Here is a 56,708-nt window from a genome sequence, read left to right as displayed (position 1 = left end):
AGCAGTTCGAGGCGCTGCTGTCCGAGCGCGGGGTGTCCAACGACGACACCGTCGTGCTCTACGGCGGCAACAACAACTGGTTCGCCGCCTACGCCTACTGGTACTTCAAGCTCTACGGCCACCAGGACGTCAAGCTCCTCGACGGCGGCCGCAAGAAGTGGGAGCTCGACTCGCGCGAGCTGACCGACGAGCTGCCCAGCCGCGCGCAGACGTCGTACACCGCCACCGAGCAGGACCACTCCATCCGCGCCTTCCGCGACGAGACCGTGGCGGCCATCGGCACCCAGAACCTGGTCGACGTGCGCAGCCCCGACGAGTACGCCGGACGCCTGCTCGCCCCGGCCCACCTCCCGCAGGAGCAGGCCCAGCGCGCCGGTCACGTCCCGACCTCGATCAACGTGCCGTGGAGCAAGGCGGCCAACGACGACGGCACCTTCAAGTCCGATGACGAGCTGCGCGAGATCTACGGCGCCGCCGGCCTCGACGACTCCAAGGACACCATCGCGCTGTGCCGCATCGGCGAGCGCTCCTCGCACACGTGGTTCGTGCTCAAGGAGCTGCTCGGCCACGACAACGTGAAGAACTACGACGGCTCGTGGACCGAGTACGGCTCCCTCGTCGGCGTCCCCGTCGCCCTCGGCGACGAGCCCGGGGAGGCCTGAGATGTGCGGAGCAACCGAGGGCGGGCTGTCGCTCGACGGCGTCAACGTGGCCAAGGAGGCCGTGATCCAGGGCCAGGTCCTGAGGGGCGGTGCCGGTGAGGAGAGCGAGCCGGTGCCCAACGCCTACGTGAGGCTGCTCGACCGCTCCGGCGAGTTCACCGCCGAGGTGCCGACGTCGGCCACCGGGCACTTCCGCTTCTTCGCCGGTGACGGTGAGTGGACGCTGCGCACCCTCGCTCCGAAGGCGCAGCCGGTGGACACCCGCGTCGTCGCGGCGACCGGGTCCGTGGCCGAGGTCCAGGTGCTCGTCAGCGCCTGACGTTCGTCAAGGAGGACGCCCTGCGCTGCGAGCGCGGGGCGTTCCTCTCATTTTTCACACGGTTCTCCCACAGTGCCTGCGCCACCTCCCTCCGGCCTCGTACGGTGACGATCCGGCGGTGCGTGTGAAGGAGGGTTGCGTGACGGCACAGACCCATGTGGCCGAGACGGACGACCTGTGGCGGCTGACCATGGAGCACTCGCCCGTCGGCATGGCGATCGTCTCTCCCGCGGGAGCGTTCCTCACCGTCAACGCAGCGCTGTGCGACATGCTCGGCTACGAGCCCGACGTGCTCGCCACCCTCGACGTCCGGTCGATCACCCATCCCGACGACCTCGCGAGCGACCTGCGGTTGCTCGACCAGACCATCGCGGGCGACATCAGCTCCTACCGGATCACCAAGCGCTACATCTGCGCCGACGGCACCGTGGCGATCGGCGACCTGTCGGTCGCGCTGCTGCGGGCGCCGGACGGATCGCCGGTCCACTTCATCTCCCAGGTCGCCGACATCACCGAGCGGCACGCGTTCGTCGAGCGGCTCGACGCGGCCGAGGCCGCGGTGGAGGCGGAGCAGCAACGCACCGAGGCCCTCTTCGAGTCGGTGGCCGTCGGGCTGCTTCAGGTCGACGCCGACGGTGCCTACCTCGCCTTCAACAACCGCCTCTCCGACATCCTCGACCTGGCCTACCCGCGCGGGCACGACGGCCACGCGGGCCCGGACGCCTTCGTCTACGACCTCGACCTGCGCCGGCTGCCCGTCGACGAGCTGCCGTCGGTGCGAGCCGCACGAGGTGAGCAGTTCGACGGCGTGATGCTGTGGGTCGGGGAGGACCCGGACTCCCGGCGCGCGCTGTCGGTCTCCGCGCGTCCGGTCCGTGACCGGATCGGACGCCTCACCGGCGCCGTGGTCGCTCTCCAGGACGTCACCGACCTGCTGCGGGCGGTGGGGGCCAAGGACGACTTCGTCGCGATCGTGTCCCACGAGCTGCGTACGCCGCTGACCTCCGCGCTCGCCTACCTCGAGCTGCTCGACGACTCCGGCGACGTCAGCGCCGAGGGGCGCCAGCAGGTCGGCGCCGCCCGGCGCAACATGCTGAGGCTGTCCCACCTCGTCGCCGACCTGCTCCTCGCCGCCCGCGTGTCAGCCGGGTCGTCGGTCGTCGACCGCTACCGTCTCGACGTCGCAGCGGTGCTCACCGAGGCCGTCGAGGCCGCCGGGCTCGACGCGTCGGGATCCGGCGTACGCGTGGAGTGGCACGGGCCCTCCTCGCTGGTGGCTGTCGCCGACGGCATGCGCCTGCGGCAGGTGCTCGACAACCTGCTCGCCAACGCCATCGCCTACAGCCGGGCCGGTGACCTGGTCCGCGTCACCCTGTCGGAGGACCGTGACCATGTCGTGCTCACCGTGGCCGACGAAGGGGTCGGCATCGACCGCCTCGACGTCGCCGACGTCTTCACCCGCTTCTTCCGCGGCGCCAACGCGCGCCGTCTCCAGGTGCCCGGCGCCGGCCTCGGCCTGGACATCGTCCGCACCATCGTCGAGGCCCACGCCGGCCAGGTGTCGCTCGACAGCGCCCCCGGCGCCGGCACCACCGTGCGGGTGGCGCTGCCGCTCTGAGGCTCCCCTGCGCGCCCGCACGTGCGAGGACCCCCTGCGGGGGGCAGGGGGTCCGGGGCGACCGGGTGGGGTCCGGCGCGTGTCCCGCAGGGGTGGGTTCCCGCGGGGCTGGTGCGAGGCATCTCAAGATGATTTGTCATCGCACTTGCCCAAGTTTGTCAAAGCGGACGACACTCAGCACTAGTTTTGACAAAGTTTCTCAGGCAGGGGCTCGGGACGCCTGCCAACCAACCCCACACAGCACACCTAGCCCCTGGAGTCACCATGAACCGCAAGGCCCCCCGCATCCTCGTCGCCTCGATCGCCCTGATCGGCATGATCGGTCTCTCCTCGCCGGCCGAGGCCGCGCCTGCCCAGCAGCAGATGCGCAACGTGTGGTGCTGCTGATCCCGAGCGACCTCAGGGTCAGCTGCGGGCGAGGGTGGTCGAGGTGACCCGAGCCCGCAGCCCGGTCGACGCCGCAGCACGGCGGTAGGCGTCCAGCGCCTCCTCCGCCAGTCCGACGCCCTCCAGCAGGTCGGCGAGGTCGAACCACAGCTGGGCCGCGCTCTGGTCGGCACCGATGGCGGAGAGCCGGAGGACGGCGGCCTGGTAGGACCGTGCGGCGAGCTCGGTCGCGCCCTCGGCGGCGTACGTCCTGCCCTCGAGGGTCAGCGCCTCGGCCTCGGCCAGCGGGGCGTGCCCGTCGGCGGTGGTGTGCACCTGCGCCACAAGGGCGCGGCTGCCGGTGAGGTCACCGGCGAGGAAGCCCACGCGAGCCAGTCCCAGCAGCGTCCACGCGCGGTCGACGGGGGAGGCGCTGCTCCACTCCATCTCCGCGGCCGCCTGCTCGAGGTTGTGGCGCGCCTCGTCGATGGCGGGCGGGTCCAGCTCGAGCTGGAGGCGTCCGACCTCGGTGCGCAGGCGGGCGAGGTTGCGGGCGTCCTGACCCTCGCCGAGCAGCGCCAGGGCGCGCTCCGCGAGCGGCACGGCCGCAGCCACGTCCCCTCGGTTCGCTTGCATGACGCTGGCGTTCCAGTAGGCGGACGCGCGCGCTCGGGGCGACCCGAGCGACTCGGCCCGGGTGATCGCCTTGCGGCACAGGCGTACGGCGTGGGCGGTGTCGCCGCGCTCGAAGTGTGCGGCGGCAACGGTGACCGCGAGCTGGACCGCCTCGTCGCAGGACTCGAGCCCGGACTCCTCCATGTCGGCCATCACCCGCTCGCCGCACTCGATGGCGCGGCCCAGGTCGCCGGTCTCGCGATAGATGCGGCTCAGGGCGATGCCGGCCCTGATCCGGGTCAGCCCGTCGGCGGACCGGTCGTCGATGATCGCTTCGAGCTCGATGACGGCGTCGTCCTCGCGGTTGGTGGCCTCGAGGGCGCGGGCGTGGAGCAGGCGGGCGCGCTCGCGGAGGCCGGCCATGCGGGAGGCCGCCATGGTGTCGAGGGCCTTGTGCAGGTGGCGCTCGGCGTCCTCGGGCTGCCCGGACTCCAGGGAGAGCTCGGCGTAGTCGAGGGCGAGGCGGATCTCGTCGACCACGTGGCGCTCGGGCTCGCCGAGCAGCGAGTCGACGGTGACGCCGAGGCGCTCGGCGAGGGTCTCGAGCGCAGGTGCGGTGGGGCGGCGGTGGCCGCTCTCGATGCGGGAGAGGTAGGCGACCGACATCAGCTCGTCCGCAACCTGACCTTGGGTGAGCCCCCGTGCCTGGCGTGCGGACCGGAGTCGGCGACCCAGCGCCTCACGGTCGGTGCGGCCCAGCAGCTCGGCATGACGCGCGTCCATCCGCACATTGTGCGGCACGTTTACCGGCCGGGTGTCGAATTAGGTCAAGAGACCGTCAAAATTGTCTTGACGTCGGGGTCGTTGCCTGCGAGCGCCGCGTGCTGACGCAGGGACGGTGAGTCCCGACAGCTGCAGGAGTGGACATTCAGCTGTCCATTGGTTGAATTTGGCCACACCTCCACGCCATGTCAACATACCCTTGACCCTCCGGGACCTCGTCGGTTCAGGTAGGAGTCGCGATCAACGTGATCGCCAAGCAAGGCATCCGTGGGGGATGAATGACGCAGGTCGACCTTTTCCGTGTTCACCATGATGGTGTCGACCTCGCGCACGGCAACAGCGCCGCTCCCGCGCATCCTGTCCCCGGTGATGGGCAGGGCTCCGACTGGCGCAGCGCCTACAAGCGTCGCCTCCTCGTCGCCGACTTCGTCGTGCTGCTCGTTGCGCTCATGGCGGCCCAGCTCGTCCGCTTCGGGGCGACCTCCGGCCCCCCTGTCGACGGGCTCTACGTGCCCTACCCGGTCCTGGGCGTCGCGCTCGCGGCCGCTTGGTGGACGTCACTGCAGGTCCACAGGGTGCGGAGCTCCCGCATCATCGGCAACGGTTCCGAGGAATACCGCCGCGTGCTGGTCGCGACGTTCCGTGCGTTCGCCGTGCTTGCCTTCGTGTCGGTCGCGTTCAAGATCGACGCCTCCCGCCTCTACATCGCCATCGCGCTTCCCCTGGGACTGGTGGGCCTGCTGGTTGCTCGCAAGGTCGCACGCGTGGGCTTGCAGAAGGCGCGCGCGAAGGGCCGGTCGCTCGAACGTGTCCTGGTCGTCGGTGGCGAGAGGTCTGCCAACGATCTTGCCCGATGGTTCTCCCGCCACCCTGCCAGCGGATATGTCGTCAGCGGTGTCTGGGTCCCGGACAGCACCTCCCACCTGTCCACGCCGTTCAGCCCGGCGCTGCGGCGGGTGCCGATGATGTCGGCAGACGTCGACTTCGACGAGGCGCTGTCCGCGTCGGGGGCCGAAGCCGTGGTGGTGACCGACACCGAGCACCTGGGCCACGAGTCGCTGCGCGACCTCACCTGGCAGCTCGAGGGCACCGGCATCGATCTGCTGCTGTCACCCAACGTGCTCGACGTGTCGTCGACGCGGATGAGCCTGCACGACGTGTCGGGCATGCCGCTGCTGCACCTGAGCGAGCCGCAGTACGCCGGCGCGAGCCGTCTCGCCAAGACGCTCTTCGATCGCGTTGGAGCCTGCGTCATCCTGCTCCTCGTCTCACCGCTCTTCATCGCCACGGCACTCGCGGTCAAGCTCACCAGCGCGGGCCCGGTGTTCTACCGGCAAGAGCGCGTGGGTCGTGATGGGGCAGCCTTCGGCATGATCAAGTTCCGCTCGATGAAGGTCGGAGCGGACGCCGAGCTTCAGGCGCTGCTTGCTGCCGAGGGCAGGACGCTCGCTGAGCTGCCCAAGCTGACGCGTGACCCGCGCGTGACCCGGGTGGGGGTGTTCATCCGCCGCTTCTCGATCGACGAACTTCCCCAGCTCATCAACGTCCTCCGGGGCGACATGAGCCTGGTAGGCCCGCGACCGCAGCGCGACTTCGAGGTCGACGGCTACGACCACGTCGCCACCCGTCGGTTGAGCGTGCTCCCCGGGATGACCGGTCTGTGGCAGGTCTCCGGTCGCTCCGACCTGTCGTACGACGAGGCGATTCGACTGGACGTGCACTACGTGGAGAACTGGTCCATGACGGCGGACCTGATGATCCTGTGGCGCACCGCCAAGGCTGTCGTGGCCTCCGATGGTGCCTACTGACGGCGCCACCAAGCGGTCAGCGCGCAGCGTGCGGTCGCACCAGTCAGCCCCGCAAGGGAACGTCAGCCGAAGTACGAGCGAACTGCGTCGATAACTCGCGCTTGGTCGACACCGGTCAGGTGGGTCGAGCAAGGCAGCGACACACCTCGGTCGAACAGATCATCAGCAACAGCCCCGCCGACGAGCGCTGAACTCGCGAACGGAGGTTGGCGATGTAGCGGTCTCCACAAGGCACGTGCGCCCACCCCGTGCGCGCCGAGGTGGTCAAGGAAAGGACCCCGCTCGGCGGCGTCGCGCAGGAGCACTGAGTAGAGCCAGTACGTCGCGTCGTGACCGGGGAGCCGCGGGGGCAGCACGAGTGGCAGGTCTGCAAACGCATCGTCGTACCGGCCTGCGATGGCGCGCTTCGCCTCCACGAAGTCTGTCAGTCGACTCAGCTGGGCCCGCCCGAGTGCGGCCGCGAGGTTGGTCAACCGGTAGTTGTACCCCACCTCGTCGTGCAAGTACCCGACGTCTGGAACCTTCGCCTGCGTCGTGAGGTGTCGCACCCTTTGCGCGAGCAACGGATCGTCGGTGACGACCATCCCGCCGCCCCCAGCAGTGGCAATCTTGTTGCCGTTGAACGAGAAGCACCCCAAGAGCCCGACGGAGCCTGTCTGGCGCCCCGCAAGCAGCCCAGTGGACCATCCCGCACCGAGGCTCTCAGCAGCGTCCTCGATCACGGGAATGGAGAACTGCCTGCACACGTCGAGGATCTCGTCGGCCTTCGCCGGCTGTCCCAGCACGTGCACGAGCTCCACGCACTTGGGTTGGGGCTCTTCAGCTGCCGCCCGTCGGGAGAGCTCCGCGTGCAGCAGCTCGGGACTCATGTTCCAGGTGTCTGCCTCCGAATCGATCAGCAGTGTCCGTGCCCCCTGATAGGCGATCGGGTTGCTCGAACCGACGAACGTGAAGTCGGAGCACGCCACTTCGTCGCCAGGGCCGACATCGAGGACCCGAAGAGCGACATGCAGTGCTGCCGTGCCGCTCGAGCAGGCCACGGCAAAGCGGGAACCGACCACCTCGGCGAACTCTCGCTCGAAGTCACCCACGGCCGGGCCCACCGAGGACACGAAGCCCGAGTCGAGGGCGTCTACTACCGCAGCCCTCTCGAGAGGCCCGATGTCCGGAGTGGCAAGTGGGATTCCGCCGGCAGGCGCAGGCGCGCCCGGGGCGTGTGTCTCCCCGGCCAAGACGATCGTGGGGTCGTTGGCGCTCGTCATCGGTGGTACCGGCCCGCCGTGTCGACGTCCGTGCGTCCCTCGAGCCATTCGGCAGTCAGGCGCAGGCCGTCCTCGAGTGACACTTCGGGCGTCCAGTCGAGCAGCTCCTTGGCGCGGCTGGGGTCCGAGAGCAAGATCTCGACCTCCGAGCCGTCGGGACGCAGTCGAGCCTCATCGGTGAGGACCTCCGCGTCGTTTCCCGTGATCGTCTTGCACATCTCGACGACCTCGCCGACGGACACCGTCCGGCCGGTGCCGAGCTGGACTGTCTCGCCCGGTGCGAGCGGCGCCGTGGCTGCCCGCACGAATCCCTCGGCGGTATCGGTGGCGAAGGTGAAGTCGCGCTTGGGGGACACCGCGCCGAGACGCAGCGACTCAGCACCTGCCAGCAGCTGCGACAGCACCGTCGGGATGACGGCGCGAGCCGACTGGCGGGGCCCGAACGTGTTGAAGGGACGCAGGATCGTGACGGGGAGGTCGAAAGAGAGGGCGTAGGACTCGCAGAGCTTGTCGGCGCCGATCTTGGTGGCGGAGTACGGAGACTGGCCGCGGAGGGCGTGAGCCTCGGTGATCGGCACCGAGTCCGGGGTGCCGTAGACCTCCGAGGTCGAGGTGTTCACCAGGCGCGGTGTTCCGTGTCGGCGTACGGCCTCGAGCACGTTGAGCGTTCCCGTGATGTTGGTGTCGACGTAGGAGCGAGGAGCGACGTAGGAGTAAGGGATGGCGATGAGGGCAGCCAGGTGGAGCACGACGTCGACATCGGTAGCAGCGCTCATAACGTGTTCAGCGTCGCGGACGTCGCCGAGCACGATCTCTGCCTGGCCGTCGCGTAGTGCCTGCTGGAACGCCTCGGACTCCTCGAGCCAGCCGGTGGAGCTGAACGAGTTGTAGAGGCAGAATGCCCGCACGTGCGCGCCGTGGGCCAGCAAGCGCTCGACCACGTGGGACCCGATGAAGCCGTCTGATCCGGTGACCAGCACCTTCTTGCCCGCCACGGTCTCTTGTGGGTCGCTCTCGGTCAGGGGTCTTGCGCTCATGCTTGTCCTTTCGCGCGGGCGAGGTCAGCGGGTGTTCCGACATCGATCCAGTCGGCGTTCATGGTCCATGCAGCGACCGACCGGTCATCGTCCAAGCAGGTTTGGGCGAGCTCGGGCATGGTGCTGTGCTCGCCGGTCGGCAGAAGCTGGATCAGCTGCGGGTCGAGGCAGTAGACGGCGGTGTTGATCTCGACGCGCATCTCCGGCTTCTCGGCGATGCTGGTGACCCGGTGGGCGGTGTCGGTCTGCACGACCCCGAACGGCACCGTGTGCGTGTAGGCACGCACCCCCATCGTCAGCTCGGCTCCGCTTCGGCGGTGGTGCTCGACGAGGCGCTCCGCTTCGAACTCGACCATCAAGTCGCCGTTCATGACGATGAGTGGATGGGGTGCATGCCGCACCGCGTCGGGCAGCAGCGTCAAGGAGCCCGCGGTGCCCAGCGGCTTGTCCACCTGCTCGTGGAGGTAGTCGATGCGACAACCGAGACGCGAGCCGTCTCCGAGGTGGTCGATGATCTGCTCTGCCAAGTGGTTGACGCTGACGAAGATGTGTCGCACTCCTCCGCCGACGAGGCCGAGCACCGACCACTCGATGATGCTGCGCCCGGCAACGGTCATGAGGGGCTTCGGGGTCGAGGCGGTGAGGTCGCCCAGTCGTGATCCCCGACCGCCGGCCATGATGACGGCGACGTTGGGCAACTGCGGCGCGCCGAGCACGTCGGACAGGGTGTGCAGACCCACCAGGCGGCGCTGGTCGTCGACCTCCGGAACTGCCGAGATCCGCACCGACCTCATCACGTCGATCACCAGTGCCCGCGGCGTCCCCGACTCGACCGTCCGCGGGTCCCTGGTGGCGTGAGGCAGCGCCGGGGAGTCGAGCGCCGCTCCGCCGAGAAGTGCTCGCCGCACGTCTCCATCGGTCAGCACGGCAAGCAGACGGTTCTCCTCGTCGACCACGCAGCAGAGAGCATTGGCTCCGTGGTCGATCGCAGCGATGGACTGAAGGAGCGTGGCGTCGGGGGGCACACAGATCTGGTCGAGGTGCGTGTCGATCATGGGACCTCACAATTGTGGAAGACCTTGGTGCGCGGCACGTCACGTGCCGCCAGAACGACATTGACAATCCGTAGAGCTGACCGCCCGTCGCCGTAAGGGTTCGACGTGGCCCGTGCGGTCTTGCGGAAGCTGTCGGTTAGTGCAGTAGCCAGCACGTCGCCGACAGACTCACGCCCCTCCTCTGCGTGGAGGACGTTGGGGCCCCTGAGCCGCCCACGCTGACGTTCGCCGATGTCCACCGCGGGCACCCCGACGCTGGCGGCCTCGATGACGCCCGACGACGAGTTGCCCACGACCACGTCGGCCGTGGCGAGCATGCGTGGGTAGGCGGGCCCAAGGGCCTCGACCAGGATGACGCGGTGGTCGGACGCCAGATGGGTCAGCGCCTCCAGCACCGCTTCGCGACCGACGTCCATGCCGGGATAGGTGGCGACGACCGTCTTGCAGTGCTCGAGCGCTGCTACCAGTGCCCCATATGCCCACGGTCCTGCCTGTGAGACGTTCTCGGCAGTGGGCGGGTGGTAGGTGAAGAGCGCCAAGGGACGAGCAAGGGAGCGTCCGAACCGCTCCACGAACTCGTCGTCCGTGAGCGCAGCGACGCCGCTGTAGAGATCGAGGCCGGGAGCGCCGGTGACGTGGATGCGCTCGGCTGGTTCGCCCAGCTGACGGAGCCGGCGAGCGGAGTCCTCCGAGGCTACGCAGTGCTGGTCGGCGAGCTTGGTCACGGCATGCCGGACACGCTCGTCAAGGGCCCCCTCGGTGACCTCGCCGCCGTGCAGATGGATGATCCGGACGCCGGCCAGGAAAGCGGGCGGGACGACGTAGAGCAGCTCCCACCGGTCGCCGAGGACGATCAACGCTTCCGGAGCAACGTCGTGGATGACCGCCGGCATCGCTGCGCTGAGGACTGGGCCGTGGGCCAGCACGCTGTCGTCGTCCACCGTTGTCATGCGGTGGGTGAGCTCATGCACGCGGTTGACGTCGGGGGGAACGGCGAGGCTGCGGTGGAGCTGCGCGTGCAGCTCGTCGGCGCCGAACGCCACGCCAACCAGAAGGTGGAGCTCGACGTCTGGATGATCCTCCAGCGCGGAGATCACGGACATGAGCGGCCCGAGGTCTGCCCGGGTCCCGACGAAGAGGGCGATGCGGCGCACTAACCGTTCACCAGCGCCTCTGAAGCCACGCTCTGCCCGGCGGCAACGGTGGCAGCCATGGTGCGCCCGACGATGTCGTTGTCCGGTCGGATGCCGCTTTCCGGTCGCAGGGCGACGAGGTCGCCGGGCGTCAACACGTGGCCGGGCTCGAGGTCTCGCGCGGCATGCCACGACCTCCGCACCAGGGGAGCGTTCTCCTCCTCCGCCGGCATACGCCGCTTGACGCCGTTGCCGAGCGCCGCGGGAATGGCGCGCAGAGTGGTGACGTAGTCCGTCAGCGCCTCGGGCTCGAGGCTGGCCAGGTGGTCGGGGCCTTCCATCTGACGATCGAGGGTGAAGTGCTTCTCGACCACGCGCGCCCCTAGCGTGACCGCCGCGACCGCCGACGCCAGCCCGGGGGTGTGGTCCGACCAGCCGACCGGGATGGCGTGCTGCCGCATGAGGGCCGGGATGACCGTGAGGTTGCACTGATCGAGCGGTGCCGGATAGGCCGAGACACAGTGGAAGATGAGAAGTTGAGGAGCCGCGGCGCACGCCGCAACGGCCGCGGCCACCTCGTCGGCGTCGCCCATGCCGGTTGAGACCAGAAGGGGGAGGCCGAGGGCCGACAACTCGGAGAGCATAGGAAGATTGGTGAGTTCGCCGGACGAGACCTTGAGGCCTTCAACCCCCAGGTCCACGAGGAGACGTGCGCTGCCCATGTCGAACGGCGTGCTGAGAAAGCGGATACCCACTGAGTCGCAGTGGTCCTTGAGGCGACGCCAAGCAGACTCCGGCAGCGTCAGCTCCTGCAGCAGGCTCTGCTGGTCGCGGGCGCCTGATCGCTCCATCTGGTACGGCGTGGCTTCAGCGGAGGCCGACGTCAGGGCACTCGGGTCGAAGGTCTGGAACTTGACCGCCTGAGCGCCCGATGCCACAGCGACGTCGATGAGCTGGTGTGCGATGTCCTCGCTGCCGTTGTGGTTGACGCCTGCTTCGGCGATGACGAGCACGTCGTCGGTTTGGTCGAGGTCAAGATGGGCCACGCCGTCGATGCCTCCCTCGTTGGGTCACGTAACAGGACGTGCGGGCACGCCTGCGACTGTCGTCCCGGATGGCACGTCGTCCACGACGACCGCGCCAGCGCCCACCAGCACATTGTCCCCCACGCTCACGCCAGGCAGAATTCGCGCCCCACTGCCGACCAGCGTGCGCCGTCCCACGGTGGCTCCTCCGAGCAGGCAGGCGCCCGGCGCGACATGGGCGCCGTCCCCAACGACGCTGTCGTGCTCGACGATGGCGGCGGTGTTGACGATGACGGCATCACCGAGCTTGACCCCTGGACCCACGTGCGCGTGATGGAGGACGGAGACACCGAGACCGAGCTCCGCACGGTCCGAGCACGTGGCCATCACACTCACAGCGGGACGGAGAAGCGGGTGAGGAATCGTCTGTGTGAGGGCAAGTCGGACGGCGTTGTCGCCGATACCTAGGGCCACAGAAGCGTCCTGCTCGACCGCCATGGCGAGAGCCGTCTCGTCAGAGGGCAAGACCACTACGTCCCATCGTGAGGTGGCTTCGCCGGAGACGGCGATCACCGTGTGCCCCGAGGAACGGAGCACGTCGCAGATGCTCGATGCGTGACCGCCCGCCCCGAGGACGACCCAACGTCCGCCCGAGGTGGCGGTCGACGTCGCCATCAAATGATCTCCATGTCAGTCAAGTCGGGTCAGGCTCTAGGGAGAGCCTCGTGCGGGAGAGTACCCGTTCGCAGTTAGGCTGAGCGTCGCATCCGCCGACTCAATCGAGTCACCAAAGCTGCTCGAAGGGCAACCATGAAGCCGCTCACTCTTGGGGTCGTTCCCGCGCGAGGCGGGTCCAAAGGTTTACCCGGCAAGAACACTCTCTCCCTGGCAGGAGTGCCCCTGGTGGTTCACGCCGTCCGTGCCCTTGAGATGGCGACGCGCGTTGATCGGGTCGTCGTGAGCACCGATGACCCCCACATCGCGGCCGTAGCGAAGCAGTGGGGCGGCGACGTTCCTTTCAGGCGACCAGCCGATCTCGCGGCGGACGACACCCCGATGGGCCCGGTGCTTCGCCACGCACTCGATCAGGTTGAACGAGCGGAGGCGCGCGAATACGACCTGTTGGTGCTCTGCGACCCAACTAGTCCTGGGCGCCAACCGGAAGAGATCGACCGCGCCGTGGAGCTGCTGTGGGCGGCCCCAGAGTTCGTGGGTGCCATCGCGGTGTCGGAACCGATGTTTCAACCTGCATGGGTCGGCGTGCGAGAGGTCGAAGGTGCGCTCGTCCGGTACGACGAGGCGGGCAGAGGCGTTACTCGACGTCAGGACAGCGAGGGCCGGTTTCTCCGCATCAACGGAAGCTTCTACGTATGGAGGACTGAGTTCATCCGGAAGTTGGAGGGCTCGTGGTTTGACTCGGGGCGCCATCTTGGCGTCGAGATCAGCGAGCTCCATGCCTTCTCGGTCGACGACCAGCTTGAGTTCGACATGATCCAATGTCTCGTTGATGGTGGGTTGCTGAGCCTCCCTTGGCTGCACGATGGTGGCAAAGCGTGAGGGAATGGACAGGAGTCGAACAGTCGTTGCAGCTCGGCCCGACGAGCTACGCAAAAAGTCGGACAGAGAGAACCCCATGACAAGCAAAGTCGGAAGGTTCAGGATTTGGAGTTCGCTGCGCGTTTCCCGTGAGTGGCAGCCTTGGCTCGCGGGTATAGCGATCGTGGCGGTTGCGGGCGCCGGTGCAGGCTGGCTGGCTGATGCAGGGTTGGGCGGGTATCAGCCCCTCCGAGCCCTCGTCTGCGTGGTGGGCTTGGTGCTTGCTCTCGTTCGGCCCCGCGCGGTGCTCGACTTAGGTGCGCGCAATCCCGCGCTGCTTGCCTTCGCGGCCTGGAGTTTTGCTTCTATCCTCTGGACTCGCTCGCATTCAGAAACGTTCACTACGCTGGCGGGGCTCGGGGGTGTCTTGCTGTTTGGTGTCGTGCTGGCCCTCATGGAGTTGCGGTACGACTCCTACGCCGTCGTGCTGTGGGCTCTGACTTGCACGAGCGTGGCATCGTATCTGGTCATTTTCCTTGCTCCCGGGGTTGGGACCGTGACGGTCGATCACCCCACCGAAGGAACCATCGTTCAGCCAATCGGAGTTTTCATCTGGAACAGCGACCTGGGATTCTCTGCGGCTCTCGGGTGTGTAATTGCTCTTTCGATGTTCATCCGCAAACGGCCGAAACGGCGTTGGGCCTTCTTCATCTTGGCGGCGTTCCATGCTGGGTTGGTCTGGATCTCGAATGCCGCCACGGCCGTTCTCGTTCTCGTTGCGGGGCTAACCGTAATTCTGCTCACTGCGCACCGTAAGACGTCGCTACCGGCGCTTTTCGTGGCCGTCGCTGGTCTGGTCGGGGGAATTCTGTCATTTGGTGTCCAGGGTCTTGCTGACAGAGCCCTTGGTCTTCTGGGAAGGTCCACAACCCTGACGGGGCGTGTCGATCTGTGGGAGTCGACGCTTGAGCAGGCGAGAGACTCGGTCTGGCTCGGAAAAGGTGCTGGCGTGGAGCCGAACTTCGATGGTCTATCCAATGCGGTGCATTCTCACAATGGGTTCGTGCAAATCTACTTCGACCGAGGACTCATCGGCGTGGCGTTAATCGTCGTGGTGGTCATATGGGCACTCGCGATCTGCCTCATCGCCCGGAGATGGCTGGGGTTGTCTGTTGTGGTGATGGTGGTCGTGGCGAATGCAGCGAACAACTACCTCAGTTACGCGTCGTTCGGTCTACTCCTTCTGGTCTGGCATTCGTACTCGGCACGGCACGGCACGCAGGCGAGCCGAGTGGGCTCGGGCGCAGCCCGCGAGGATGCACGCAATTCACGGGTGGAGTCCGCGTCTTGAAGGCCCACATCCTGATCGCGGCACACAAGCCCTACGACTTCCCGAGCGACCCCATCTACACGCCCATACATGTCGGCAGCGTTGGCCGTGACACGGTGCCGCACGCGATCCGCGACGATGTCGGCGACCAGATCTCGGATCTGAACTCGACGTACTGCGAGCTGACGGGGCTCTACTGGCTCTGGAAGAACGGACCAGAGGCAGACATCTACGGGCTAGCCCACTACCGACGCTTCTTCTCGGGGACAGCGCCGCACCCCTCCGGCCCCAACATTCTCGGACACGAGGACGTCAACGAGGCATTGGGAGAGGCAAGCGTCGTCCTCGCCCGCCGCCGCCTCTACGGGATTGAGACTGTGCGTAGTCACTACGCCCATGCGCACCATGAGAAGGATCTCGACCTTGCGCGCAAGGTGATCGCAGACGGATGGCCGGACTACGTTCCGGCTTTTGATCGGTTGATGGATAGCCGGTCCCTGTCGCTCTACAACATGTTCCTCATGCGCTCAGACGCCTTCCATGCGTACTGCCCGTGGGTGTTCGGCATCTTGGAGCGTGTTCATGGTGAGCTGGACATGACGGGTTACAGCGATCAGGACAAGCGGGCGATCGGGTTCTTGGGCGAGAGGCTGCTCAACGTCTGGGCGATGCACCATGCGGACGACCTGGGTCTTACGTATCGCAAGGTGGTCCAGGTGGAGGGTGAGCCGGTGCTCAAGAAGGGTGTCGACCTGCTGCGGCGAAAACTTCGCGGAGCCAAGTGAGTCCGACCGCGTCGGCCAGCAACAGGGTGTTGCGGCAAGCCGTCAGTCTCGGCCTCCGCGTGCTCAGCCTCGGGAGCAAGTTCCTCGTCGTTCTCCTGATGGCGAAGTACCTGAGCGCCAGAGAGGTCGGCATCTATGGACTGATTGCGTCTGGCACGGGCTACCTGCTCTTGGTCGTGGGTCTCGACTTCTACACGTACACCACGCGGGAGATGCTGAGGGCGCCACAAGCCCGCTGGGCTCAGATGATTCATTCGCAAGGCGCTCTGATGCTCGTGCAGTATGCCGTGGTCGTCCCCTTCGTTCTGCTGGCGATGCTGTTTGCCGACGCAGGGCTCGTCGCGTGGTTCGGGGTGATCCTTGTGCTGGAGCACCTGGCCCAGGAGATGAACCGGCTGTTCGTGACGATGGAGAAGCAGATTGCGGCCACCTTCATCATGTTCTTCCGCGTCGGAGGATGGTGTGTGGTGGCCATCCCGGCACTGTGGCTCATCCCGGCTGCGCGTGATCTCGACGTCGTTCTCGCGCTGTGGGTCGGCTCGCTGCTGCTGGGCATCGGCGTTGGCGGCGCGCTCCTTGCGGGGCAGTCCCTTCCGGGGTGGAGGGATCCCGTCGATTGGGCATGGGTCCGCCGGGGCGCCCGAGTCGCGCTGCCATTGCTGCTGGCGACCTTGGCGCTTCGATCGCTGCTCAACCTGGATCGCTTCGTGGTTCAAGGGCTCGGCGGGCTCGAGGTAGTCGGTGCCTACGTGTTGTTCATGGGCATCGCCGCCGCGCTGCTGGCGCTCATCGAATCAGGCGTCGTTGTGTACTACTACCCGGCGATGGTCCGCGCGGTCAGCGCGGGTGAGTTCGCAACTCTTCGTCGGGCCATGAAGCACATGTCCGTCGCGATCCTTGTCGTCGCGGTGCCGTTCATCGGTGTGGCCATGCTGCTCCGGGATCCGCTTCTCACGATGCTCGACGAGGCAGTCTACGCCGAGCACGCAGATGTGCTGCTCCCGGCGCTGCTCGCGATGTCGGCGCTAGCCCTGTCCTTGGTGCCGCACTACGGGCTCTATGCCTACGGCCGCGACCGCCCGTTGCTCGCAGTGAACTCGTGCATGGCTGCCGGCTTCATCGGTGCATCGGCAGTGCTCTTGGCGGAGGGGGGCGGCCCGGTGGCGGTGCCGTGGACGATGACGGCCTGCTTGGTCGCAGGTGGCGCAGCGAAGTGGATGCTCTTCAGCGCAACGTCGCGAAAGCGCGCCTCACCGGGGCCAGTTCCACCGGGCTGAAGACGTCAACCTCAGTCGAGGTGATGGGGTGCACGTCACCTTCGGCGATCTGTTGACCTGTGCACGGCACTATGCCCAGCCACTTGTAGACGTGGTTGTAGCTTCGGGTCGCGTGCTCATCGGCGTAGAACGCCACCCGTGCACCCAGATGGAGGGCCTCGAAGGCGAGAGTCGACAATGGTGCTACGACCACGTCGGCGGGCCCGAGAGAAGCGAGAAACTCAGCGGGAGGCTCAGTGCTGAGGTGCACTCCGGAGAACCGAGGATCAGCGGAGTAGGGAAAGTCGTCTCGCGGGTGCACCCGAATGACCAGCTCTGACTCGTCGTGCCACGTCGCTGCGACGTCAGCAAGCATGGATGTCTGAGCGTCGTGCTCGTCGTGGAAGCCGTGGGCTGCCCACGCGCCTGTGACGACGTATGTCGCAGGAGACTTGCTAGCTGAACGCGCGGATCGTGCTTGGTCGAGCCATACCGGTCCGACGACATGCACGCGTGAATCCGGCATCCCTCGTCCGACGATGAAGCGTCGATTGATCTCGCCTACGGTGAAGACCTCGTCAGCGTGGTACGTCGCTACGACGCGTTGAGGCACGAGACGGCGAAATCGACCCTGACGGACGCCGTCCGAGATGCCGACCGATGTGGCGGGGTCGAACGTCACTCCCCGGATGTAGGCGAAGTGCGGCACATGGAGCAGACCGGACACAGCGCGATGCTTCATCATCGAGAAACCCGAGAACAACAACTGAGGTCGTTCGCGCAGCATGAGCCACGCGAACGAGATCAGACCGAGCAGCTTGTTCCGCACGCTGGATCTCGTGGAGAGCGTGTACGGCCTAAGAGCCACCCGACGATCGTCCACTATCTCGGGCTTCAACCTCTGCAGCACAGCATCGGGGCCGTCGATGACAATCTCAGTGAAGGGTTGTTCTGCCCGCTCCAAGAGGCCATAGACCTCTTCGATCTCCTCGAGAACCTCCGCGGAGATGAGGACGCGACGGCGCTCCGGCCCCATAAGTGAAAGTCAGCTGCCGGAGTTGATCATGCCGGCGCCGACGGTCACGCCGGTGGCCTCGTCGATCAGGATGAAGGAGCCTGTGGTCCGGTTCTTCGAGTAGGGGTCGCACAGCAGGGGCACCGTGGTGCGCAGCTGGACGCGGCCGATCTCGTTGAGGCCGAGCTCCTTGGTGTCCTGGTCGCGGTGCAGCGAGTTGACGTCCAGGCGGTACTGGATGTCCTTGACCATCGCGCGGCCCGTGCGGGTGGTGTGCTTGATGGCCAGCTTCTGCCGCGGCCTGAGCGGCTCGTTGGTCATCCAGCAGATCATCGCGTCGATGTCCTGACTGGGCTTGGGCGCGTTCTTCGGACGGGCGATCATGTCGCCGCGCGAGACGTCGACGTCGTCCTCGAGGTGCACCGTGACGCTCATGGGCGGGAAGGCCTCGGCGACCTCCTGGTCGAAGAGCTCGACCTTGGCGATCTTCGACGGCATCCCACTGGGGAGCACGACGATGTCGTCGCCCTTCTTCAGCACGCCGCCGGCCACCTGGCCGGCGTAGCCACGGAAGTCGTGGTAGGCGTCGGACTTGGGGCGGATGACGTACTGCACGGGGAAGCGGGTGTCGACCAGGTCGCGGTCGGAGGCGACGTGGACGTGCTCGAGGTGGTGCATGAGCGTGGGGCCGGAGTACCACGGGGTGTTCTCGGATCGGTTGACGACGTTGTCGCCCTGCAGCGCCGAGATCGGGATGACCTCGAGGTCGGGGATGTTGAGCTTCGTCGCGAAGGTCGTGAACTCGCGGTGGATCTTCTCGTAGACCTCCTCCGACCAGTCGACGAGGTCCATCTTGTTGATCGCGAGCACGAGGTGCGGGACGCGGAGCAGCGACAGCAGCACCGCGTGGCGGCGCGACTGCTCGGTGAGGCCCTGGCGGGCGTCGACCAGCACGAGGCCGAGGTCGGCGGTCGAGGCGCCGGTGACCATGTTGCGGGTGTACTGGATGTGGCCGGGGGTGTCGGCGATGATGAACTTGCGCGTGGGCGTGGCGAAGTAGCGGTAGGCCACGTCGATGGTGATGCCCTGCTCGCGCTCGGAGCGCAGGCCGTCGGTCAGCAGCGCCAGGTCGGTGTAGTCGTAGCCCTTGGACTGGCTGGTGGACTCGACCGCCTCGAGCTGGTCCTCGAAGATCGACTTGGAGTCGAGCAGCAGCCGCCCGATGAGGGTGGACTTGCCGTCGTCGACCGAGCCGGCGGTCGCGAAGCGGAGCAGGTCCATCTCGCCCTGGGCCATGGTGTGGGAGTCAGAGGTCTGGGGGGTGCTGGCCATCAGAAGTAGCCTTCCTTCTTGCGGTCTTCCATGGCGGCCTCGGAGAACCGGTCGTCGCCACGGGTGGCACCACGCTCGGTCACGCGCGCGATGGCGATCTCGTCGATGATGGCTGCGGTGTCGGTGGCCACCGACTCGACGCAGCCGGTCTGGGTGCGGTCACCCACGGTGCGGAAGCGCACCATCTTCTTCTCGACCTGCTCGTTGCCCTTGGGCTGGATCTCCGGGCCGAGCGACAGCAGCATCCCGTCGCGCTCGATGACCTCGCGCTCGTGGGCGAAGTAGATCGAGGGGATCTCGATCTGCTCGCGGTGGATGTAGTGCCAGATGTCGAGCTCGGTCCAGTTGGACAGCGGGAAGATCCGCATGTGCTCGCCGGCGTGGATGCGGCCGTTGTAGAGGCTCCACAGCTCGGGGCGCTGCATCTTGGGGTCCCACTGCCCGAAGTCGTCGCGGTGGGAGTAGACGCGCTCCTTGGCGCGGGCCTTCTCCTCGTCGCGGCGACCACCACCGAAGGCGGCGGTGAAGCCGTTCTCCTCGATGGCGCCGAGCAGCGTGCCGATCTGCATGCGGTTGCGGCTGGTCTTGCCGTCGTCGACCACGTGACCGGCGGCGATCGCCTCGTCGATCGTGGCGACGATGATCCGCGCGCCGAGCCGCTCGACCCACGAGTCACGCGTGGAGAGCACCTCGTCGAAGTCCAGGCCGGTGTCGACCTGGAGCAGCGGGAAGGGGAGCTTGGCCGGGAAGAACGCCTTCTCCGCGAGACGGAGCATGACGATCGAGTCCTTGCCGCCGGAGAACATCAGCACCGGCTTCTCGAACTCGGCGGCTACCTCGCGGAAGATGTGGATCGACTCTGCCTCGAGCTGGTCCAGCTGACTCAGCTGGTAGTCGACGTGGGTGTTGGTCATGACGTGGCAAGGACCTCTCTAGGGACAGCAGCGACCATCGTAGCGAGGGTGAGCGCGATCCCCGCATCATGCTCGAACGGCGCGACGAACTACACTTTTCCTTTCGGTTGCATGAATCAAGGGGGAAGCGTGACGCACGTCCAGTCTGGTCGCGGCAGGTTGATCGGAGTAGTCCTAGCCGGGCTTCTCGCGACGACTTTGTCGGCGGCACCAACCGGCGCGGCCACGGCCCAGGATCGCGCAAGGCCCAGCAAGATCGGGGCCGAGTTCTTCGGTATGGACATCTCGATCGGATCCACGGAAGCCTTTTCGTGGCCGCAGTTCACACCGGGAGCCGTCCGCATCCATCTGGCTTGGAACCGTGTGGAGCGCAGTCCCGGGACCTTTGACTGGACCGAGACGGACGCGAAGATCGCCATTGCCGAGGCGCACGGTGCCAAACCGCTGCTGGTCATAGTCGATACTCCGATCTTTCATACCTCGTATCCGGCGCATGCCACCAACGCGTCGCCGCCCCGCCTGCACTCGTACGGAAGGTTCGTGCGGAGGCTGGCGGCCCGCTACGGAGATCGCGTCGACTACCAGGTGTGGAACGAACCCAACGTGCCGCTCTTCTACACGGGGACGCCTGCGCACGCGGCGAAGATGACCAAGATCGCAGGCAAGTCGGTGCGCAAGTTCGCGCCTGGCGCCACGGTGGTTGCCCCGTCGTTCACGGTGCGCCACGACACCGACCGGGCTTGGTTCAAGGATTACTGGTCCCAACGCCTGGGCCGCAAGCGCGTCGCTGACTTCGTCGATGCTGCCAACATCAGCGCCTATCCGTTCCCGGAGAAGGGGCCTGAGCAAGGACTTGCTCTGGCGCAGTGGGCGCAACGTGCCGTTGCCCGTGAAGGCTTCGACGGCCCCCTGTGGGCGAGCGAGATCAACTACGGCGCCAATGGTCTGGCGCCTACGCCGCGGATCCCCGCGCGCCGTCAAGCAGCCTTCGTGGTGCAGACCTATGTGCTGCATGCCGCCGACGGTGCAGAGCGCGTCTATTGGTGGCGGTGGGAGGGGCACCAGACGGTGAACACGCAGCTTCAGGACGGCGAGGGCGGCCTCACCCGGGCCGGGGTCGCCTACGGTGTGGTCAAGGGCTGGCTGCTCGGCACCAAGCCGAAGGGATGCTCCTGGAGTGCCGGCGTCCGGACCTGTCGTTTCCGCGCCCGCGGTGGCGTGGACCGGGTCGTGGTGTGGTCGGGTTCAGGGAAGCGGCGCGCGGTGCGTGCGCCGGTTGGTGCAGTGACTCGGACGAGCGCGTCTGGCGCCGTACGTGAGATCGGACCCGGGCGCTTCTTGCGGGTAGGACGGGCCCCGGTGATGATCGAGGTCATGAGAAGTTGACACCTGAATTCACTTTGTCGCGGATCTGTCGGCCAAGATCGGCCGAATGCATGTGAACACCTTGCTTCATCCCGCCATAGCTGTTGCTACCGTCATGGTGGTCACCATGACAGGGTGCTCGTCTGCCGAGAGCACGCCCGCGCCGCCGACGTACGACGCGACTGACGCTGTGCAGGCCCGTGTGCTGCCCCAGCTCGCCGCCACCGGCGAGGACGTCGAGGCGGCCGACGAGGCCGCCTGGGTCGTGGACGCGACCGTGGCCGACGTCGAGGCCGGCACGGCCGTCACCCTGGTCGCCCAGACCGGCGACAGCGAGTGGGAGACGGTCTCGGAGGCAGAGACCGACGACCAGGGCCGCGTCGCGCTGACCTCGCGCGAGGACGGCGAGCTCCACGTCGTGGTCGGCGAGGGCGAGGACGCGATCGGCGCCGCCGTGGACACCACCGACGCCCCGGAGGCCAGCTTCACCGACGACTTCGATGAGGACTCCGTCGACGAGGCGGACGGCCGCTGGGCCACCCGCGACCAGGGCTACATCGGCGTACGCACCTGCTCGCGCGCCGCGCAGGAGGCCGCCGAGGTCGGCGACGGCGTGCTGCGGCTCAGCGTCCTCGAGGACCCGGACCGGCCCGGCGACGAGTGCCAACTGCCGGGACGGCGCAAGAAGTTCCCCTACCGGCTCAACGGCCACGTCGGCACGGAGGGCTCGTACGCCTTCACCTACGGCTTCGCGGCTGCGCGGATCAGGACCCAGGCCGCGCGGGGGCAGCACTCGGCCTTCTGGATGCAGGCCGTCGGCGGCCAGCAGCCCGGCGGCCCCGCGAAGGGTGGTGCCGAGATCGACGTCATGGAGTACTTCGGCGACGACCACCCCGAGGGCGGCCTGACCAGCTTCACCTACTTCCTCGACAAGGCCGGCAAGAAGCAGACGCTCGGCGGCTGGCTGCCCGACGTGGACGAGCTCGGCGACGACTGGGCGAGCGACTACCACGTCTTCTCCGTCGAGTGGACCCCCGAGGAGTACGTCTTCCGCATCGACGGTCGCGTCACCCAGCGCATCGAGGGGGAGACGTCCGGGCGCCCGGAGTTCCTGATCCTCAGCCTGCTGTCGTCGGACTACGAGCTGCCGCGCTTCAACGGCGAGCTGCCCCAGCACATGGACGTCGACTGGGCGCGGGTCTGGGAGACCGGTCCGCGCTAGGGACTGTCCAGGACGAGGGTGATCGGGCCGTCGTTGACGCTCTCCACCCGCATGTCGGCCCCGAAGCGGCCGCGCTCGACATGGGCGCCGAGACGCTCGAGCTCGGCGCACACCGCGTCGTAGGCCGGCTCGCTGACCGGTCCCGGTGCTGCGGCCTGCCAGGTCGGGCGGCGGCCCTTGCGGGCGTCGCCGTACAACGTGAACTGGCTGACCACGAGCACGGGGGCGCCGACGTCGCTCGCGCTCTGCTCGTCGCGCAGCAGGCGCAGGTCCCAGATCTTGCGGGCGGTCCACACCACCTCGTCCGGTCCGTCGCCGTGCGTGACGCCGAGGTAGACCAGGAGCCCCGGGACGTCGAAGCTCCCGACGACCTCGCCGTCGACCCGGACGCTGGCGGAGAGGACCCGCTGGATGACCGCACGCATGGTGCAAGGATGCCGCCATGTCTGACGCGTTGCTGATCACGGTCGCCCCCACCGGGGCCGAGACCGCCAAGGCCGACTGCCCGCAGCTCCCCACCACCCCGGAGGAGATCGCGCGCACGGCCGCCGAGTGCGAGGCCGCCGGAGCGGCGATGATCCACCTCCACGTGCGCGACGGCGAGCACGCGCCGACGCTCGACCAGTCGCTGCTGCGCGAGTGGGTCGACGCCGTGCGCTCGAGCTCCTCGCTCGTCGTGCAGCTCTCGACGGGCGGGTCGGTGCACGACCCGCTGGACGAGCGGCTCGAGGTGCTCGACGCGAGGCCCGACTCGTGCAGCCTGACCATGGGCACCACGAACTTCGGCGACGACGTCTTCCTCAATCCCTGGCCCTTCGTGAAGGACCTCTACCAGCTCGCCCTCGAGCGCGGCGTGGCCCCGGAGTTCGAGCTGTTCGACCTCGGCCAGGTGCACGCGCTGGGTCGGCTGCTGCGGGAGTACGGCACGCCCGCGGGCGCCATGGTGCACGTCGACTTCGTGATGGGCGTGCCCGGCGGCATGCCCGGCACCGCGCCGGCCCTCGTCGCCGGCGTCGCGGCCCTGCCGCCCGAGGTCACCTCCTGGTCGGCCACCGGCATCGGGCGCTCGACGCTCGCGGTTGCGATGGCCTCCCTCTCCATGGGCGGGCACCTGCGCGTCGGCATGGAGGACGTGCTCACCATCAGCCGCGGCGTGCCCGTGGAATCCAACGCCCAGCTCGTCGCACGCGCGGTCGACCTGGGACGGATCGCGCAGCGTACGCCGATGACGCCCGCCCAGTGCCGCGAGCTGCTGGGGCTGTCCTGAGCAAGGCGGGCGACGGGTCCGCTCTCGACGTCGCGGCTCAGCGGTGGGCGCCGGGCTGCTTGTCTTCCGGGGCGTATCCGTAGCCATAGCCATAGCCATAGCCATAGCCCGAGCCGTAGTTGCCGCGTCCCTTGCGCGGCACCATGTTGAAGACCGAGCCCATGACGACCGCGCCGACGGCCTCGAGGCGCTCGCGGGCGGCGGCTAGCTGCTCGCGGGTGGTCCGGCCGTGGCGTACGACGACGACGGCGCCGTCGACCTGCGAGGCGATCAGTGCGGCGTCGGTGACGGGAAGCAGCGGCGGGGCGTCGATGATGATGACGTCGTACGCCGCCCGCAGCTCGCGCAGCACGCCGGCCATGGCCTGCGACTGGAGCAGCTCCGACGGGTTGGGGGGGACCGCGCCGGAGGCCAGCACGTGCAGTCCGGAAGCGTGGGTGAGGATGACGTCGCTGGCCGTGACCTTGCCGACGAGTGCGGTCGTGAGGCCGATGGTCGGGTCGAGCCCGAGCATCGCCGCGGCCTGGGGACGACGTAGGTCGCCGTCGATGAGGAGCGTGCGCTCGCCGGCCTGCTGGAGCGCGAGGGCGGCGTTCACCGCGGTGGTCGACTTGCCCTCGCCGGGCAGCGAGCTGGTGATCACGATCGCCTTGGACTCGGCGTCGACGTCGACGAAGGACAGATTGGTGCGCATCACGCGGAAGGCCTCGGCGCGCGGCTCGTGCGACGACATCTCGGTCAGGAGCGGGCGCTTGCCGACCTCGGGGTCGAAGACGAAGGTGCCGAGGATCGGGGCCTGGAGCGACGTGGTGACGTCGTCGGCCGACTTGGCGCTGGTGTCGAGGAGCTCGCGCACCACGGCCAGGCCGACGCCGAGCAGCAGGCCGAGCACGAAGGCGAGGCCGAGGTTGCGCACAGGGTTGGGTGAGATCGGCGCGCCGGGCAGCGTGGCCGCGTCGGTGACGGTGGCCTTGAGGACGGGCTGGTTGCGTCCGGGCGGCGTCTCGAGCTCAGCGACCAGCGCCATCAGCTCCTCGCCGTAGGTCTGGGTGAGCTGCTGGGCCACGACCGGGTCGGGGTCGGTGACAGAGATGTTGAGCAGCACGGTCTCGGGGGAGGCCTGCGCGGTCACCTTGGCCGCCAGCTCGGCGGGCGTCAGGTCACTGCTGGTCGCCGCGACGACGCGGGTGGCGAGCTCGGTGCCGCCGGCCAGGTCGGCGTACGACGACAGGCGCTGGCTGCTGAAGAGGTTGCCCTGGTAGGCCTCCGCCGAGGACGAGGCGTTGGTGGAGATGAAGAGCTGCGTCGTGGACTGGTACTGCGGGGTGGTCCGCCAGGTGACGAGCGCGGCACCCACGAGCACGACCAGGAGGGTGGCGACCACGAGGCGCCAGCGACGGCGCAGGATGCGCAGGTAGTCGGACAGTTCCACGATGTGTTGGTCCCCCGGGTCTGAGATGAACGGTCAGTGTCAGCCACTGGCGAGGGCCGGGGCAACTCGACCACGTTTCTCGGGTGTTTACCGATCTGTGCACATCCTGGGTTACCGTTCCCCTGTCATCGGCGTCAGGGCCTCCTTGTCGCAGACGGCTCGGATCGACACACAGGGGACGGTCCCACCCGCACTTATCGGAAGGTTCTTCAGATGAAGAAGACGGCCATCGCCGCCGCCACCACGTTCGCCGCGCTCGGCTCGATGCTGATCGCTCCTGCGGCCCAGGCCGCCCCCTACCCGCGCAGCGTCGACACCGCGTGCGTCGCGGTCGCCGCCGACTCCAAGGTCGGCCCGGGCGACCGCGTCAAGGTCAAGTTCAAGTGGACCGCCGACGGCAACATCGTCCCCAAGGGCCGGGTGAAGTACACCGTCACCCGCGTGCGCACCGGCACGGTCGAGACGGGCACCTTCTGGAGCGGCGCCGCCAACCGGACCCAGAAGCGCTTCTTCCGCTTCAAGCGCACCGGCAACTATTACGTCGAGTTCCAGACCAAGGCCAAGGCCACCTCGATCTTCCGCAACTGCTCGGCGAGCACCGAGAAGATCAAGGTGCGCAAGAAGTTCTGATCCAGAGCTTCACAGGTTCGACAATCGATCTGCTGCCCACTGGCATCGCCGGTGGGCAGCAGCCATGATGGGGTAAGGGACTGTGGCGAGAACCACGCGTGAGCGCGCTGTCAGCGCCTCCCGGCGCCGGTGGCGCTGGGGGCTCGCGACGGCGCTCGCGGTGCTGGTCGCCGGCGCGCTCTGGTCCGGCTGGACGGTCTGGCAGGTGCAGCGCGACCTGAGCGCCGCTCGGTCGCAGGCCGTCGCGCTGCCCGCCGCGCTGGCCGGTAACGCCAACGGCGCCGCGGCGGTCGTCGACTCGCTGCAGTCGCATGCCAGTGCGGCCGCCGAGCGTACGTCGGGGCCCACGTGGCAGGTGCTCAGTGCGCTCCCGGCCCTCGGCGATGACTTCGACGCGACTGCCGCGGTCGCCCGCGCTGTCGACATCGTCGCCCGTGAAGGCGCCGGCCCGCTGGTCGACAGCGGGCTGAGCGCCGAGACGTTCGCCCCGCGGGGCGGCCGGATCCCGGTCGACCGGGTGGCGCGCGCAGCCGCGCCGCTGGCCGAGGCACGCGACGGCTTCGTCCGCGCGCAGGACGAGCTCGACGACATCCGCGTGGGCGGGCTGGTGCGCGAGCTCCGCCCGCAGCTCGAGGCCCTGATCCGCCAGGTCGACGAGGGCGTCGACACGCTCGACGGCGCGACCAGGGCGGCTGAGCTGCTGCCGGCGATGCTCGGACGCGACGGCGCCCGCGACTACCTCCTCGTCTTCCAGAACAACGCCGAGCCCCGCTCGCTCGGCGGCATGCCGGGCCTCATGGCCCCGCTGCGCGCCGACGAGGGCACCGTCACGCTCGGCAGGACCGTGGCGGCCAGCGAGTTCGGCGAGCTCGCCGAGCCGGTGTTGCCGCTGACCGAGCAGGAGCGTGCCATCTGGTTCGAGCAGCCGGGCACGTGGTTCCAGGACTCCGTCTTCATCCCCGACTTCGAGCGGGCGGGCGAGCTGATGGCCGCGCGGTGGAAGCTGGAGACCGGCCGGGACGTCGACGGGGTGCTGTCGGTCGACCCCGTCACCCTGTCCTACCTGGTCAAGGCCACTGGCCCACTCACGGTCGACGGCCGACGACTGACGAGCTCGAACTTCGTCGACGAGATCCTGCACGAGCCCTACCTGCGCTACGCGGACGACCCCGCCGCGGAGGACGCCTTCTTCGCCGAGGTGCTGACCTCGACGTTCGACCGGCTCCTCGACCCGCGGACCGACCCGTCCGCGCTGGTCGCCGCCCTCTCGCGGGGGGCCACCGAGGGTCGGCTGCTGGTGCACTCCACGATCGACGCGGAGCAGGATCGACTGGCCGGGACCCGCGTCGCCGGAGCCTTCCCGAGCGAGGACGGCGGCGCTGCCCAGGCCGGTGTCTACGTCAATGACGCGACCGGCTCCAAGATGGGCTACTTCCTCGACTACGACGCGCGCATCAGCAGCGTCTCCTGTGCCGCCGGTGAGATCGGCTTCAGCGGCCAGCTCCGGATCCACTCGAGCGCCCCCTCCGACGCGGCATCGCTGCCGACGACGGTCACCGGGTCGGGGGAGTACGGCGTCGCGCGCGGTGACCACCTCAACGTCTTCGACCTCGTCGCACCGACCGGCGGCGAGATCACCGATGTTGTCGTCAACGGGGTGAAGTCGACCGGCACGAACCGCACCTTCGAAGGACGCCCGGTCGTCTCTGTGCCGATCCTGCTCGAGCCCGGCGACGTGGTGACCCTGACCTGGCGAGCGACCTCCGGCGCCGGGCACACCGGCGGGGTCGAGCTCATCAGCACGCCAGGGGTGCAGCGCGGAGGAGGCAAGCAGTTCGTGCCGGCCCCGTGCGGCGGAGCGGAGGGGCGATGACGAGCGCTCGAGTTCTCCCCGTTTTCAACGACGGACGTGCGCGAACTTCGCGCGAGACGATGCTGCGTCAGGGGCAACTTGACTTAGGATGGGCCGTGGGTGTTCTCGGCGAACAAGGCCTTTCTGCCTCTTGGAGGCGCTTGACACATGTGGGGACATGTCGATGACTGTGCTGGGGATCGAGTCTGCTGTGCGCGGACGCAGGACGGCGATGCTGATGGCGCTCGACGCGCTGGCGCTCGCCGCCGCCTACCTCTTCGGCGTCGTGGTGCGCTACGACGTGGTGACGGCCGACCTGTTGCGCAACGCTGCCTTCGTGGCCGCCGTGGCGATCGGACTGCACTGGCTCTTCGGGATGCTGGGCCGGGTCTACCTCGGGCGGGTCGGTGTCGCGACCAACGAGGAGACGCTGGTGCTCAGTGCGGCAGCGTTCGCTGCCGGTGCGGTTGTCTTCGTCGCCAATGCCTGGGTCGACCCGCACTGGGTCGCCCGCAGCCTGCCGGTGACCGCGACCTTCCTCGCCCTGTCCGCCATGGTCGTAGCTCGCGCTGGCTGGCGACGCCTCACGCTGCGTCTAGGCCTTCTCGCGACGGTGGAAGGTCAACCGGCCCTCGTCGTGGGTGCGGGTGCCAGCGGCGCTCGGCTCGTGCACTCGATGCGCTCCCACCCCGAGGCGGGCCTGCGGCCGGTGGGCTTCCTCGACGACGACCCGTGGATGCGCAAGCGCCGCCATTTCGGCGTCCCCGTGCTGGGCACCGTCGCCGACCTCGAGCGCGTCGTGCGGGCCACGGGTGCGACCACGGTCGTCGTGGCGATCCCCAGCGCCAGCAAGGAGCTCATCAAGGCCGTCGTCGACTGCTCCACCGAGCTCGGCATCACCACCAAGGTGCTGCCGTCCTTCGCCGAGACCTTCGCTAGCAAGGCCGACGTGCGCGACGTGCGCGACGTCGACATGCGTGACCTCCTCGGCCGCGCGGCCATCGACACCGACCTCGCCTCGATCGCCGGCTACGTCACCGGCAAGCGGGTGCTCGTCACCGGTGCCGGCGGGTCGATCGGTTCCGAGCTCTGCCGCCAGCTGCACCGCTTCAGCCCCGCCGAGCTGATCATGCTCGACCGCGACGAGTCGGCGCTGCACGGCGTGCAGCTCTCGATCCACGGACGTGCCTTGCTCGACAGCCCCGACGTGGTGCTCAACGACATCCGCGACGAGGGCGCCCTGCGGCGCGTCTTCGAGGACCGCCGCCCCGAGGTCGTCTTCCACGCCGCGGCGCTGAAGCACCTCCCGATGCTCGAGCAATATCCCCACGAGGCGATGAAGACCAACGTGCTCGGCACGGCCAACGTGCTCGAGGCTGCCAACGCTGTCGGCGTGACCACCTTCGTCAACATCTCCACCGACAAGGCCGCGGACCCGACCAGCGTCCTGGGCTACTCCAAGCGCGCCGCCGAGCGGCTCACCGCCGACATGGCTCGTCGCGCGGAGGGCGCCTACCTCAGTGTGCGCTTCGGCAACGTCCTCGGCTCGCGCGGGTCGGTGCTCCACACCTTCACCGCGCAGATCGAGGCGGGAGGGCCCGTGACCGTGGTCCACCCCGAGGTCACCCGCTACTTCATGACGGTGGAGGAGGCGGTGCAGCTCGTCATCCAGGCCGGGGCGATCGGTGAGGACGGCGAGGTGATGATTCTCGACATGGGCCAGCCCGTGAAGATCGTCGACATGGCCCAGCAGCTCATCGCGATGTCGGGCAAGAACATCGAGATCGTCTACACCGGGCTGCGCGACGGGGAGAAGCTGCACGAGGAGCTCTTCGGCTCCGCCGAGAGCGACGAGCGCTCGAAGCACCCGCTCGTCTCCCACGCGCACGTGGAGCCGCTTTCGTCGAAGGTCGTGCGCTCCTTCGACGTCACCGAGCACCACCACCTCGGGTTGCTTCAGGCCTTCGAGGACTGGGTGCACGGGTCCGAGTCGGAGCTGGTAGGAGCCCACGGCTACGGCCACGAGCATGGAGAAGCATCGTGACTGTCGACGTCGAGACCGGCTCGCGCATCCTCCTCTCGCCGCCTGACGTGGGTGAGCTCGAGCAGGAGTACGTCATGCGTGCGATGCGCTCGGGCTGGGTGGCACCGGCGGGTCCTGACCTGGACGCCTTCGAGGCCGACGTCGCCGACCGGGTCGCCGTCGCCCACGCAGTCGGGCTGGCGTCCGGAACGGCAGCCCTCCACCTTGCCCTGGTGTCGTGGGGCGTCGGCCTCGGCGACGTCGTGCCCGTCTCGACGTTCACGTTCGCCGCGACGGTCAACGCGATTCGCTACGTCGGCGCCGAGCCCTTCTTCGTCGACTGCGACGAGACCGGCAACATGAGTCCCGAGCTGCTGCAGCGAGCAGTCGACCAGCTCCGCGCTGCGGGACGAAGCGTCCCCGCGATCGTGCCGGTCGACATGCTCGGCAAGTGCGTCGACTACGCCGCCATCGGCGAGATCGCCACTGGAGCGGGCGCCCGCCTGCTGTGCGACGCCGCAGAGTCGTTTGGTGCGACTTACCGGGGACGAGCAGCCGGCTCATTCGGGGACGCGTCAGTGGTCTCGTTCAACGGCAACAAGATGATGACGACGTCGGGCGGCGGCATGCTTCTGACCGACGACGCCGCTCTCGCCCAGCACGTCAGGAAGCTCTCCACGCAGGCGCGCGAACCGGTGCCGCACTATGAGCACACCGAGATCGGCTACAACTACCGCCTGTCCAACATCCTTGCGGCGCTAGGTCGCGCCCAGCTTGTTCGCTTGGACGACATGCTCAAGCGGCGCCGAGCGTGGCGTGAGCGCTACCGCGCGCTCTTCGCCGACCAGCCGGGCGTATCCATTCTCGGAGGTGCTGACGACGCTGGAGACAACTGCTGGTTGACCGCGATCGTGGTCGACCCCGCCGTGTCGGCGTGGTCAGCGGATGAGCTCAGCGCTGCGCTTGACCGGGTCAACGTCGAGACGAGGCCGGTCTGGAAGCCCATGCACCTCCAGCCGGTGTCCAAAGGCCTGCACGGCGTGCTCGATGGGACCTCTGAGCGCATCTTCGAGCGGGGGCTGACGCTTCCCGCCGGTTCCGTGCTGTCGGACGGGGAGTTCAAGCGCATCGAGCGAGCCATCCTGGGGGTGACCGCTGCGTGACGCCCTACGACCCCGTCAAGCGCTTCATCGACGTGGTGGTGGGATCAGCAGCGCTGGTCCTGTCTGCCCCGATGCAACTCGTGCTTGCCGTCCTCGTGCGGCAAAAGCTCGGTTCGCCCGTTCTCTTCCGTCAAGCGCGACCCGGCAAGGACGGTGAGATCTTTGAGCTGGCCAAGTTCCGCACGATGCTTGAGCCGGACGAGTCGCGAGGTCTCGTCACGGACGAGCAGCGGTTGACGCGCTTCGGTGCCTTCCTCCGCTCCACCAGCCTCGACGAGCTGCCGACGCTGTGGCACGTGGTCCGCGGCGACATGAGCCTGGTCGGACCGCGGCCCCTGCTGGTGCGGTACCTCGATCGCTACACGCCCGAGCAGGCGCGCCGCCATGAGGTTCGCCCGGGCGTGACCGGGCTTGCGCAGGTGAATGGCCGCAACGCCATCACGTGGGACGAGAAGTTCGCCAAGGACCTCGAGTACGTCAAGGACCGCAACCTTCTGCTTGACCTGAAGATCATCTGGCGGACCATGGCTCAGGTGGCTCGTCGTGACGGAATCTCCGCCAGCGGCAATGTGACCATGCCTGAATTCATGGGGCCGACGCGTGGCTGATGACCTGATCATCGTCGGAGCCGGTGGCTTCGGACGAGAGACCGTTGATGTGGTGGAGGCGATCAACGCCGCTGCCGCCGTTCCGTCATGGCACCTTCTTGGGCTCGTTGACGACGCCCTGACCGAGTCAAACGCCCGGCGCCTCCGCGCTCGCGGGTTGCGCCACTTGGGATCCCTTGAGGACCTGCTCGCGCTCGAGGCACGCCCTCGATACGTCGTAGGCATCGGATCTCCCTTGGTGCGGCGACGCATCGCCGAGCGTCTCGACGCCGCTGGCTTCTCAGCGGTGACGCTCACCCACCCGCAGGCGACGATCGGCTCCGAGGTCACAATCGGATCAGGAACCGTGGTCTGCGCCGGCGCCCGGGTGACCACCAACATCCGGCTGGGAAAGCACGTCCACCTCAATCCCAACGCCACAGTGGGGCACGACACCGTCCTGGGCGATTTCGTCAGCATGAATCCTGCGTCGTCGGTCTCAGGCGATTGTGTGGTTGAAGACGAGGTGCTGATCGGTGTGGGTGGTGTCGTACTCAATCAGCTCACCGTGGGCGCCGCGGCCGTCATCGGAGGCAGCGCGTGCGTGGTGCGGGATGTCCCGCCTGGGGCAGTGATGGTTGGCGTTCCGGCACGACCCATGGAGGTAAACCTGTGAAGCGCATCATGGTCATCTACGGAACCAGGCCGGAGGCGATCAAAGTCGCCCCCTTGATCAAGGGGCTGGAAGGCCATTCGAGCTTTGAGGTGCTCGTGGCCGTGACCGGACAGCATCGCGAGATGCTCGATCAGGTCAATGACCTGTTCGGAATCGTGCCCAAGCACGATCTCGACCTCATGCAGGCCGGCGCGACCCTAGCTGAGCTGTCTTCTCGGGCGCTCGCTGCCGTTGCGCCCGTCCTCGAGGCGGAGCGGCCAGATGCAGTTATCGTTCAGGGAGACACGTCGACGGCCTTCATCGCCGGACTCGCCGCGTTCTATCAGCGGATTCCAGTCGTGCACCTCGAGGCAGGATTGCGGACGTGGAGCCTGAGCTCGCCATTCCCCGAGGAGGGCAACCGTCAGCTTCTCGGTCGCATCGCCGACCTGCACCTGGCTCCGACCTCGACTTCGCGAGCCAACCTCGAGAGTGAAGGTGTCGCCGCGGACAACATCGCCGTTACGGGCAACACCGTAATTGATGCTCTCTTCGAGACCATCGCGGTTCCTGTGTCGCTAAGGGACGAACACGCTCGCGGAGTCGTTGAGAGTTCGGATCCTTATGTCCTGGTAACGGCTCACCGTCGCGAGTCGTGGGGTGATCCCATGCAGGAGGCGATGACCGCTGTAGGTGAGGCCGCCTTGGCGAACCCGGACGTGCGGTGGTTGGTCCCCATGCACCGCAACCCTGTCGTCCGCGAGGTGGTGCGCGGCGCGCTCGGTCACCTTCCCCAGGTCGCATTGTGTGAGCCGCTGGATTATCACGAGTTCTGCCATGCCATGAAGGGGGCTCGCTTCGTCCTCACCGACTCTGGCGGTGTTCAGGAAGAGGCTCCCAGCCTCGGCAAGCCCGTCATCGTGATGCGCGACAACACGGAGCGACCGGAAGCTGTGGATGCTGGCACTGTTCGTCTTGTCGGCACCGATAAGTCAGACGTAGGTATGTGGCTGAACCGCCTACTGAACGACGAGTCGATATACGACGAAATGGCTAACGCAGTCAATCCATACGGCGACGGCAGAGCTACTGAGCGCAGTATCGCGGCGCTAGAGGACTTCTTCAAGATCGGCAGCCGCCTGCCCGACTTTGGGCACGGCGTGAAAGGAACGGAATGAGCGAGACCCCTTGGACCGGTGATGTCGCGGTGATCGGCCTCGGCTACATTGGGCTGCCCACGAGCGCTGCCTTGGCCATGCACGGAGTCAAGGTAATGGGTGTAGACATCAACGCGCGTACGGTCGCGGCTGTTCAAGCCGGTCAAGTGCCTATTGTGGAGCCCGATCTCGATGTTGCGGTAGCAGGTGCGGTTGCTCGCGGGACGCTAACAGCATCGACCGAGGTGCCCCAGGCAGACGCCTTCATGATCGCGGTGCCGACTCCATTTCAGGATGGATATGAGCCGGATCTCTCCTACGTGAAGGCAGCAACCCAAGCCATAGCGCCGCAGTTGCGGGGTGGTGAAATAGTCATTCTCGAGTCGACATCGCCGCCTGGGACGACACTTAAAATCAGTGAGTGGCTTGCAGCTGCTCGGCCTGACCTGACTTTTCCTCATCAGGATGCCGAGCACCCCAGCGTGAACGTGGCTCACTGTCCTGAGCGCGTTCTTCCCGGGCGCATCATGGTCGAGATCGTGGCCAATGACCGCGTGGTCGGCGGCATCACCCCGGGCTGCGCGGCTCGCGCGGCCGAGGTTTACGAGGTGTTCTGCAAGGGGCAAATCGTCCTCACTGATGCGGCCAGCGCAGAAATGGCCAAGCTCGTCGAGAACAGCTTTCGCGACGTGAACATCGCGTTTGCCAACGAGCTCGCCCACATATGCGAGCATCTCGACCTCGACGTGTGGGAGATCATCTCGCTTGCGAACCACCACCCCCGGGTGAACGTGCTGAACCCCGGCCCCGGGGTCGGCGGTCACTGCATTGCCGTTGACCCGTGGTTCATCGTCGCCGCGGCCCCTGAGCACGCCCAACTGATCCGCAAAGCCAGGGAGGTCAACGACGCGCGTCCGGGCGAGGTCGTGCAGCGAGTGCGCGGACTCATGGCGCCAAACGAGAAGCCGGTTGCGTTGCTAGGCCTCGCGTTCAAGGCCGACATCGACGATCTACGGGAATCGCCGGCAGTCGAGATCGTGAAGGAACTTGCCGCGGCCGAGCCCAATCGCCGGTTGCTTGTTGTGGAGCCGCACGTCGACTTCCTTCCGCTGGAACTCTCCGCAATTAAGAATGTGGAGCTCACCGCGCTAGGTACAGCTCTCGCGGAGTCTGAGGTTGTGGCGCTCCTGGTCGACCACAGACGCTTCAGCGATCTGCCTGCCGAGGCACTCGCGAACAAATCGGTGCTCGACACACGAGGGGCTTGGCGCGGCCGCGCATGAGCCGACCAATACGAAGGCAGGAGTGATCGTGGGCCCGCCGTCCTCGCCCATTACGCACGCAGCAACTCGCGTTCTGCGCGACATCAGGGCGCTGGGAGCGTCAGCGCCTCTACGCGCCATGTACGAGACTTCGAAGCGGACGAACCTCCACAGTTTGCTCTTCCGAGCGATTGACCCGGAAGCGGTGCCATCGAGCGTTGCCCTACCGCTCGGCAACCAAGTTCCTGTTGGGGATGCTGCCCGTGCCCGGTGCCTCGACGATGCGAGACTCGTGCGAACTGAAGGCACCCGCGTCTTCGGAGACCGGGTCCGCACTGGCTCATTGGCGCCATGGAGCCTCGACCCGCTCACCGGCCAGCTATGGCCGCCGTCCACCCCCTGGTGGCGGATCGACATCCGAACGGATGCGCGCCTTTCTGACGTCAAGTTCGTTTGGGAGGCGGGTCGTCACCGCGATCTTGTCGTCTTGGCGAGGGCCGCTGTCCTGGATCCGGATGGTCCTTGGTTCGACCACTTGGTCGGGATGCTAGAACGATGGCTCGCGGAATGCCGTCCAGAACGAGGCGTTCACTGGTATTCGAGTCTTGAGTTAGCGCTACGCGCTATTGCCTGGGCGCAGGTCATCGCGCTTGTGGGGGATCGGTTCGATGGCGCGCTCCGCGCCCAACTGGACCATCAGTTGATGGCCAGCGCCCGTCACATCCTTGTGGAACTGCCATACACCGTGAGCAGTATGAAGAACAACCATCTCCTGGGCGACGGTCTTGGGCTCGTCGTCCTGGGGTCCATGTTCCCCGGCCCGGGCGAGCGCTGGCGGCGCATAGGTGACCGCTTGATGGTGGCGCAGTTGCGTCGTCACATGCGCCCGGACGGTTCGATGATCGAGGACTCCCTCTCCTATCACCGATTCGTGCTTGAGATGCTCTGCGTCCGGCAACTTATCGGTGACGCGCCGTGTGAGATATCCGAGGCGCTCGAGAAGGCGGGCCTTCATCTGGTGAAGCTGGGCGTCCTCGACGGCCCAGTGCCGCAGTTCGGTGATTGGGACGAGGGACGAGTTCTAGCGGACTCATCTAACGCGGGGTCAACGGTCGGCAGCACATTCGCTGCACTCGCCCTTTCCGGGTACGGCATCCCGGCTCGTCACTTCGACGAACACGACGAGCTCGCTTGGTACGTCACAGGTGTTGGCGAGAAAGTCGTTCCACGCTCAACCGAGACATCGGTCCGGGCGGGTGACTTCGTGCGCATTGATTGCGGCCAGCGCAGAGTCTGGATCAAGGCGGGCAGTGGACCGAGCCACCAGCACGCAGATGTGACGTCTGTCTGGATTCGGGACGGGACGAATTGGGTTACCCGGGATCCGGGCACCGGCACGTACAACGGCCCCTTGCATATCCGGAACGGCTTCCGCACGTCCGCGGCGCACCCCGTGTGGGTGCCGGCGGGCAGAGACCAACTGGAGCCGCACCGCGCCTTCCGGTGGTTGCGCTCGATCACCCCCTCCTCGTCCCGAGTCCAGCAGCTAGGCGACGCGACTGCGTTGCTCGCCGTCCACGACGCCTTCGCCGACGTACACGGTCGCGTAGCTCGTTTGGTGTTGTTGCACTCCGAGGGCGTGACCGTGGTAGACGCGGTGGAGCTTCCTGGCGGCACTTGGACGATGACTCTCCCTCTCGGCGACGAAGTGGGTGCTGAGGAGTTCTTTGGGTTGGAAGACGTCCAGCAGTTTCACGGTGAGGATGCTCCGTGGAGTGGCTGGCACAGTCGCACCTACGGCGCGTGGGAGGCATCAACCTGGCTCGTTGCTGCTGATCCACTCGACGGCCAGAAGAAGTGGGGCTACGGAGTACCTCTCGAGGTGGATGTGGAGTTCGGGTGGAAGCAGACGTCGGTCGAAGTGCGCCTAGCCCTCGGGGCGGAGCGGGTGCAAATCACGGCGGTAGGAGTATGTGAATGATCAAGAAGCAACTCGAGTCGCGCGTCCTGGTCTTGAACCACTTCGCTGCTCCACGCGGCCAGGCAGGAGGCACCCGGCACGTGGAACTGTTTGCCAGGCTCGAAGGCTGGCAGCACCTCATCATCGTCGCGGACAAGAATCACCTCACGGGCGATGTCGTCGCAGTTGAGCCGGGAGTGCTTCCAGTGAGTACCGTCAGTTACACGTCGAACGGCGTGCGCCGGATGCTCAACTGGGCGAGCTACGCGTGGAACGCCTTGCGGGAGGGACTACGTCAGAAGCGGGTCGACGTCGTCTATGCCTCCTCGCCGCACCTGCTGGCTGGATTGGCTGGTCTTGTGCTGGCCAAGTGGCGCCGCATCCCGTTTGTGCTAGAGATTCGTGACCTGTGGCCGCACATCTTGGTTCACATGGGTCAGATGAGTGATTCGAGCCCGGTGTACCGAGCTCTGACGGTGCTTGAGGAGCTGCTCTACGCCCAAGCTGACCGGATCGTCGTGATGGCTCCGGGTGTGGAGGCTGAACTGATCAGCCGCGGGATTCCCAGGGAAAAGATCGTCTACGTGCCCAACGGTGCCGACCCGGACGACTTCAAACCTTCAGCGCCTCGCGAGGTGCTGCGGGACCGCTACGGCTTTACCCGGCTAACAGCCGTTTACGCAGGAGCACACGGACCAGCGAATGGGCTCGACCTTGTACTGGACGCGGCCGAGCAGGTTGCTGATCTCCCGGTCGATGTGGTGTTGGTGGGGAACGGAGTAGCCAAGGCTGATCTGCAGGACACAGCTTCTAGACGTGGTTTGCACAACGTCAGGTTCATGAATCCAGTGCCAAAGACTGAGATTGGCGACGTGCTCGCAGCCGCGGATCTGGGGCTCCACGTGCTAGCGGACGTTGAGCTGTTTCGCACCGCTGTAAGCCCCAATAAGCTATTCGACTACATGGCCGCCGGGAAGCCGGTCCTGACTAACTCGCCAGGTCTGGTCGGGGATTGGGTCGAGCGTTCAGGCTGCGGCTGGGCTGTGGAGCCCGGCGACTTGGCGCTGGGGCTTCGGAGTTTCGCTCAAGCGGATCGCGCCCATCTTGACGCAATCGGCCATTCCGGACTGGCCTGGCTGCAGGTGCACCAATCTCGCTCTGCCATGGCCAAGCGGCTGGCTGACATGTTGGCCGAGGTGGCGTGTGCCTGAGGTCATCGTCTGGGGACGCCGCCCACCGCCGTTGGGGGGTGTCACCCGTTGCGTCCAGTCGCTTTCCGCAGCCCTCACGCGAGAGTCAGTCGATCACATCGTTGTTGACTGGCGTGAACGCTCTGCGCTGCGCGCGGCGTTAACGCAGCGCAAAGCAGTGCACGTGCACAACGTCTCCAGCGTGTTTCGCCTTCTGTTCGTTACGGCATCACGTCTTCTAAGCGGGGCCCACACGGTCGTCTACTTTCACAGCGGCACGCTAACTGTCCAAGTGGTTTCCCCGTTGCGTCGAGTGATCGCTCGAATTGGATTCTCACTGGCACATGAGACTTGGGCGACGAACGCTGACCTGGCCGAGCTGATCGACTCCTTGGGTGGAAGTTCCACGCAAGTCGTGTCGCCCTACTCGTCCGCTGTCGCCGACAGCTCATCCTCTGGCGCCGACAAGCGGCACCCTGCCTTGCATCGAGTTGAACGCGGAAAGAGCCCCGCAGTGGTCTTCTTCGTGGGTTACGGCATGGAGTTGTACGGCCTCGATTTCGTACTAGATCTGATGCGTGACGAGCGCCTGTCAGCCGTATCTTGGACGCTTATTACCTACGGCGACGAGCAATCGACCGTTACTACCTCCGAGCGCGCTCGTCAGGCGGGTGTGCACGTGCTCGTCAACCTTGACCCGGACGACATCCATACAGAGCTGGAGCGTCACGACGTGCTTCTGCGGGCGACCACCACCGACGGCGATGCCATGGTGGTGCGAGAAGCTCTAGATCTGGGGTTGCGTGTGGTTGCGAGTGATGTCGTCCCGCGACCTGCCGGTGTCGAACTCTGCTCCCTCAATCGCGAGGACGTGGTGCTGACGCTACTGTTTGGGGGAGTGGTGAGCGATGGCGCGGGACTGGGGGTCTCGGTAGCCGATCAGGTGATCCGCACGGTGCGGGCGGGCCGGGGTCGATGACTTTGATTGAGGAACAGCCATCGGTAGTGCGCGCCACCGCTTGGAGCACCTCCGGTGCCGTCGCCCGGATGATTCTGAATCTCGCTGGGATGGTCATCCTCGCCCGATTGGTGGCCCCCGAGTCATTTGGCCTGTTCGCCGTATCGTCGAGCTTGGTGCTGATCGTCGCGTACTTGTCTGAGATAGGCAGTTCCTGGGCTCTTGTTCAACATAAGGCGATTCGAGCCGAACATGTTGGCAGCGCCTTGATTCTGGCCCTGGGTGCAGCCGCGGCCTTGAGCTCAACGCTGGCTATCACCGCGGGAGGCGTCGCCCGCTTCATGCAGATGCCGGAGCTTCAAGAAGCGATCCTTGCCATGTGCCTAATCATCCCGGTACAGGCTGCCTCCGGCGTACCTCGCGCACTCTTGCGCAGGGCGATGAACTTCGGTCGGCTTGTCCGCGTCGACCTAGTGGCGGCGGGAACCGGTTTAGTGTGTGGACTCACCCACGCATTATTGGCGCCGTCATACTGGTCCCTCGTGGTTCAGGCAATTGTGTACCAGCTAGTGCTCGCGGGCGGTCTCTGGACGAAATCGGCGCGCTCCGCTGTCGGGCGTCCCAGTCGACGCGGGTGCAGCGACCTTTTCGCCTTCGCTCGAGGGCAGACCTTGCACGAGGCGATGATGCTCGTCTCGAAGAACCTGGACACATTCCTCATCGCCCGCACATTGGGGGCCGGCCCGCTCGGCCTCTACAGTCGAGCGTTCGCGCTGATCTTCTCGCCTTTAGGTCAGGTCTATACGGCCGTGGGAAGCGTGGCCTTTAGTGCAATGTCGCGACATCAGAACGAGCGTTCCCAGATCCGTGCGGTCCATCGGAGGTTCCTGATCGCCTGCATCGCAGGCTTCTCCGTCCCTCTAATGGTGGTCTCCTCGTTCTCGGGTGAACTTGTTGCCGTGGTTCTCGGGGAGCCGTGGTCGGGGGCCGCGCCCCTACTTGGCGTACTTGCTGTGGCCGCCGCATTCCAAGTCATTTACGCAAACATGTTGTGGGTGCTGCAGGCGACGGCTCAACTACAGGCACAGATCCGAGCCGGCGCCTTGTTGACGGCCGTCAACGTCGGCGGGTTCGTCGTGGCTACCTACACCCAACAATTGATTCACTTCGGCATTGCGTACATTGGTGGCGCAGTTGCGGCCCTTATCTACGTTCTGCGTGCGCTTCTGCGCACTAACGGTCTTCCGTTTAGATTCTATGCGGGCGCCATCGGCTTGACCTTGATCAGCTGGCCGGTAGGTCAGTTGTTACATGCCGCATTGACATCATTGTACGACTCGCCACTGGCCGTGATTGCTGGATTATTGGGCCTGGCTGTGCTCGCTATCGTGCTAGCCGCCGCAAGCCTTCGAAGTCACGTGAATATCTTTCTGGCGCAACTTAGACCCAAGGAAGGCTAATATATGAGTAAGTTGGGACGATGGATTGCCTTCCTCGCGTATCATGGACTCTGTAGGGATCTTCCCCAGTCTGGCGCCCCGGGGGGAAAGATCTACAAAGCACTGCGGGCGGGGTCTGCGGCACCGTTACTCAGATCCTGTGGTTCGAGAGTGAACATAGAACACGGTGCCGACTTCGGTTGGGGGACTACTGTCAGTGTCGGAGATAACTCAGGTATCGGAATCGATGCGTGGATCCGAGCTGATCTCACCATCGGCGACAACGTCATGATGGGTCCTCAAGCCCTCATCTACGGCCGCGACCATGTCTTCGGCGACCTATCGAGGCCAATGAATCAACAGGGAATGGGCGAGTACGAGCCAATTGTCATCGAGGACGATGTATGGATCGGTGCACGCGTTACCATCCTGAAGGGGGTCACTATTGGTAGCGGCGCGGTGGTGGCCGCGGGGAGCGTCGTGACTAAGGACGTCGAGTCCAACTCGATTGTGGGTGGCAATCCTGCGAAGCAAATAAGCCGACGAGGTCCTGCATGAGGCTCGCGTTCATCAGTCACAACAGATGCGGACTGAATCCCGGCGGACTGCAGCGACAGATCCGCAGTACAAAGGAAGCGCTTGAGCGCATGGGCCATGATGTTGTGCTGTGGAATCCTTGGGACGGGGTCGAGCGTGGAGCCTACGACGTGGCGCACTTCTTCTCGGCCGACCACACATTGCTGCCAGTTCATGAGGCCTTCTCGGAGCACGGCATCCCAACCGTCCTTTCACCCGTTCTCGGCACCGGCACCCTCGGGTCGGTTGGGCAGCGGGTGCGGCGCAGCCTCGCACTTTCACGCTTCCCTCTTTATCAGGACCTTTCACGTGTCATCGCTTTGGTCCAGGAAGCCGACGTCGCCGTTGCTTTGCATGAAACTGAGCAAGCGCTCTTCGAATTGTACGGCCGCTCCAAAGCCGTAGTTCGGGTCCCCAACGGCGTGGCCGACGTGTTCCGCCACGGCCGTCCGGAGAATGGGCGTCTTCTTGCCGGCACCGATGATTACTACCTTCACGTGGGTCAGTTTTGGCCCAACAAGGGTCAACGTTGGCTGATCGACAACTGGGACGGCGTAGCTGCTGACCTCGTTCTCGTAGGCCAGGCTCCGGTCGGGCAGGCCGCTTATTACGGCGGATGCCAGGCGGCGGCTGAAGGGCGCCGAGTGAGATTCCTAGGTGGGTTCCCTCCTGACTCGATGGACCTCGCCGACCTTTACGCCGGAGCTCGTGCGCTCGTGCTGAACTCGCAGTCAGAGGTTGCTCCCATTGTGATCAATGAGGCCTTCGCGGCCAAGACTCCAGTCGTAATGCCAGAACATCTGGTTTCCGACAGAGATCGATCTCCGGATGCAACGTTCACCTACGGTAACCGGGAGTCGTTCCGTAAGGCGCTCGCTAACGTCGTGGGCACTCGAACGGAGCGACCGTGCACGACCTGGTCAGATGTTGCCGGGATGTTGGTCGAGCACTACGAGGCGATGAAAAGATGACAGCACGTCCAACCGCGGCCCTGCTGGCTCTGACTGGTCGTGACCCCGCTGACGCTATCGTGCAGGCGACGCTAGTGCAGCAATTGCAGGTGGCTGGCGTGACGCCTGAGCAGGTTCACGTTATGCACGTTGTAAAGGGGGACTCTCAACCCGCATGGTTCGTTTCGGTGGAGCGGCACGGCGGTGGGGGGCAACTGCGGCGGCACGCCGCGCTTCTGCGCAGTCTGGTTAACACGCTACGCGCGGCGCCCCCGAGGGCGATCTACGCACGCGATGCAATCACGATCCAAGTGGCGTTCGTAGCTCGGAGGATAGCTAGGCGCCACGTTCCGATCGTATTCGACTGCCGAGGGGACATCGTCGCTGAGGCCGAGCTACGCGGAACAACCCGGCCGAGGTTGGGCTTGCTGAGGCGGGTGCAGACTCGCGCCTGGCGCCGCGCCGATCGTGTGATGACCGTATCTAGTCGGTTGGCTTTGAGGATCGAGGAGGTGGCGTGCGGTGATGTGGTGGTCGTGCCCAACCTGCAGCCAAGGACACTCACCCCGGTCGAGTCGATGCCCGCTCGGCCCCTAGTGGTTTTCGCGGGAGGCGCACAGGCGTGGCAGGACTCGGATCGAGTTGTCGCTCAACTCGGGGTTCTAAGCTCGTGTGGGATCGACGTTGAGGTCGTCTCGGAGGACGCTGGACTGCGTGAGCGCGCGTCGAAGGCGGGTTTCGCATCCTCCGTTGGGGACCGCGCGCACGTGCTACGCAGATTGCAGGCTGCCACCGGTTCTTGGATGGTACGAGCCGATGCCGCTGCAAATTCAGTCGCGTCGCCGGTAAAGCTTGGCGAGGCGCTCGCTGCTGGTGCGATCGTCATCGGTTCCCGCGCCACCTGGGAGCACATGGACCGGCTCACGGCCGACGGGTTGGCTACCCAAGTCGCGGAGGATGGCAATCTCACCGAGTTGGCCGAGTTTCTCTACGAGGTTTGGCGAGAAGGCGGCGCTGGGCGCGAGCGCCGTCTCGCCACGGTTGGGAAGAACTGGACTCTTGCGGCGCACGGTGACCATCTTCGATGGTTCTTCGGCATCGATGGGGCAAGCTAGCGCGATGGAGAGCGTCGTGTTGCTCGTTGGAGCCCTCCTTATAGGAGCGGCACTGCTTCTTCACCCAAGCCCCCACGTTAGGGTAGGGATTCTACTTCTGACCCTACTGTCGGGAGCGTTGAGTTTCGTCGGCGTCTCCGGCGCATTAGGGGTCTTAGTCGTCGTATTCGTAGTGCGAGACGCAAATTCGATTCTTGAGACTTGGTCTCCCGCACGGCTCTTGTGGTGCCTCCTCGCGGCGGTTGCGATAATCGCGATCGAGCCGGGCATCTATGCGGTATCAGTGGCAGTTGGGATCCTGATCGCCATTTATCTGTCCGCTAGCATAAAGACGGGAGGCCTTGCGTGCGCGGCTTGGGGCGGATACCTGGGCGCTATGGCGTTCGCGCTTCGCAACCTTTCTGCGTCGGTCATAACCGTAGCCGACCAAGTGGATGGCGATGTTGCTTTGGTCAGTCGCCGCATTCTTCCCGGCCTCGACCCCAACGCGGCCGCTGCCATCTTACTAGTGGGGATCGCTTGTGGCGTCTACTTGGCCGCGCGTAACAAGGGTTCGCTCAGCGTGCTGATCACGCTCGGCGCTGGCGTCATGACATTGAGTATTGCGCTCATGGCGGCACGCTTCGCTATGTTGTCCGCTGCGATTAGCCTCGTTTTTCTTTGCCTTTCGATAGGCAACGTTTCCCGGAGGGCGGGATTTGTTCTTCTGGGTGTGACCGGGGTGTCCGCTGGCCTTCCACTGGTGACGGAGGGCGGCTCGTTGTCTCGATTTGCGGACCTATCAAACGACGCGGGATCAAGAACATCCATCTATGGCACCTGGTGGCGCTTGATTACCGATCATGGCCTCCTCTTTGGTGTCCCGAAGGAAGTCATCGCCGCACAGCCTGTCGCGCCACATAACGCGGTGCTTGAATCTCTAGCCCACTTTGGAGTTGTAGGCACGCTGATGCTGGCTCTCACGGCGACTTTCCTGCTATTGCCATTCCGCGGTGCAGGTTGGCAGTTGCGTATACCGGCCTTGGCTGTTCTTGGGCTGGGCATGATCGTCGGACTCTTGGCGCAATACACAGTCTGGATTGCCTTGGTGCTACTCAACGCTCAACGTCGGGCAGCCGTTCGGGAAGACACGCGTACTGGCGCAGAGGTCACCGAGCAGTCGCGGGCGCCCCGTTACGCGAGCCAGCCGTTCTCACGGAACTCATAGGAAACAGGGCGGGACGTTCAAACCGTCCCGATGCAATGGATGCCATCCCGGGGGCCTAGGCTGCTCATGTGCACAGAGCTCTATACTTTTACCGGATAGCGCGATGGCTCCATCTCAGAGGGCTTCGGCGGAGCGCCACAACGATCACCGTGTTCGGTCGAATCGTCACCGGCGCGTGGGTTCCCCCTTCCGCAGTGATCGGCAAGAACACGACGCTCGGTTACGGGGGAAGCGGGGTGGTGATTCATCACGCGGCTGTGATTGGCGACAACTGCATCATTTGTCCGGGCGTACTGGTGGGGGGGCGGGGATCCCGCACAGATCAACCATCACGCGAGGTTGGGCTGGTGGCACCGGTAGTTGGCAACAACGTCAACCTCTGGCAGGGCTCGAAGGTCCTCGGCGGCATCAGAGTCGGGGACGGCGCCGACATCGGCGTGAATGCGGTAGTCATTCATGATGTTCCGGCGGGACGTCGCGTCGTCGCCGCCTTGGGTCGCCATCTCGACTAAGTCCACGACACCGACGATGGCCAACGTCCTCGCCGGGCCGTTCAAAGGCTAGTCAAGCGTGTTCACCGACTAGAGAAACCTCGCCTTCATCAACAGGGTGCACAAATGCTCGACCAGGTGATCCGTCCGGTCGGACGTCCGTTCGCGAGCCAGTTGCCACCTCGGCGGACTGCTGTGGTGATCGCGGCGACGCAGCTTGCCAACCCGCACTAGGTCGACCTGGGCGTCGGGGCTCGGGTCGGCATCTTGGGCGGTGCTGCCGTCGGCATGTTGGCGGCGCGGGACTCGCGCCAGTCGGCGGGACCGACGCGTGGAGTCGGCTGTGGTCGGTGCCCTGAGCGGCGACCGCCGTCGCAATTGCCGGGACCGCCGCGGGTTGTTTCTCGACGGGGGGCTCGCGTTGAAACAGATCGTGCTCATGGTCGGTGCGCTCGCGGCCGGCCCCGCGATGGACAATCCCTCGACACTGACTGGCGATCGGGCTCCCGGGCTCCGCATCTGGACGGTCGCCCTCGCTTGTGTGATCCCCGGCCAGACACAGCGGCTGCGGCCCCGCGAGGTGGCGATGCCGCTGGGTGCCCTCGGATGGTCTTCGGGGCATCGGCGACCATGACGTACGACGCCGGCATTGCGCTCGCGCTGCTCACCGTGACCGGCGTCGTGTTCGTAGCCGTGCTTGCCCGGGCGCTGCCCATGTTCGGCGTGGGCGCCATCGGGATACTCATGATCGTGCCGCGCGCGGTCAACGAGTGGTTCCCCGGCGAGCTGACGGCGCCGTTCGTGCTGCTCGGCCTCGGGGGTGGGTTGGTCGCGCTCGCGGTGTGGATCGCGCGCAGCCGGAAGTGAGACGCCAGAGGCCCCGACCGGTGGTCGGGGCCTCTCGTCAGCGTGGGTTTCGAGAGAGACGCTGCGCGCCTTCCTCAACCAGCGGTGGGTCGGCTGCGCGCCCTCCTCAACCAGCGGCGTGTGTCAGCTGCCGCTGTTGATCATGCCGGCACCGACGGTGACACCGGTCGCCTCGTCGATCAGGATGAACGAGCCCGTGGTGCGGTTCTTCGAGTAGGGGTCGCACAGCAGCGGCACCGTGGTGCGCAGCTGGACGCGGCCGATCTCGTTGAGGCCGAGCTCCTTGGTGTCCTGGTCACGGTGCAGGGAGTTCACGTCCAGGCGGTACTGGATGTCCTTGACCATCGCGCGGCCCGTTCGGGTGGTGTGCTTGATGGCCAGCTTCTGCCGCGGCTTGAGCGGCTCGTTGGTCATCCAGCAGATCATCGCGTCGATGTCCTGGCTGGGCTTGGGCGCGTTCTTCGGACGGGCGATCATGTCGCCGCGCGAGACGTCGACGTCGTCCTCGAGGTGCACCGTGACGCTCATGGGCGGGAAGGCCTCGGCGACCTCCTGGTCGAAGAGCTCGACCTTGGCGATCTTCGACGGCATGCCGCTGGGGAGCACGACGATCTCGTCGCCCTTCTTCAGCACGCCGCCGGCCACCTGACCGGCGTAGCCACGGAAGTCGTGGTAGGCGTCGGACTTGGGTCGGATGACGTACTGCACGGGGAAGCGGGTGTCCACGAGGTCGCGGTCGGAGGCGACGTGGACGTGCTCGAGGTGGTGCATGAGGGTGGGACCGGAGTACCACGGGGTGTTCTCGGAGCGGTTGACGACGTTGTCGCCCTGCAGCGCCGAGATCGGGATGACCTCGAGGTCGGGGATGTTGAGCTTCGTCGCGAACTGCGTGAACTCCTTGTGGATCTTCTCGTAGACCTCCTGCGACCAGTCGACGAGGTCCATCTTGTTGATCGCGAGCACCAGGTGCGGGACGCGGAGCAGCGACAGCAGCACCGCGTGGCGGCGCGACTGCTCGGTGAGGCCCTGGCGGGCGTCGACCAGCACGAGGCCGAGGTCGGCGGTCGAGGCGCCGGTGACCATGTTGCGGGTGTACTGGATGTGGCCGGGGGTGTCGGCGATGATGAACTTGCGCGTGGGCGTGGCGAAGTAGCGGTAGGCCACGTCGATGGTGATGCCCTGCTCGCGCTCGGAGCGCAGGCCGTCGGTCAGCAGCGCCAGGTCGGTGTAGTCGTAGCCCTTGGACTGGCTGGTCGACTCCACCGCCTCGAGCTGGTCCTCGAAGATCGACTTGGAGTCGAGGAGCAGGCGCCCGATGAGGGTGGACTTGCCGTCGTCGACCGAGCCGGCGGTCGCGAAGCGGAGCAGGTCCATCTCGCCCTGGGCCATGGTGTGGGAGTCAGAGGTCTGGGGGGTGCTGGCCATCAGAAGTAGCCTTCCTTCTTGCGGTCTTCCATGGCGGCCTCGGAGAACCGGTCGTCGCCACGGGTGGCACCACGCTCGGTCACTCGCGCGATGGCGATCTCGTCGATGATGGCTGCGGTGTCGGTGGCCACCGACTCGACGCAGCCGGTCTGGGTGCGGTCACCCACGGTGCGGAAGCGCACCATCTTCTTCTCGACCTGCTCGTTGCCCTTGGGCTGGATCTCCGGGCCGAGCGAGAGCAGCATGCCGTCGCGCTCGATGACCTCGCGCTCGTGGGCGAAGTAGATCGACGGGAACCTCGATCTGCTCGCGGGACCGGCCCGGCGACGAGCCGCTGCCGGGGCGGCGCAAGAAGTTCCCCTTCCGGCTCAACGGCCACGTCGGCACCGAGGGCACGTACGCCTTCACCTACGGCTTCGCCGCCGCGCGCATCAAGACGCAGGCGGCGCCCGGGCAGCACTCCGCCTTCTGGATGCAGGCAGTCGGCGGCCAGCAGCTCGCGGTCGGGATGGCCTCGCTGTCCATGGGCGGGCACCTGCGCGTCGGCATGGAGGACGTGCTCACCATCAGCCGCGGCGTGCCCGTGGAGTCCAACGCCCAGCTCGTCGCACGCGCGGTCGACCTGGGACGGATCGCGCAGCGTACGCCGATGACGCCCGCCCAGTGCCGCGAGCTGCTGGGGCTGTCCTGAGGAGTGCTCCTCAGGCGTCGTCGACCTTCTTCATCCCCACGAGCCCGGGGCGATAGCTCGGGTCCTCGAGCTGGGCGATGGTGGGGGAGCCGAACATCGGCAGGCCCTGCTGCTTGCGCAGGAAGCCCCACACGATCGGGAGCACCAGCAGCACCGCCAGGCCGACGCCGGCGATGAGCATCGGGTGGGTCTCCTCCACACCGAGCGGGGCCCAGCCGGACTTGTCGAGCAGTGCGACACCGCTCATGGTCAGCACGACCACGATGCCGCGACGGATGAAGGACTGCGGGACGCGGGGGGCGAGGACCGATCCCAGGATCGTGCCGGGCACCGAGCCGATGACCAGGGGGATGAGGATCTCCCAGTCAATGCCGTGCAGCGCGATGTTGGAGATGGCCGCGGCCAGCACCAGCGGCACGGCCTGCACGAGGTCCGTGCCGACGAGCTTCACCGCGGAGAGACCGGGGTAGAGCATCAGCAGCGCGATCATGATGACCGAGCCCGAGCCGACGCTCGTGACGCCGACGAGGAGGCCGCCGAGCATGCCGACCAGCAGGGTCGGGACGACGCGGATCGCGGGATCGTCGTCGGTGACGTGGGTGCCGGAGCGCACGCGGAGCAGGTTGACGTAGAGGCGCAGGGCGTACGTCGCTGCGGCGAGGAGCAGCGCGAAACCGATGCAGATCACCAGGACGTAGTTGAGCTGGTCGACGTCGTCGGTGAACCACGCCACGAGGTGGGGCCCCAGCAGGGCCATCGGGATCGAGCCGATCATCAGCCACTTGGCCAGCTGGATGTTGGGCGAGCCCTCGCGCTGGTGCACGATCGCGCCGCCGGTCTTGTAGATCGCAGCCGCGGTGAGGTCGGCGGTGACCACGACTGCGGGGGAGCCGACGCCGAGGAACAGCAGCGCCGGCGTCATCAGGGCGCCTCCGCCCATGCCGGTGAGGCCGACGACGATGCCGACGAAGAACCCGGCGGCGAGGATCGAGAAGAAGGCGGCGGTGATCCAGTCCATCAGCGCGTCTCCTCCGACGGGGCACGGCCGGTCAGGCGCGGCACGATCACGCTCAGCATGGCAGTGATTGTGCCGGTTGCCTGCTGGGCGGCTGCCTTCCCGCGCCGGTAGGGGTCGGCGACGTCGTGCTCGGGGGCCGACGGCGTACGCCGCTGGCCGGCCGCGGCCACCAGCTCGTGGCCGCTCAGGTCGGGCAGGTCCGCGACGGTGGCCTCGAACTGCCCCAGCGTGAAGACCTTGCGGTGCAGCTGCGGGAAGTCGTCGAGGATGTGCTGGCGGTGCACCGACTCGGCGGTCAGCACCAGGTCGGCGTCGTCGAGCAGGGCCGGGGTGAGGTGGCGGCTGCGGAACCCGCGCGCCATCCCCTCGGGCAGCAGCGCGCTCATCTCGGAGTTCATCCGGTGCCCGTCGCGGGCGTGGGTGCCGAGGCTGCTGAAGACGATGTCGGCATCGCCGGCGAGGTCACGGGCGATGAGCTCCATCGCGGGCGAGCGGCAGATGTTGGCGGTGCACACGAAGAGCACCCGCAGCGGCTCAGCCATGCGGGGTCTCGAGGTGGAGGTAGCCGGCCTCATCGAGGGCGACGAGGACGTCGCCCAGCGCGTCCTCGATGGTGCGTCCGGTCGTGTCGACGCGGACGGCGGGGTCGACCGGCTCCTCGTAGGGCGAGGAGATGCCGGTGAACTCGGGGATCTCGCCGGCGCGTGCCTTGGCGTAGAGGCCCTTGCGGTCACGGCGCTCGCACTCCTCCAGCGGCGTGGCGACGTGGACCAGGAAGAAGGCGCCACCGGCGGCCTCGACCATGTCCTGCACCTGCTCCCGGGTCTCGGCGAAGGGCGCGATCGGCGAGCAGACGGCGACGCCGCCGTGGCGGGCGATCTCGGCGGCGACCCAGCCGATGCGGCGGATGTTGGTCTCCCGGTCGGCCTTGGAGAAGGTCAGGCCTGCGGACAGGTGGCGGCGTACGACGTCACCGTCGAGGCTGGTGACCGAGCGGCCGCCCTGCTCGAGCAGGAGGTCCATGAGGGCGCGGGCGAGCGTGGACTTGCCGCTGCCCGAGAGCCCGGTGAAGAAGAGCACGAGGCCCTGCTCCTCGGGATCGGGCCGGTCCTCGTCGGCGATCGCGGCGATGGCGGCGGGGAGGGGGGAGCCGGAGGCGCCGGCCAGCCCGTGGACCGGGTCGCCCGCGGCGTAGTTGCCGACGACCCTCACGCCCAGCTCGTGGTCGACGTCCGCGTCGCCGTGGGACGGCAGCGGCACCGCGACCACGCTCGCGCCGCCGAGCAGGTCGGCCGCGGCCAGCGTCGCGCGGACCAGCGCGACCGGGGACAGCGACGCGGTGCCGGTGCCGGTCAGGGCGAGCAGGACCACGCGGCCCAGGCCGCGCAGCTCGGCGAGCTCGGCGTCGGAGAGCGCGTCGGTGACCGGCACGAAGGTGGCGCCGGCGTGCTGCTCGCGGACCTGGGCGGGCGTGAGGTGGAGCCGGCGGAAGGGGCCGTACTGCGCGTGGGTGAGGGGCTCCAGCGAGCCGTCCGCGCCGACCCGCGCCAGGGGAAGGCCCTCGGGGTCGACGAGCTCGGCCTCGGTGGCGCCCTCGGGCAGCGCGAGCGTCACCGCGCTGCCGGGTTCGTTGAAGCGGGTCGACGGTGCGTAGGCGCCGGAGACGAGGAGCTCCAGGTCGTCGAGCTCGGTCGGCGTGGGGCAGTGCTGGATCACCCGCGCATCCTCTCACTGTGCAGGTGGGCCGACCGCGGTGAGTAGCCTGCGGACCATGTCGACTGCTGCCCCCACCACGCCCCGGACCGGCCTGCCGGTCGTCGCCGAGATCGTCCGCTCCGGCTTCGTCGAGGGTCACCACTACGGATCGATCGTCGCGCTCGCCGCCGACGGGTCGGTCGACTGGTCCGTCGGCGAGGTCACCGTGCCGGTGCTGCCGCGCTCGAGCAACAAGCCGGTGCAGGCGCTCGCGATGGTCGAGCTCGGCCTCGACCTCCCGCCGGACCTGCTGGCCCTGGCCTGCGCGTCGCACTCGGGGGAGTCCTTCCACGTCGAGGGCGTACGCCGCACCCTGGCCTCGGCGGGCCTCGACGAGTCGGCCCTGCAGACGCCGCTCGACTACCCGCTCGACGACGCCGCCCGCGAGCTGGTGATCCGCGAGGGCGGGACCCGGTCGTCGATCCTGATGAACTGCTCGGGCAAGCACGCGGCGATGCTCGCCACCTGCGTGCTGAAGGGGTGGGACACCGCGACCTACCTGCACGCCGACCACCCGCTCCAGGTCGCGATCGCCGAGACGTTCGCCCGGGTGACGGGCGAGCCCGTCGACACCGTCGCCGTCGACGGCTGCGGAGCCCCGCTGCTGTCCACCTCGCTCGTGGGCCTGGCGCGCGCCTTCGCGACCCTCGCCACGGCGACCGACGGGCCCGAGCGGACCGTGGCCGAGGCGATCCGCCGCCACCCCGACCACGTCAGCGGCACGACCCGCGACGAGCTCGCGCTGCACCGCGCGATCCCCGGCCTGATCGGCAAGGCCGGTGCCGAGTCCTGCTACGCCGTCGCGCTGCCCGACGGCCGTGCCTGGGCACTGAAGACCGACGACGGGGCTCCCCGTGTGCGCCCCGTGCTGATGGCCGAGGCGCTGCGGCGCTCGGGGGTGCTGGAGGAGGACGGCGTCGACGCGGCCGCGGTCGAGGCCATCGGACGCCACGAGCTCTTGGGTGGCGGCGTACCCGTCGGGGTGATCCGCGCTGCCTTCTAGCTAGCGCTGAACGTGCGTAAAATCTGGCAGTTGTGAGCGCAGTCACCCCTGCCAGGACTTGGTTTTGCTAACTGGTGTTAGCACAATGGAGACATGGCCAAGGACAAGAGCACCAAGACGAGCATGGCTGTCGTCGGCTCGCTGGGCTCGCTGGGTGACTACCTCAAGGAGCAGCGCCTGGCCGCCCAGCTCTCGCTGCGGCAGCTCGCCGACCAGGTCGGCGTCAGCAACCCCTACCTCAGCCAGATCGAGCGGGGCCTGCGCAAGCCCTCGGCCGAGGTGCTGCAGCAGCTGGCCCGCGCACTGCGGGTCTCTGCCGAGCAGCTCTACGTCCGCGCGGGCATCGTCCACCCCGACCCCGGCCAGGCCGGCTCCGTCGAGCTGGCGATCCTCGCCGACCCCGGGCTCACCGAGCGGCAGAAGCACTCGCTGCTCGACGTCTACGCGTCGTTCCTCGCACTGAACGAGCGCGACGTCCCCGAAGCCATCCAGGACTGAAACCCGACCCGACCACCCGGGTCGGGACATCCACCAGAAGGAGAAGGACATGGCCACCGCCAAGTTCGACATCAAGACCGAAGCCCTCAAGCCCGTCCTCGCCGGTGTCGGCGTGACCGACCTCGCCGTCGAGGCCGTCCGCGAGGCCGTCGCCGACGTGCAGAAGCGCGTCTCCGCCGTGCAGAAGGACGTCACCACCCGTGTGAACGACGTCCAGAAGACCGCGACCGACCCGAAGGCGCTGCGCAAGCAGGCCCAGGCCCGCCGCGCCGCCGTCGAGGCCCGCGTCGCCGAGCTCCAGGCCGAGGCCAAGGCCTACCCCGCCAAGGTCACCACCCAGGTCTCCACGCTGGTCGACGAGAACGTCGCGGCCGCCAACGCCACCTACACCGAGCTGGTCAAGCGCGGCGAGTCCCTCGTGGGCCGCATCCGCCGCCAGGAGTCGACCAAGGCGACGGTGAAGTCCGCCAGGACCACCGCCACCAAGGCCAAGACCACCGCGACCCAGGCCAAGAAGGCCGCCGAGGCGAACGTCGAGGCCGCCGACAAGACCGCCGCGACCAAGGTCGCCCCCAAGCCGAAGCCGACCGCCAAGAAGGCGACCCAGAAGGCTGCCGGCAAGAAGGCCGCCGCCACCACCGCGCGCAAGACCGCCGCCAAGAAGACGGCCACCGCGCAGAGCAGCGCCAAGGCCACCGCGACCGCCGCCAGCAAGACCGCGACCACCGCGGTCAAGGCCGTCGCCGACGCCGCCGAGAAGGTCGGCGACTGAAGAGCACCCGCCGATGAGCAGCAGCTGATGCTGTTCTGACACGCACGAGGCCCCCGTCCGAGAGGACGGGGGCCTTCTGCGTTCGCCTACTCTTGTCCCCGTGACCATCTACGCGTTCCAGAGCACCCTCATGCTGGTCGTGCTCGTCGTGCTGCTCGCGGTCAAGGGATTCGCCTTCATCAACTCCCTCACCTACTCCGCCGAGGCCTACGAGGCCGCCGGCAAGCTCACCAAGCAGGCGTGGTGCGCGATCACCGGTCTCGGCTTCGTGGCGCAGCTGATCCTCATCGGCTCCTCGCCGCTGGGGATCATCCACCTGGTCTTCACGATCGCGTCGCTGGTCTACCTCGCCGACGTACGCCCCGCGCTGGCCGAGGTCACCTCGCGCCGCTGATCGCTCAGCGGGCGAGGTAGCGGTCGAGCGCGACCAGGGCGTCCTCCGGCTCGAACCCGGTGGCCCGGATCTTCGCCAGCGACATCGCGGAGTTGAGCGGGCGCGGGGCGAACGGGTTGCCCTGCGCCAGCACGCCCTCGGCGTACGCCTCCGTGGTGGTGCCGGAGACGTCGTCGGCGCTGCGCCCGGAGCGCTCGAAGACGGCCTGCGCGATCTCGCGCCACGACATCGCGGGCCCGCCGTTGGACAGGTTGTAGGTGCCGAAGTCGGCGCCGCTGTCGAGCAGGTGGGCGGTGGCGCGCACGAGCTCCTCGGTGAAGGTGAGGCGGCCGACCTGGTCCTCGACCACGCTGGGCGAGACGCCCTTCTCCGCCAGCGACTGCATGGTGCGCACGAAGTTCTTGCCCTCGCCGATCACCCAGGAGGTGCGGAACAGGTAGTGGCGCGGGGCCAGGCCCACGGCGAGGTCGCCGGCGGCCTTGGACTGGGCGTAGACGCCGAGTGGGGACAGCGGCTCGTCCTCGGTGTGGCCGGGGTCGAGGGGTGCGGTGCCGTCGAAGACGTACTCCGAGGAGTAGTGCACCAGGGTGAAGCGGTGCTCGCGCGCCAGCCGGGCGAGCGTGGCCGGACCGGAGGCGTTGGCGGCCCACGCGGTCACCCGCCCCTCGGCGGTCTCGGCCGTGTCGACGGCGGTGTACGCCGCTGCGTTGAGCACGACGGCGTACTCGTGCCACGGCCAGGCGGCGACGGCCTCGCTGTCGGTCAGGTCGAGCGCGGTGACGCCCTCGCCTGCGAACAGGTCGACGCGGTCCGCGCCGGGGTGGGCGGCGTGCAGCGCACGGCCGAGCTGGCCGAGCGCCCCGACGATGAGCGTCTTCCTGGGTGCCATCGCCGTGCCCGGGTCGAGCGCCGGGGCGTTCTGGTCCTTCTCGCTGATGATCGCCTCCGACAGGGGGATCGGCCAGTCGATCGCCGCGGAGGGGTCGCCCAGGGCGAGCGCGGGGTAGGTCACGCCGGGACGCCAGTGGTCGTTGACGAGGTAGGTGTAGGCCGTCGCGTCCTCGAGCACCTGGTAGCTGTTGCCGACGCCGCGGGGGACGAAGACCGCCACCGAGGTGTCCATCTCGAGGGTGAAGGTCGTGCCGAAGGTCTCGCCCTCACGCATGTCGACCCACGCGCCGAAGATCCGGCCGGTCGCCAGCGAGATGAACTTGTCCCACGGCTCGGTGTGGATGCCGCGCGTGACGCCGCGGTCGGAGTTGAAGGAGACGTTGTTCTGGACCGGGCCGAAGTCGGGCAGGCCGATGGCCAGCATCTTCTCCCGCTGCCAGTTCTCCTTGAAGAACCCGCGGTCGTCGTCGCGGCGGTCGAGGCGTACGACGACGAGGCCCGGGATCGGGGTCGTCTCCAGGGCGGGAAGGCTCACTGGCCCTTCTCCGCGTACTTCGCCTCGGTCGCGTCCTTGTGCGGGCGCCACCAGTCCTCGTGGGTCTGGTACCACTCGATGGTGTTGGCCAGCCCGGACTCGAAGTCCTGGAACTGCGGCGACCAGCCGAGCTCCTGGCGCAGCTTGCCCGACTCGATGGCATAGCGCATGTCGTGCCCGGCGCGGTCGTTGACGTGGTCGAAGCCGTCGGCGTCCTTGCCCATCAGCGTCAGGATGAGGCGGACGACCTCGAGGTTGTTTTTCTCCCCGTCGGCGCCGATGAGGTAGGTCTCGCCGATGCGGCCCTTCTCCAGGATCGTGAGCACGGCCGAGGAGTGGTCGTCGGCGTGGATCCAGTCGCGCACGTTCTCGCCAGAGCCGTAGAGCTTGGGGCGGACGCCGTCGATGACGTTGGTGATCTGGCGCGGGATGAACTTCTCGATGTGCTGCCAGGGGCCGTAGTTGTTCGAGCAGTTGGACACCGTCGCGCGGACGCCGAAGCTGCGCACCCAGGCGCGGACGAGGTGGTCCGAGCCCGCCTTCGAGGCGGAGTAGGGCGAGGACGGGTTGTAGGGGGTGTCCTCGGTGAAGCGCTTGGGGTCGTCGAGCTCGAGGTCGCCGTAGACCTCGTCGGTCGAGACGTGGTGCAGGCGCTTGTCGTGCTTCCGCACCGCCTCGAGGATCGTGTAGGTGCCGAGGATGTTGGTGCGGATGAACGGGCTCGGGTCGTTGAGCGAGTTGTCGTTGTGGGACTCCGCGGCGTAGTGGACGACCGCGTCGTGGGCCGCGACCAGCGGGTCGACGACGTCCTCTTCGGCGATGTCGCCGACCACCAGCTGCACCCGGTCCTCGGGCAGCCCGGCCAGCGACTCCTTGCTGGCCGCATAGGTCAGCTTGTCGAGGACGGTGATGCGCAGGTCGGTGTGGTCGACGAGGTGGTGCACGAAGTTCGACCCGATGAACCCCGCGCCCCCGGTCACGAGAAGGCGTTCCATGGCGGGGAGTCTAGGGGCGAGCGATGACTTCGAAGACTTCCGTGGTCTCGAGCGCGTCCGTGCGGTACGTCACGCCCCGGGGGCCGGAGGGCGTCCACCCTGCCGGCAGCGCGCCGGGCGCGTAGCCCTGCGGGAACCGCACCCGGACCTCCACGGCCTGCGGGTTCACGATCGCCTGGGGGTCGATCGTGAGGCCGTAGGCGAGGCTGCCGTCTGCCTCGACAGTCGCTGCGGCGGGGACGTCGTACTCGACGACGAGCTCGCGGCGCGCCTGGGGTGCGAACTCCAAGGACTGGCGTTGGAACGTCTGGTCGTAGAAGTTGCCCCGGCGGACCGCGAACGGCTGCCCGTCGATGGTCCCGCCGGTGAACTCGGCACCCTCGGGCAGCATCGTCAGCACGCTGCTGAAGTTCCACCTGGTGAAGTAGCCGAGCTGCGGGTCCACCCCTCCTCGGACGTACGGGGGCGAGTCGTTGTGGATCTGCACAGCGAGCCGCACGTGGGCGCTGCCGTCCTTCCGCACGTCGACCTCGGACCGGACCGCTCGTCGCTGCCAGTAGTCGCTCTTGCTCGGCACCCGGTTCTGGGTGAAGACGCCGATGTAGTCTCGCCGCGCGTCGCCCAGCTCGCCGGTGAGGCCGAGATCGGAGAAGACCGCCTGCTCCTCCGGGGCGCGGAGATAGACCGCGAAGCGGCGTTCGTCGGCCGCCCGGGCCAGGACCTTGGCAGTGTCGAGGGGGTCTCCCGACAGCAGCCGCTCTGAGAACAGCGGCGCGAGCGCGCGGTTGATCTCCTTGCGCTGAGCCGGGTCGTCGTACTCGTCGTAGCTGCCGACCAGCGTCTCCACCAACGTGTCCGGGGTGATCGTCCCGAGCGTCGGCACGTTGATCGGCCCGGTCAGTGCGACGAGGTCGGCGAGGGCGGGCACGTCGATCACCACGACGCCCGCCAGGCGGCGACCACGCAGGCTGCGCCACGCGTTGGCCAGCTCGTTTCCCGAGACCCGCCAGTCGGGGGCCATCGTCGAGGTCAGGACCTTGAGGCGTCCGCGGTGGAACGGGTTGCCCTTGACCTTCTTCCAGTAGATCGCCTGAGCCGTGCCGGGCGCGGTGCTGGTGTCGACGACGTCGCCCATGGACAGCTGGCCCTGGGACAGGTCCATCGTGGTGAAGGTCAGGGGGGTGCCGCCCGAGTAACGCAGCTCCGACGGGTTCAGCAGCGCGACGAGGTACTGGCGGTCGGCCTGGGAGCCGAGCATCAGGGGGAGCTCGGCGAGCAGCGGTTGCGCGGTCGCGAGGCCGTCGACGAGTGGCTGCATCTGCTCGACCACCTCGTTGCGCGCCTCGCCGAGCCGGTCGCCGGCGACCAGCCTGGCCTCCGCCACGTCGTCCAGCTCAGCACTGGCCCGCTTCACCAGCACGTCGACCCGGTCGACGTCGTCGATCACTGTCGCGAGGACCTCCAGGTCCACGTTGCCGTCGTCGACCAGCGTCGACCGGTCGCTGTTCACAC

The 56,708-nt window shown here is 67.1% G+C and carries 55 protein-coding genes (2 of these 55 cut by a window edge); 35 read left to right on the top strand and 20 right to left on the bottom strand.

Annotated features, from left to right (window positions below; translation table 11 throughout):
* From CFI00_RS20950 to CFI00_RS23930, 4 genes are all read left to right on the top strand, one after another.
* On the top strand, positions 1–662 hold the 3' portion of the coding sequence (locus CFI00_RS20950) for a sulfurtransferase (protein WP_207082895.1). 187 nt of this gene lie to the left of the window's left edge; the window shows 662 of its 849 coding nt (coding positions 188–849); its start codon lies off the left edge, out of view; it ends in the stop codon at positions 660–662.
* A 1-nt stretch (position 663) separates the two neighbouring features.
* A complete protein-coding gene (locus CFI00_RS20945; RefSeq protein WP_207082894.1) occupies positions 664–981 on the top strand; it encodes a DUF1416 domain-containing protein in 318 nt (105 codons plus the stop codon).
* A gap of 139 nt (positions 982–1,120) precedes the next feature.
* Positions 1,121–2,599, top strand: coding sequence for a HAMP domain-containing sensor histidine kinase (locus CFI00_RS20940; RefSeq protein WP_207082893.1), 1,479 nt, complete (start codon positions 1,121–1,123; stop codon positions 2,597–2,599).
* Positions 2,600–2,863: 264 nt separating this feature from the next.
* A complete protein-coding gene (locus tag CFI00_RS23930) occupies positions 2,864–2,986 on the top strand; it encodes a hypothetical protein (protein ID WP_277988326.1) in 123 nt (40 codons plus the stop codon).
* An 18-nt stretch (positions 2,987–3,004) separates the two neighbouring features.
* Here CFI00_RS23930 and CFI00_RS20935 read toward each other — a convergent pair whose 3' ends face one another.
* Positions 3,005–4,363 (bottom strand): helix-turn-helix transcriptional regulator, encoded by a 1,359-nt coding sequence (locus tag CFI00_RS20935; RefSeq protein ID WP_207082890.1) that lies wholly within the window; start codon positions 4,361–4,363, stop codon positions 3,005–3,007.
* Between the two features lie 278 nt (positions 4,364–4,641).
* Between CFI00_RS20935 and CFI00_RS20930 the strand changes: the two genes are divergently transcribed.
* Positions 4,642–6,171 carry a sugar transferase gene (locus tag CFI00_RS20930; protein ID WP_207082889.1) on the top strand — a complete coding sequence of 510 codons (1,530 nt, stop codon included), beginning with the start codon at positions 4,642–4,644 and terminating at the stop codon, positions 6,169–6,171.
* 62 nt (positions 6,172–6,233) lie between these two features.
* Here the strand turns inward: CFI00_RS20930 and CFI00_RS20925 are convergent, their stop codons facing one another.
* The 6 genes from CFI00_RS20925 to CFI00_RS20900 are packed head-to-tail and all read right to left on the bottom strand — an operon-like array spanning position 6,234 to position 12,358.
* Positions 6,234–7,433 (bottom strand): DegT/DnrJ/EryC1/StrS family aminotransferase, encoded by a 1,200-nt coding sequence (locus CFI00_RS20925; protein WP_207082888.1) that lies wholly within the window; start codon positions 7,431–7,433, stop codon positions 6,234–6,236.
* Entirely contained in the window at positions 7,430–8,470 is a 1,041-nt protein-coding gene (locus CFI00_RS20920; RefSeq protein WP_207082886.1) for an SDR family NAD(P)-dependent oxidoreductase, read from the bottom strand. Before CFI00_RS20920 ends, CFI00_RS20925 begins: the two co-directional genes overlap by 4 nt.
* Complete coding sequence (locus CFI00_RS20915) at positions 8,467–9,525, bottom strand: sugar phosphate nucleotidyltransferase (RefSeq protein ID WP_207082885.1); 1,059 nt, start codon at positions 9,523–9,525, stop codon at positions 8,467–8,469. Before CFI00_RS20915 ends, CFI00_RS20920 begins: the two co-directional genes overlap by 4 nt.
* Positions 9,522–10,679 carry a UDP-N-acetylglucosamine 2-epimerase gene (neuC, locus tag CFI00_RS20910; RefSeq protein WP_207082884.1) on the bottom strand — a complete coding sequence of 386 codons (1,158 nt, stop codon included), beginning with the start codon at positions 10,677–10,679 and terminating at the stop codon, positions 9,522–9,524. The genes CFI00_RS20915 and neuC overlap by 4 nt, the downstream gene beginning before the upstream one ends.
* A complete protein-coding gene (locus CFI00_RS20905) occupies positions 10,679–11,704 on the bottom strand; it encodes an N-acetylneuraminate synthase family protein (protein ID WP_207082883.1) in 1,026 nt (341 codons plus the stop codon). Before CFI00_RS20905 ends, neuC begins: the two co-directional genes overlap by 1 nt.
* A gap of 24 nt (positions 11,705–11,728) precedes the next feature.
* On the bottom strand, positions 11,729–12,358 hold the full coding sequence (locus CFI00_RS20900) for a NeuD/PglB/VioB family sugar acetyltransferase (RefSeq protein WP_207082882.1): 630 nt from the start codon (positions 12,356–12,358) through the stop codon (positions 11,729–11,731).
* A 135-nt stretch (positions 12,359–12,493) separates the two neighbouring features.
* On the opposite strand from CFI00_RS20900, the gene CFI00_RS20895 reads away from it, so the two are divergent.
* The 4 genes from CFI00_RS20895 (at position 12,494) to CFI00_RS20880 (ending at position 16,611) form a co-directional block, all read left to right on the top strand.
* Positions 12,494–13,240: an acylneuraminate cytidylyltransferase family protein gene (locus CFI00_RS20895; protein WP_242532545.1), complete on the top strand. Its 747-nt coding sequence runs from the start codon at positions 12,494–12,496 to the stop codon at positions 13,238–13,240.
* A 76-nt stretch (positions 13,241–13,316) separates the two neighbouring features.
* Positions 13,317–14,570: an O-antigen ligase family protein gene (locus CFI00_RS20890; protein ID WP_207082880.1), complete on the top strand. Its 1,254-nt coding sequence runs from the start codon at positions 13,317–13,319 to the stop codon at positions 14,568–14,570.
* Entirely contained in the window at positions 14,567–15,334 is a 768-nt protein-coding gene (locus CFI00_RS20885; RefSeq protein WP_207082878.1) for a DUF4422 domain-containing protein, read from the top strand. The genes CFI00_RS20890 and CFI00_RS20885 overlap by 4 nt, the downstream gene beginning before the upstream one ends.
* Positions 15,335–15,432: 98 nt before the next feature.
* Positions 15,433–16,611, top strand: a complete 1,179-nt coding sequence (locus tag CFI00_RS20880) for a hypothetical protein (protein ID WP_207082877.1) — start codon at positions 15,433–15,435, stop codon at positions 16,609–16,611.
* Here the strand turns inward: CFI00_RS20880 and CFI00_RS20875 are convergent.
* The 3 genes from CFI00_RS20875 to cysD are packed head-to-tail and all read right to left on the bottom strand — an operon-like array spanning position 16,559 to position 19,851.
* Positions 16,559–17,626 carry a hypothetical protein gene (locus CFI00_RS20875; RefSeq protein WP_207082876.1) on the bottom strand — a complete coding sequence of 356 codons (1,068 nt, stop codon included), beginning with the start codon at positions 17,624–17,626 and terminating at the stop codon, positions 16,559–16,561. The genes CFI00_RS20880 and CFI00_RS20875 overlap by 53 nt on opposite strands.
* Before the next feature lie 9 nt (positions 17,627–17,635).
* The gene (gene cysN / locus CFI00_RS20870; protein ID WP_242532544.1) at positions 17,636–18,937 is read right to left on the bottom strand and encodes a sulfate adenylyltransferase subunit CysN; all 1,302 of its coding nucleotides are present in this window, start codon (positions 18,935–18,937) and stop codon (positions 17,636–17,638) included.
* The gene (gene cysD / locus CFI00_RS20865; protein ID WP_207082875.1) at positions 18,937–19,851 is read right to left on the bottom strand and encodes a sulfate adenylyltransferase subunit CysD; all 915 of its coding nucleotides are present in this window, start codon (positions 19,849–19,851) and stop codon (positions 18,937–18,939) included. The genes cysN (CFI00_RS20870) and cysD overlap by 1 nt, the downstream gene beginning before the upstream one ends.
* 129 nt (positions 19,852–19,980) lie before the next feature.
* Here cysD and CFI00_RS20860 point away from each other — a divergent pair, with 129 nt between their 5' ends.
* Both CFI00_RS20860 and CFI00_RS20855 read left to right on the top strand, forming a co-directional pair.
* Positions 19,981–21,237, top strand: a complete 1,257-nt coding sequence (locus CFI00_RS20860) for a hypothetical protein (protein ID WP_207082874.1) — start codon at positions 19,981–19,983, stop codon at positions 21,235–21,237.
* A gap of 106 nt (positions 21,238–21,343) precedes the next feature.
* The gene (locus tag CFI00_RS20855) at positions 21,344–22,438 is read left to right on the top strand and encodes a family 16 glycosylhydrolase (RefSeq protein ID WP_207082873.1); all 1,095 of its coding nucleotides are present in this window, start codon (positions 21,344–21,346) and stop codon (positions 22,436–22,438) included.
* Here the strand turns inward: CFI00_RS20855 and dtd are convergent.
* Positions 22,435–22,863, bottom strand: coding sequence for a D-aminoacyl-tRNA deacylase (dtd, locus tag CFI00_RS20850; protein WP_207082872.1), 429 nt, complete (start codon positions 22,861–22,863; stop codon positions 22,435–22,437). The genes CFI00_RS20855 and dtd overlap by 4 nt on opposite strands.
* Before the next feature lie 17 nt (positions 22,864–22,880).
* On the opposite strand from dtd, the gene CFI00_RS20845 reads away from it, so the two are divergent.
* Positions 22,881–23,705, top strand: coding sequence for a 3-keto-5-aminohexanoate cleavage protein (locus CFI00_RS20845; RefSeq protein WP_207082871.1), 825 nt, complete (start codon positions 22,881–22,883; stop codon positions 23,703–23,705).
* A 37-nt stretch (positions 23,706–23,742) separates the two neighbouring features.
* Here CFI00_RS20845 and CFI00_RS20840 read toward each other — a convergent pair whose 3' ends face one another.
* On the bottom strand, positions 23,743–25,137 hold the full coding sequence (locus tag CFI00_RS20840) for a polysaccharide biosynthesis tyrosine autokinase (RefSeq protein WP_207082870.1): 1,395 nt from the start codon (positions 25,135–25,137) through the stop codon (positions 23,743–23,745).
* Positions 25,138–25,350: 213 nt separating this feature from the next.
* Here CFI00_RS20840 and CFI00_RS20835 point away from each other — a divergent pair, with 213 nt between their 5' ends.
* From CFI00_RS20835 to CFI00_RS20750, 18 genes are all read left to right on the top strand, one after another.
* On the top strand, positions 25,351–25,767 hold the full coding sequence (locus CFI00_RS20835) for a hypothetical protein (RefSeq protein WP_207082869.1): 417 nt from the start codon (positions 25,351–25,353) through the stop codon (positions 25,765–25,767).
* Between the two features lie 82 nt (positions 25,768–25,849).
* Positions 25,850–27,640 (top strand): DUF4012 domain-containing protein, encoded by a 1,791-nt coding sequence (locus tag CFI00_RS20830; RefSeq protein WP_207082868.1) that lies wholly within the window; start codon positions 25,850–25,852, stop codon positions 27,638–27,640.
* A 163-nt stretch (positions 27,641–27,803) separates the two neighbouring features.
* The gene (locus tag CFI00_RS20825) at positions 27,804–29,663 is read left to right on the top strand and encodes a nucleoside-diphosphate sugar epimerase/dehydratase (protein ID WP_242532543.1); all 1,860 of its coding nucleotides are present in this window, start codon (positions 27,804–27,806) and stop codon (positions 29,661–29,663) included.
* The gene (locus CFI00_RS20820; RefSeq protein WP_207082867.1) at positions 29,660–30,805 is read left to right on the top strand and encodes a DegT/DnrJ/EryC1/StrS family aminotransferase; all 1,146 of its coding nucleotides are present in this window, start codon (positions 29,660–29,662) and stop codon (positions 30,803–30,805) included. The genes CFI00_RS20825 and CFI00_RS20820 overlap by 4 nt, the downstream gene beginning before the upstream one ends.
* Positions 30,802–31,413: a sugar transferase gene (locus tag CFI00_RS20815; protein ID WP_207082866.1), complete on the top strand. Its 612-nt coding sequence runs from the start codon at positions 30,802–30,804 to the stop codon at positions 31,411–31,413. The genes CFI00_RS20820 and CFI00_RS20815 overlap by 4 nt, the downstream gene beginning before the upstream one ends.
* A complete protein-coding gene (locus CFI00_RS20810; RefSeq protein WP_207082865.1) occupies positions 31,406–32,068 on the top strand; it encodes an acetyltransferase in 663 nt (220 codons plus the stop codon). The genes CFI00_RS20815 and CFI00_RS20810 overlap by 8 nt, the downstream gene beginning before the upstream one ends.
* Positions 32,065–33,225, top strand: coding sequence for a UDP-N-acetylglucosamine 2-epimerase (non-hydrolyzing) (wecB, locus tag CFI00_RS20805; protein ID WP_207082864.1), 1,161 nt, complete (start codon positions 32,065–32,067; stop codon positions 33,223–33,225). Before CFI00_RS20810 ends, wecB begins: the two co-directional genes overlap by 4 nt.
* Positions 33,222–34,487: a UDP-N-acetyl-D-mannosamine dehydrogenase gene (gene wecC, locus CFI00_RS20800; RefSeq protein ID WP_207082863.1), complete on the top strand. Its 1,266-nt coding sequence runs from the start codon at positions 33,222–33,224 to the stop codon at positions 34,485–34,487. Before wecB ends, wecC begins: the two co-directional genes overlap by 4 nt.
* 682 nt (positions 34,488–35,169) lie before the next feature.
* Positions 35,170–36,447: a heparinase II/III family protein gene (locus tag CFI00_RS20795; RefSeq protein ID WP_207082862.1), complete on the top strand. Its 1,278-nt coding sequence runs from the start codon at positions 35,170–35,172 to the stop codon at positions 36,445–36,447.
* On the top strand, positions 36,444–37,637 hold the full coding sequence (locus tag CFI00_RS20790; protein WP_207082861.1) for a glycosyltransferase family 4 protein: 1,194 nt from the start codon (positions 36,444–36,446) through the stop codon (positions 37,635–37,637). The genes CFI00_RS20795 and CFI00_RS20790 overlap by 4 nt, the downstream gene beginning before the upstream one ends.
* A gap of 163 nt (positions 37,638–37,800) precedes the next feature.
* Entirely contained in the window at positions 37,801–38,595 is a 795-nt protein-coding gene (locus CFI00_RS20785) for a glycosyltransferase (protein WP_207082859.1), read from the top strand.
* Positions 38,592–40,034, top strand: coding sequence for an oligosaccharide flippase family protein (locus CFI00_RS20780; RefSeq protein ID WP_207082858.1), 1,443 nt, complete (start codon positions 38,592–38,594; stop codon positions 40,032–40,034). Before CFI00_RS20785 ends, CFI00_RS20780 begins: the two co-directional genes overlap by 4 nt.
* A 150-nt stretch (positions 40,035–40,184) precedes the next feature.
* Entirely contained in the window at positions 40,185–40,571 is a 387-nt protein-coding gene (locus CFI00_RS20775; protein WP_242532542.1) for an acyltransferase, read from the top strand.
* On the top strand, positions 40,568–41,560 hold the full coding sequence (locus CFI00_RS20770; protein WP_207082856.1) for a glycosyltransferase family 4 protein: 993 nt from the start codon (positions 40,568–40,570) through the stop codon (positions 41,558–41,560). Before CFI00_RS20775 ends, CFI00_RS20770 begins: the two co-directional genes overlap by 4 nt.
* Before the next feature lie 416 nt (positions 41,561–41,976).
* Complete coding sequence (locus tag CFI00_RS20765; RefSeq protein WP_207082855.1) at positions 41,977–42,654, top strand: hypothetical protein; 678 nt, start codon at positions 41,977–41,979, stop codon at positions 42,652–42,654.
* A 118-nt stretch (positions 42,655–42,772) separates the two neighbouring features.
* Positions 42,773–43,861, top strand: coding sequence for a hypothetical protein (locus CFI00_RS20760; RefSeq protein WP_207082854.1), 1,089 nt, complete (start codon positions 42,773–42,775; stop codon positions 43,859–43,861).
* A gap of 149 nt (positions 43,862–44,010) precedes the next feature.
* Positions 44,011–44,373, top strand: coding sequence for a hypothetical protein (locus tag CFI00_RS20755; RefSeq protein WP_207082853.1), 363 nt, complete (start codon positions 44,011–44,013; stop codon positions 44,371–44,373).
* 609 nt (positions 44,374–44,982) lie between these two features.
* A complete protein-coding gene (locus CFI00_RS20750; RefSeq protein ID WP_207082852.1) occupies positions 44,983–45,219 on the top strand; it encodes a hypothetical protein in 237 nt (78 codons plus the stop codon).
* A gap of 123 nt (positions 45,220–45,342) precedes the next feature.
* Here the strand turns inward: CFI00_RS20750 and cysN (CFI00_RS20745) are convergent, their stop codons facing one another.
* Complete coding sequence (gene cysN, locus CFI00_RS20745) at positions 45,343–46,644, bottom strand: sulfate adenylyltransferase subunit CysN (protein WP_242532541.1); 1,302 nt, start codon at positions 46,642–46,644, stop codon at positions 45,343–45,345.
* Positions 46,644–46,889 carry a hypothetical protein gene (locus tag CFI00_RS20740; RefSeq protein ID WP_207082851.1) on the bottom strand — a complete coding sequence of 82 codons (246 nt, stop codon included), beginning with the start codon at positions 46,887–46,889 and terminating at the stop codon, positions 46,644–46,646. The genes cysN (CFI00_RS20745) and CFI00_RS20740 overlap by 1 nt, the downstream gene beginning before the upstream one ends.
* Positions 46,890–46,945: 56 nt before the next feature.
* Between CFI00_RS20740 and CFI00_RS20735 the strand changes: the two genes are divergently transcribed.
* Positions 46,946–47,335: a 3-keto-5-aminohexanoate cleavage protein gene (locus tag CFI00_RS20735; protein WP_347401904.1), complete on the top strand. Its 390-nt coding sequence runs from the start codon at positions 46,946–46,948 to the stop codon at positions 47,333–47,335.
* A 10-nt stretch (positions 47,336–47,345) separates the two neighbouring features.
* Here the strand turns inward: CFI00_RS20735 and CFI00_RS20730 are convergent, their stop codons facing one another.
* Genes CFI00_RS20730 through cysC form a run of 3 tightly spaced genes read right to left on the bottom strand, consistent with a single transcriptional unit; the run spans position 47,346 to position 50,069 of the window.
* A complete protein-coding gene (locus CFI00_RS20730) occupies positions 47,346–48,353 on the bottom strand; it encodes a sulfite exporter TauE/SafE family protein (RefSeq protein WP_242532540.1) in 1,008 nt (335 codons plus the stop codon).
* Positions 48,353–48,895, bottom strand: coding sequence for a hypothetical protein (locus tag CFI00_RS23755; RefSeq protein WP_242532539.1), 543 nt, complete (start codon positions 48,893–48,895; stop codon positions 48,353–48,355). Before CFI00_RS23755 ends, CFI00_RS20730 begins: the two co-directional genes overlap by 1 nt.
* Positions 48,888–50,069, bottom strand: coding sequence for an adenylyl-sulfate kinase (gene cysC / locus CFI00_RS20725; protein WP_242532538.1), 1,182 nt, complete (start codon positions 50,067–50,069; stop codon positions 48,888–48,890). The genes CFI00_RS23755 and cysC overlap by 8 nt, the downstream gene beginning before the upstream one ends.
* Positions 50,070–50,124: 55 nt before the next feature.
* Here cysC and CFI00_RS20720 point away from each other — a divergent pair, with 55 nt between their 5' ends.
* From CFI00_RS20720 to CFI00_RS20705, 4 genes are all read left to right on the top strand, one after another.
* Complete coding sequence (locus CFI00_RS20720; protein WP_207082849.1) at positions 50,125–51,111, top strand: asparaginase; 987 nt, start codon at positions 50,125–50,127, stop codon at positions 51,109–51,111.
* Positions 51,112–51,204: 93 nt separating this feature from the next.
* The gene (locus CFI00_RS20715; protein WP_242532537.1) at positions 51,205–51,609 is read left to right on the top strand and encodes a helix-turn-helix transcriptional regulator; all 405 of its coding nucleotides are present in this window, start codon (positions 51,205–51,207) and stop codon (positions 51,607–51,609) included.
* A 49-nt stretch (positions 51,610–51,658) separates the two neighbouring features.
* Entirely contained in the window at positions 51,659–52,381 is a 723-nt protein-coding gene (locus CFI00_RS20710; protein WP_207082848.1) for a hypothetical protein, read from the top strand.
* Between the two features lie 100 nt (positions 52,382–52,481).
* Positions 52,482–52,775 (top strand): DUF2516 family protein, encoded by a 294-nt coding sequence (locus CFI00_RS20705; protein ID WP_207082847.1) that lies wholly within the window; start codon positions 52,482–52,484, stop codon positions 52,773–52,775.
* Between the two features lie 4 nt (positions 52,776–52,779).
* Here CFI00_RS20705 and CFI00_RS20700 read toward each other — a convergent pair whose 3' ends face one another.
* The 3 genes in view from CFI00_RS20700 to CFI00_RS20690 are tightly spaced (at most 10 nt apart) and all read right to left on the bottom strand, a layout consistent with a single transcriptional unit that may run on beyond the window.
* Positions 52,780–54,201 carry a sugar nucleotide-binding protein gene (locus tag CFI00_RS20700; RefSeq protein WP_207082846.1) on the bottom strand — a complete coding sequence of 474 codons (1,422 nt, stop codon included), beginning with the start codon at positions 54,199–54,201 and terminating at the stop codon, positions 52,780–52,782.
* Entirely contained in the window at positions 54,198–55,196 is a 999-nt protein-coding gene (gene rfbB, locus CFI00_RS20695) for a dTDP-glucose 4,6-dehydratase (protein ID WP_207082845.1), read from the bottom strand. Before rfbB ends, CFI00_RS20700 begins: the two co-directional genes overlap by 4 nt.
* Before the next feature lie 10 nt (positions 55,197–55,206).
* Positions 55,207–56,708, bottom strand: the 3' portion of a protein-coding gene (locus tag CFI00_RS20690; RefSeq protein WP_207082844.1) for a DUF4012 domain-containing protein. The gene runs 382 nt beyond the window's last position; only the last 1,502 of its 1,884 coding nucleotides appear in the window; the start codon falls outside the window, past its right edge — the gene reads right to left on this strand; it ends in the stop codon at positions 55,207–55,209.

It is taken from the genome of Nocardioides sp. S5 (genome assembly GCF_017310035.1).
In the GTDB taxonomy this organism is placed as follows: Bacteria; Actinomycetota; Actinomycetes; order Propionibacteriales; family Nocardioidaceae; genus Nocardioides.
Note: the sequence above shows the minus strand (reverse complement) of the source record. Positions and strands in the feature narration are given on the sequence as shown.

Bases quoted from the DNA above. Each gene is read 5' to 3' on its own strand.
- cysD (WP_207082875.1), bottom strand. From the start codon at position 19,851: ATGACCAACACCCACGTCGACTACCAGCTGAGTCAGCTGGACCAGCTC.
- CFI00_RS23755 (WP_242532539.1), bottom strand. From the start codon at position 48,895: ATGGCTGAGCCGCTGCGGGTGCTCTTCGTGTGCACCGCCAACATCTGC.
- CFI00_RS20855 (WP_207082873.1), top strand. From the start codon at position 21,344: ATGACAGGGTGCTCGTCTGCCGAGAGCACGCCCGCGCCGCCGACGTAC.
- CFI00_RS20920 (WP_207082886.1), bottom strand. From the start codon at position 8,470: ATGAGCGCAAGACCCCTGACCGAGAGCGACCCACAAGAGACCGTGGCG.
- CFI00_RS20875 (WP_207082876.1), bottom strand. From the start codon at position 17,626: ATGGGGCCGGAGCGCCGTCGCGTCCTCATCTCCGCGGAGGTTCTCGAG.
- CFI00_RS20710 (WP_207082848.1), top strand. From the start codon at position 51,659: ATGGCCACCGCCAAGTTCGACATCAAGACCGAAGCCCTCAAGCCCGTC.
- CFI00_RS20900 (WP_207082882.1), bottom strand. From the start codon at position 12,358: ATGGCGACGTCGACCGCCACCTCGGGCGGACGTTGGGTCGTCCTCGGG.
- CFI00_RS20880 (WP_207082877.1), top strand. From the start codon at position 15,433: ATGGCGAAGTACCTGAGCGCCAGAGAGGTCGGCATCTATGGACTGATT.
- CFI00_RS20795 (WP_207082862.1), top strand. From the start codon at position 35,170: ATGGCCAGCGCCCGTCACATCCTTGTGGAACTGCCATACACCGTGAGC.
- CFI00_RS20715 (WP_242532537.1), top strand. From the start codon at position 51,205: ATGGCCAAGGACAAGAGCACCAAGACGAGCATGGCTGTCGTCGGCTCG.
- CFI00_RS20825 (WP_242532543.1), top strand. From the start codon at position 27,804: ATGACTGTGCTGGGGATCGAGTCTGCTGTGCGCGGACGCAGGACGGCG.
- CFI00_RS20730 (WP_242532540.1), bottom strand. From the start codon at position 48,353: ATGGACTGGATCACCGCCGCCTTCTTCTCGATCCTCGCCGCCGGGTTC.
- CFI00_RS20890 (WP_207082880.1), top strand. From the start codon at position 13,317: ATGACAAGCAAAGTCGGAAGGTTCAGGATTTGGAGTTCGCTGCGCGTT.
- cysN (WP_242532544.1), bottom strand. From the start codon at position 18,937: ATGGCCAGCACCCCCCAGACCTCTGACTCCCACACCATGGCCCAGGGC.
- CFI00_RS20740 (WP_207082851.1), bottom strand. From the start codon at position 46,889: ATGCTGCTCTCGCTCGGCCCGGAGATCCAGCCCAAGGGCAACGAGCAG.
- CFI00_RS20895 (WP_242532545.1), top strand. From the start codon at position 12,494: ATGAAGCCGCTCACTCTTGGGGTCGTTCCCGCGCGAGGCGGGTCCAAA.
- CFI00_RS20835 (WP_207082869.1), top strand. From the start codon at position 25,351: ATGAAGAAGACGGCCATCGCCGCCGCCACCACGTTCGCCGCGCTCGGC.
- CFI00_RS20935 (WP_207082890.1), bottom strand. From the start codon at position 4,363: ATGGACGCGCGTCATGCCGAGCTGCTGGGCCGCACCGACCGTGAGGCG.
- CFI00_RS20925 (WP_207082888.1), bottom strand. From the start codon at position 7,433: ATGACGAGCGCCAACGACCCCACGATCGTCTTGGCCGGGGAGACACAC.
- dtd (WP_207082872.1), bottom strand. From the start codon at position 22,863: ATGCGTGCGGTCATCCAGCGGGTCCTCTCCGCCAGCGTCCGGGTCGAC.
- CFI00_RS20915 (WP_207082885.1), bottom strand. From the start codon at position 9,525: ATGATCGACACGCACCTCGACCAGATCTGTGTGCCCCCCGACGCCACG.
- CFI00_RS20945 (WP_207082894.1), top strand. From the start codon at position 664: ATGTGCGGAGCAACCGAGGGCGGGCTGTCGCTCGACGGCGTCAACGTG.
- wecC (WP_207082863.1), top strand. From the start codon at position 33,222: ATGAGCGAGACCCCTTGGACCGGTGATGTCGCGGTGATCGGCCTCGGC.
- CFI00_RS20780 (WP_207082858.1), top strand. From the start codon at position 38,592: ATGACTTTGATTGAGGAACAGCCATCGGTAGTGCGCGCCACCGCTTGG.
- CFI00_RS20930 (WP_207082889.1), top strand. From the start codon at position 4,642: ATGACGCAGGTCGACCTTTTCCGTGTTCACCATGATGGTGTCGACCTC.
- CFI00_RS20720 (WP_207082849.1), top strand. From the start codon at position 50,125: ATGTCGACTGCTGCCCCCACCACGCCCCGGACCGGCCTGCCGGTCGTC.
- CFI00_RS20750 (WP_207082852.1), top strand. From the start codon at position 44,983: ATGACGTACGACGCCGGCATTGCGCTCGCGCTGCTCACCGTGACCGGC.
- CFI00_RS23930 (WP_277988326.1), top strand. From the start codon at position 2,864: ATGAACCGCAAGGCCCCCCGCATCCTCGTCGCCTCGATCGCCCTGATC.
- cysN (WP_242532541.1), bottom strand. From the start codon at position 46,644: ATGGCCAGCACCCCCCAGACCTCTGACTCCCACACCATGGCCCAGGGC.
- CFI00_RS20845 (WP_207082871.1), top strand. From the start codon at position 22,881: ATGTCTGACGCGTTGCTGATCACGGTCGCCCCCACCGGGGCCGAGACC.
- rfbB (WP_207082845.1), bottom strand. From the start codon at position 55,196: ATGGAACGCCTTCTCGTGACCGGGGGCGCGGGGTTCATCGGGTCGAAC.
- CFI00_RS20770 (WP_207082856.1), top strand. From the start codon at position 40,568: ATGAGGCTCGCGTTCATCAGTCACAACAGATGCGGACTGAATCCCGGC.
- CFI00_RS20790 (WP_207082861.1), top strand. From the start codon at position 36,444: ATGATCAAGAAGCAACTCGAGTCGCGCGTCCTGGTCTTGAACCACTTC.